This is a genomic window from Sphingomonas sp. DBB INV C78 (assembly GCF_042693015.1).
Classification (GTDB): domain Bacteria; phylum Pseudomonadota; class Alphaproteobacteria; order Sphingomonadales; family Sphingomonadaceae; genus Sphingomonas_E.
This window is the reverse complement of sequence record NZ_CP170544.1, coordinates 3954662-4008489: the sequence shown is the minus strand read 5'-3', so window position 1 is coordinate 4008489 and position 53828 is coordinate 3954662. Positions and strand designations below refer to the sequence as shown.

The following is a 53828-nucleotide window of genomic DNA, read 5'->3' as shown; positions in this document are numbered from 1 at the left end:
GTCGTCAGGTTCTGCATGTCGTTCTCCTTGATAACTGCGACGAAATGTTCTTTTTTGACGATGAACGGAATATGAACGGGGCGCAACCCCGTTTCACGGGAGTAACGGTCCCCAGGCCGGATCGGATCCATCAAGCGGCGTCGGGACGCGCTTTTCGTTGACGCCGGTCAGATCCACCGACCAGAGATCGGCCTTGCCCGAGCCCTGGGCCGTGCGGAAGAACATGAGCACGCGCCCATTGGGGGACCAGCTTGGCCCTTCATCCTGCCAGGCGTTGGTCAGGATCTTCTCGTTCGATCCGTCGACACCCATGATGCCGATGCGGAAGCCGCCGCCGATCTTGGTGAAGGCGATCAAATCGCCCTTGGGGCTCCAAACCGGCGTCGCATAGCGGCCCGATCCGAAGCTGATGCGGTTCTGGCCGGAGCCGTCCGCGCTCATCACATAGATCTGCTGCGTGCCCGAACGATCGCTTTCGAAGACGATGCGGCCGCCGTCGGGCGAGTAACTGGGCGCGGTGTCGATCCCCGGCGATGTGGTGAGGCGGGTTGCCGCGCCGCCGCTGGTGGGCACGCGATAGATGTCGGTATTGCCGTTCACCGCCATCGAGAAGACGATGAAGCGACCATCGGGAGAGAAACGCGGCGAGAAGGTCATGTTCGGCTGGTTGACCACCAGCCGCTGTCGGCCCGAGCCGACATCGTAGACGTAGACGCGCGGCTGATCGTTGACGAAGGACATGTAGACGATCGTCTGCTGGTTCGGCGCAAAGCGCGGCGTCAGCACGATTGCCTGGCCGTTAGTCAGGAAGCGGTGGTTGGCGCCATCCTGATCCATGATGGCCAGCCGCTTGATCCGCTTGGTCTTGGGCCCGGTTTCGGAAACATAGACCACACGGCTGTCGAAATAGGGGCCTTCTCCGGTCAGCCGGGTATAGACGGTGTCGGCGCACTTGTGCGCTGCGCGGCGCCAGTTGGCCGGTGTCACGACGAAGCCCTGCCGCGTCATCTCCGTGCCGGCGAACACATCGTAGAGATAGCAGCCGACCGTGATCGTGCCGTCGCCATTGGCCTGAACGAAGCCCTGAACCAGCGCCTGCGCGCCGGTGCCCACCCAATGCGGGAAATCGGGGGCAGTGACCTGCGGGAAGCTCACCTGTCCGAGCGCGCTCGGCCCGATCGGCTGGAAGAGGCCGCTGTTGCGCAGATCGTTGGTGACCACCTCTGCCACCTGCCGGCCAAGGGCGGACGTGTCGCCCGCGGCGGTGGGTGTGATCGCCGGCGTCGGCATGGAAGGTATGGCGATCGGCATCGGCGACGAGATGCCGCCGGTGATGTCGACGGTGATCGACTGCGCAAGAGCGGGGAGCGGGGACGCCCCGATCCCGGTTGCGACTGCCGCCAGCAGCAGGGTGCGGATCAGCTTCATCCTCTTCTCCCGTCTATCGTGTGAATGGCCCCGGGCGTCATGCAGCGCCGCCGGGGCTGAAGGTCAGTTCGAATTCGTCCCACCCGTTCTGGTGCAGTTCGGCCGGCAGGTTGATCGGCTGGCAGCGCAGCACCGCGAGGCTGGCCGCTTCGGCCATGCGACCGGCCTGCGCTGCATTCTCCGGCGTGACACCCGATTGCCGCGCGACTTCCGGCAGGCCGATCAATGTTCCATCCGCGGCATAGCGCACGCGCAATGTAGTTGTGATCGCTCGCGCCGATCGGATCACCTTGGGGTGACGGTAGCAGCGCTTGACCTGATGGGCCGCGATTTGCGTGGCGCGCGCGACAGCCGCGCGATCCGGCCCGGGCGCCACGGACACCGGGCGTTGACCGGCGCATCCCCCAATGAAAAGCGCAAGGAGGGGAAGAAGCGGCGATACCCATTTCATCCCAACTGGCTCGGCGTGAAGCGGAGTTGAAAATCGTCCCAGCCACCATCGTAAAGCTCGGCCGGGAGCTTTACCGGCGTGCAGCGCAACACGGCGCGGCGGGCAATGTCGCTCACCTGCCGCGAATAGGAGCGGTTGCCGTCGGTGACACCCGTCTGCTCGACGACTTCGGGCGCGACGGCGACCGTGCCGTCGGGCTTGTAGCGCAGGCGCAATGTGGTGACGATGCTCATCGCCGAGGTGCCCTGCAGCGATCCGAGTTCGTAGCATGGCTTGAACTGGCGCGTGATCGCCGCGGCCAGACCCTGCATCGCAGCACCACTGACCGCGGCTCGTGGCGTCTGCGCCTTACCCTTCGGGTCGTCCGATATGCCCTTCAGGAAATTGGAGCCCAGCCGCGATCCGCCGGCCTTCTGCGCACTGCCCTTGGCGTCGCGGTCCGGCCGGCGGCGATCGCCCATGTCCTGCTCCTCCTTCTTGGGAGTGGGCTGGGGTTTTTCGGCGGGCTTCGGCTTTTCTGCCGGCTTGGGCACCTGTGGCACGTCGGATGCCTTGGGCTTTGCGACCGGTTCGGGCGCGGGAACCGGTTCCGGTTCGGACGGCGCAGGTTCCTCGGGCGGGGCGAGTTCGGGTGCTTCGGATGGGGCCGGGGCCTCGGTCGCCGGGTTGGGCACGGCCGATCGCATGCCGACCTCGTCGGTCAGGATCACATCCATCGGCTCGTTGACGAGCGGGGGCAGCTTTGCGGTGGAAACAAGGCCGAGCGACAGCAATGCGAACAGGGCAATATGCCCCGTCAGCGCGATGCCGAAGCCAGCCTTCTCCGCACGATCGATCACGACTTCTCTTCACCCGCGGTCACGAGTGCCACCCGGTTGAGGCCGGCGCGGTTGAGCTCGCCCATGACGCGCATCACCCGGCCATAATCGAGCCCGCGGTCGGCGCGCAGGAAGATCTGCGGGCTATCCTTGCCCTTGCCGCGCGTCGCCGCGATCCTGCCCAGCTGGTCGGCGAGCGTCGCTTCGGCCACTTCCTGATCGTCGAGGAAGACCTTGCCGGTCTCGTCGATTGAGATCTGGATGGGCTCGTCCTTCTGGTCGAGCGCGCCGGCGCGGCTGTCCGGAAGGTTGACCGGCACGCCTGCCACAAGCAACGGCGCCGTGATCATGAAGATGATCAAGAGCACCAGCATCACATCGACCAGCGGCGTGACGTTGATCTCCGCCATCGGGGTCCGCCGGCCATTGTGGCCGCGGCCCTGAACGGGGCCCATTGCCATCAGCCTTCCACCTCAAGCTCGCGGCTGAGCGTCGCATGGAATCCGTCGGCGAAGCGGTGAAGACGGGCCTCGACGCGGTTCAGCACATGCGTCAGCCGGTTATAGGCAATAACCGCAGGGATTGCCGCGAACAGGCCGAGCGCGGTTGCGAACAGGGCCTCGGCAATACCGGGCGCGACGACGCCGAGCGAGGTGTTCTGCTGCGCGGCGATGTCGGTGAAGCTCTTCATAATGCCCCACACCGTGCCGAACAGGCCGACGAAGGGCGCGACCGAGCCGATGGTGGCGAGGATGTTGAGCCGGTCGGACAATTTGTCGACCTCGGCCGCGACCGCGGCGCCCATCGTTGTCGCGAGACGGGCGCGGGTTCCTTCGCGGTCGATCGCCTTGCCCTTGGTCGAGCGGCGCCATTCGGCGACGCCGGCGGAAAACACCTTCGCGCTCGGCAAATCGGCGCGGCCGGGGCCGTCATAGAAGCGGTCGATATCCTCGGCCTTCCAGAAGTCGCGCTCGAACGCTTCATTGGCCTTGCTGATCTTCTTCAGCCGCAGGCCATGGGCAAGGATGATCGTCCACGTCCAGATGCTTGCCAGCACCAGCCCGATCATCACCGCCTTCACGACGAAATCGGCCTGCATGAACAAGGTGACCGGGGACAGCAGCGATTCCGTGGGGGCAATGGTCATGATTGGTCAGGATTCCCTTTCAGCCGCTCGAATATTTCGATCCAGCCACGCGGCTGCCGCCGTGGCCGACCGTCGGGGGAGAGGAAGGCCGCGGTGACGTCCGCTTCGGCCACTACCTCCCCACCCCGCATGACTCTCTGATGAATGACGCACGAAGCCGCCCGAATTTCCTTCACATGCGACACGACCAGCAAATCATCTTCCAGTTTCGCCGGTCGGCGGTAGCGGATCGCGAGATCGGCGACGGCATAATAGCCTTCGCCGCCCTCCTGCGCGTCGCGCTGGTTGATGCCGGCGACGCGGAGCATGTCGCTCCGCGCGCGCTCCATGAACCGCAGATAATTGGCGTGATAGACCACGCCGGTAAGATCGGTGTCCTCGAAATAGACGCGCACCGCGAAGCGATGCTCGTTGCCGACGAAGCGCCCTTCGAATGGCCGGTCCTGTGCGTCCTTAACCATCGGCCGGGGTCTAGCCGTTCGGATTCGCGACAGGAACCCCCAACTTGGCCGTGTCGTCGTCTATTTCCCGTCGAACAGGCCCGCTTCCGCGCCTGGCGGCGGATTGAGACCGAGATGTTTCCAGCCAAGCGCGTTGAGGCAGCGGCCGCGCGCGGTACGGGCGACGAGGCCCAACTGGATCAGATAGGGCTCGATCACTTCCTCGATCGTGTCGCGTGGTTCGCTCAAGCCTGCGGCCAGCGTCTCCACCCCCACGGGGCCGCCGCGATAGATGTCGGCGATCATGTGGAGGTAACGCCGGTCCATCGCGTCGAGGCCGAGATGATCGACCTCCAGCCGGTTGAGCGCGGCATCGGCCGTCTTGCGATCGACGATGGCGGCGCCGGCGACATCGGCGAAATCGCGCACGCGGCGGAGCAGGCGGCCGGCGATGCGCGGTGTGCCGCGGGCGCGGCGGGCGATTTCGACGGCGCCATCCGGCGCGATGGCGAGGCCGAGCAGCCCGGCCGCGCGCGTCACCACCCGTTCAAGCTCATCGACGGTATAGAATTGCAGGCGGACGGGGATGCCGAAGCGATCGCGGAGCGGGGTGGTGATCAGGCCCTGCCGCGTCGTCGCGCCGACCAGGGTGAAGCGCGGCAGATCGATGCGGACCGAGCGGGCGGACGGCCCTTCGCCGATCATCAGATCGAGCGCGCGATCCTCCATCGCGGGATAGAGCACTTCCTCCACCGCCGGATTGAGCCGGTGGATCTCGTCGATGAAGAGGACGTCGCCATCCTCCAGATTGGTGAGCAAGGCCGCGAGATCACCGGCCTTGACGATGACCGGGCCGGATGTGGCGCGGAAACCCGACCCCATTTCCTTGGCGATGATCTGCGCGAGCGTCGTCTTGCCAAGGCCGGGTGGGCCGAAGAACAGGACATGATCCAGCGCCTCGCCACGGGTTCGAGCCGCTTCGATGAACACGCGCAGATTTTCCCGCGCGGCCTTCTGCCCGACAAATTCGTCGAGCGATTTCGGGCGCAGAGCCGCGTCCACGTCCTCGGATCGGCGGGCGGCGGTGAGGATGCGGTCGGTATCGGTCACGCGCCTGTCGTAGCGGGCGCCGCATCGGCTTGTCGAGGGCGATACGCCAGCGCGAAGTTGAGGAAGTTGAGGATTGCCATTCGCTTCGTTGAGGGGCCACAAAAGGCCGGCCGTGAAAGGGCGAGGGAAGAGGCGCGTGGACGGTTCACCGCCGGCAGGCTGCCATTTCAATTCCAACATTACCAGAGGCGGCAGGCGCAAGAGGGGGAGCAAGCGAATGGAGATCAGTCGACGCGACATGCTTGCGGGCGCCGCTGTGCTCACCCTGGCATCGCGAGCGGGCGCCGCACCGGCGGGCTTCGATGGAAAGAGCTATCGCAGCGCTTTCGTGATCGACGGCCTGGGCGCGATCAGCGATCCTGACTTCAAGCCGGGTATGACCCGCTTCACCGCGCGCGGCGTTGCCGAGATGCGGGCGTCCGGGCTGACCGCGGTCCACATGACGGTCGCCAATCCCGGCAATGAGGCGACGCTGGAGCAGGCCGTGCAGGAGATCGCCGGCGGCGACCAGATGATCGCTGACAATGCCGACATGATTTCGCACGCGCTGACCGTCGCCGACATTCGCGCTGCCAAGGCAACGGGGCGGATCGCGATCATCTATGGCCTGCAGGATTCGGCGGTGATCGGGACCACGCTGGATCGCGTGGCCTTGTTCAAGGGGCTGGGCGTCCGCGTCATCCAGCTCACTTACAATCTCCGCAATCTTTCGGGGGACGGATCGCTGGAGCCGGCCAATGGCGGCCTGTCGAAGCTGGGCCGCGCGACGATCGAACGGATCGAGAAGGAGAAATTGCTGCTCGATCTGTCGCACGGCGGCCAGCGGACGATCGCCGAGGGGATCGCGGCGGCCAAGCGCCCGCTGACGATCAGCCATACCGGCTGCCGCTCACTCCACGACAATCCCCGCAACGTGTGGGATGTCGAGCTGAAGGCGCTGGCCGACAAGGGTGGCGTCGTCGGCATCTACTGGATGCCGTTCCTGGTGCCTTCGGGCAAACCCAGCGGCGACGACCTGATCCGCCACATGACCCATGCCGTGAATGTCTGCGGCGAGGACCATGTCGCGATCGGCACCGACGGGATGCTGTCTGCGACCGTGATCAACGACGATAGCCGCGCGGCGCAGAAGAAATTCTATGACGAACGCGCCGCCAAGGGGATCGCGGCGCCGGGCGAAGGCCCGGACATCTTCAATATCGTCCGGGATTTCGACACGCATATGCGCTTCCGCACGCTGGCCGATGGGCTGGCCCGCGCCGGCTGGCCGGCGGCGCGGATCGAGAAGATAATGGGCGGCAATCTGCTGCGGCTTTATGGCGAGGTGTGGGGAGCCTGACCAACAACCACTCGTCACCCTGAACGTGTTTCAGCATCCACTCCGCCATTCGCGCTGTCTGCGCTTGTGGATCGGTGGACCCTGAAACAAGTTCAGGGTGACGAAGATCTGATATCGACGAAAGCTGACCCTTGCCGAACAAGCCCCGCATCCTCTGCCTCGTCCGCGACACCGCCCATTGGCTGCTCGACAATCTCGAGGATCATTTCGAACTTGGTCGGGAGCCCGGCCCCGGCATCGAAGTGGTCGTGACGGGTGGAGGCGAGGGCATCGACGCGGCCACAATCGACAAGCTGCCGGACCTGAAGCTGATCGCGGTCTGTGCGGTCGGCTATGACAAGGTAGACGTCGCCTATGCCCACAAGCGCGGCGTGGCCGTCACCAACACGCCCGATGTGCTGACCGACGACACCGCCGATACGGCGATCGCGTTGATGTACGCGATCTATCGCCGCGTGCCGCTTTATGACCGCTATGTCCGCGATGGCCGCTGGGTGGCGGAAGGCGCGCCGCCGCTGACGCGCAAGCTGACCGGGCAGCGCATCGGCATTCTTGGCTTGGGCCGGATCGGCAGTGCCATCAGCCGGCGGTGCGAGCCCTTTGCCGGCGAGATCGCCTATCATTCGCGAACGCCTGTGGCGGGCGTGCCCTATCGCTATGCACCGAGCGCACGGGCGCTGGCGGCATCGGTCGATATATTGGTGGTCGCGACCTCGGGTGGGGCGGAGACGGCCCGGCTGGTGGATGCCGCCGTGATCGACGCGCTGGGACCCAAGGGCACGCTGATCAATATTTCGCGCGGATCGGTGGTCGATGAAGAGGTGCTGGTCGCGGCACTGTCTGAGGGCCGACTGGGTGCAGCGGGCCTCGACGTCTTCGCCCATGAGCCGCATGTGCCGGAAGCGCTGTTGGCGATGGAGAATGTCGTGTTGCTGCCCCATCAGGGAAGCGCGACGGTGGAGACGCGGCGGGCGATGGCCGATCTGGTGGTGGCGAATGTCGGGGCGTTCCTGGCAGGGAAGCCGTTGCTGACGCCGGTGGGGTGAAGTTCCTTCTCCCGCAAGCGGGAGAAGGATAGGTAGCCTTGGCGCGGCAAGCGCCTAGGCGGACTTGGATGAGGGCAAGCGGGCCAAAGGCCCGCGCCGTTCCTGCGGAACGGCAAGACCCTCACCCTACCCTCTCCCGCATGCAGGAGAGGGGGAAGGAAGTCATCGCGCCGCCTTTCTGAGCGCCAACCGTACCAAGGCGTCCAACGTCGCGCCCGGTCCCAGTTCCTCCTCCGCCGCGGCCACCGCGGCGCTGGCTTCAGCGGGGCGGAAGCCGAGATTGGCAAGCGCTGAGAGCGCGTCGGCTGCGGAGCTGCCCGCGGTGGCGACAGGCGCGGAACCGCCCGGACCAAGGGCGATGCCGCCGGTCTTGTCCTTCAATTCATTGGCGATGCGCAAAGCGAGCTTGGGGCCGACGCCGTTGGCGCGGGCGATCATCGCCTTGTCGCCGCCGGCGATCGCGCGGCCGATCTCGTCGGGTGCGAGCACCGAGAGGATCGCGAGCGCGACGCGGCCGCCGACGCCCTGAACGCTGGTCAGCAGACGGAACCAGTCTCGCTCCGCGCCCGAGCCAAAGGCGTAGAGGGTAATCGCATCCTCGCGCACCTGCATCTCGGTGAACAGCGTCACCTGCCCGCCCGTGCCGCCGATCGCGGAAAGGGTGCGGGCTGAGGCCTGCACGAGATAGCCGACGCCGCCGACATCGATCACCGCATGATCGGCCGCCGTCTCGACAAGCGTGCCGGTCAACCGTGCGATCATGCGATGATCCTCTTCATGGCCCTGGCGCTCGCCAGATGATGGGCATGGGTGATGGCGACGGCGAGCGCGTCGGCCGCGTCCGGCCCGCTGATCTTCACGCCGGGAAGGAGGCGCGAGACCATGGCGTGGACCTGCCCCTTTTCCGCGGCGCCGGTGCCGACCACCGCCTTCTTGATCAGGCGGGCGGCATATTCGCCGACCTGGATTCCCTGTCGCGCGACCGTCAGCAGCACGACGCCGCGCGCCTGGCCGAGCTTCAGCGTCGATTGCGGGTTGGCGTTGACGAACACCTCCTCCACCGCGGCGCCATCGGGGCGGTGGGTGAGGAGCACGTCGGTCAACTGGTCGTGCAGCGCCACCAGGCGTTCGGCGAGCGGCGCGTGCGTCTCGGTCTTCACCTGGCCATTGGCAATGTGGGAGAGGCGATTGCCGTCAGCGGCGATCACCCCCCAACCGGTGGTGCCAAGGCCAGGATCGAAGCCGATGAGGATCAGCCGAGCTTCTCCATCACCTCGTCGGAGATGTCGTAATTGCCCCAGACGGTCTGGACGTCGTCATCGTCGTCGAGCGCGTCGATCAGCTTGAGCAGCGTCGCCGCGTCCGCCTCGTTCACCGAGACCTGGGTCTGCGGGCGCCAGGCGAGCTTCACGCCTTCGGCATCGCCCAGCACGCCTTCCAGCGCCTTGGCGACTTCGTGCAGATTTTCGGTCGCGGTCCAGATCTCGTGGCCGTCCTCGCTGGAGGACACGTCCTCGGCGCCGGCTTCGAGTGCGGCTTCGAACACCTTGTCGGCGTCGCCTGCCGAAGCACCATAGTTGATCAGGCCCATGCGATCGAAGCCGTGGCTCACCGATCCGCCGGCGCCCAGATTGCCGCCATTCTTCGAAACGGCGGTGCGGACGTTAGTGGCGGTGCGGTTGCGATTGTCGGTCAGCGTTTCGATGATGAGGGAGACGCCGCCGGGGCCGAAGCCCTCGTAACGGATTTCCTCATAATTCTCGCCATCGCTGCCCGCGGCCTTGTTGATCGCGCGCTCGATATTGTCCTTGGGCATACCGCCCGCCCGCGCGGTGAGCACGGCGGCGCGGAGCCGCGCGTTCATCGCCGGATCGGGAAGACCCATCTTGGCGGCCACGGTGATTTCGCGGCTGAGCTTGGAAAAGAGCGCCGAGCGCTTCTTATCCTGCGCACCCTTGCGGTGCATGATGTTCTTGAATTTGGAATGGCCGGCCATTGCCGTCGCGGTCCTGTGCTGAATTCTGGAAAGGTGGCGGTTCCCTTAGCGGGGTGCAGGCCCTTCGCGCAACGGCGACGCGAGTTTCCATGCGACAACGGCGAGCGCGCAGGTGGCGACGAGCTGGACGGTCGACGCCGCGCCGTCGACCAGCGCCAGGGCCGCGAGCGCGGCGGGCGACAGCGCGAGCTTCACGCCGATCATCGTCAAGGCGACGTGAATCGCCGCGAAGGGCAGGATGATCGCCGCGAAGGCGAGCCAGAGCGGCGTCAGTTTGCCGCGCTGGCGTTGGTGCATGCCCTGCAGCTTGAACTCGGGATCATCGATGGCGAGCGCCGCCTGCCAGGCGAACAGGCCGATGGTGAAGGCGGTCCAGATCATCAGGGAAAGGATGCGCGCCATCCAGCGATCGGCGATCTCTGCTTCGGCGCCGGCGGCGACATTGGCGACGACGGCGAAGATGCCGGAGCCTGCCGCCAGCAGGAAGGTGAGCGCGCCGAAGCGCAGCAGCGGCAGACCGGGGGCGAAGGGATTCGTTATCCCTGCCATCCGCCGGATGATTGCGAAGTTGATCCAGAACACGGCAATGACCCGGACCACCATGGCGGCGACGAACAACGGGGTTTCCGCCATGCCCGGATCAGGCTTTACCGCGAAATCGATGAGGTTGGTCGCGGTAGTGACGAACAAGACGATCAGCCACAGCTCGGCCGGCATGAAGGGCGGCTTCAGATGGTCCATCACGGCCCGGCGGATGCCGGCGACGCTGGGTTCGATCGCAGGGCTCAAAGCTTCACCGCCGTGCCGCTCACTGAAACCATCAGCATCGATCCGTTCTGGCCGAGCACTTCATAGTCGATGTCGACGCCGATCACCGCGTCGGCGCCGAGATCGCGCGCTTCGGAGGTCAGTTCCTCGAACGCGGTGGTGCGGGCGTCGCGCAGCGCGCCTTCGTAGGCGCCCGAACGGCCGCCGACGATGTCGCGGACCGAGGCGAACAGATCCTTGAAGAGGTTGGCGCCGACGATCACCTCGCCGGTGACGACGCCGAGATATTCGCGGACTGGCCGGCCCTCGATCAGGGTGGTGGTGGTGACGATCATCCTTGCTCTCCGAACCTGGATTGCTCCCCGCCCGGCATCGGCATGGCCGATTCGGACAGCATCAAGCCGTCATCGTCGAAGAGGCGTATCTTCGCCAGCGGATAGATCGCGCGATCGCCAATGCCGTCGGGCACTGGCGACGGATGGGACTATCCATCCCATTGGCCCGCGCCACCCTCAGGCAGCGCCGGGCATGGGATGAAGGCGACGCCGTGGAGCATCATCACCCCGTCACGGCGCGCCGGCACGCGCTAGCCGAGGCCGAGTGCCGCCTTGTAGGTTTCAAGCAGCGCCTCGGCTTCGTCGCGGGCATGCTTTTCCATCTTCCTGAGCCGGACGATGGTGCGCATCGTCTTCGGGTCGTAACCCTGGCTCTTGGCTTCCAGATAGACGTCCTTAATGTCGTCCGAAATGCCCTTCTTCTCTTCTTCCAGCCGCTCGATGCGCTCGATGAACAGCCTCAGCTGATCGGCTGCGACATTGGGTTCGCTCATCCGGTCCTTCACTCCCGATTCGATGGAAGCGGAGGCTCTAGAAGGAATCGCCGAGCGATGGAATTGGCCTGCTCACCCTCATCAAAAGAAAAACGCCGCCGGCCACAGGGCCGACGGCAATTTTTCCGTCTCACGGGAAATGTAGAGACTTAGGCGGCGATCGCCTTGCCACGCGGCGCGCGCATGCGCATCGCACCGCCGACCATGCCGAAGCCGGCGATCAGCATCGCCCAGGTGGCCGGTTCGGGAACCGCACCGCCCACGCCTTCGCTGATCAGCGTGACGGTGGCCTTCACCTTCGGATTGGCGATGGTAAGGCCGGCGAGATCGCTGAAATCGATCTGATAGGTCGCATTGCCGATGGTGATCGGGGCGATGTCTTCCCAGCTCAGGCCGCCACCGGAGACGACCCAACCCTTGACGTAGAAGCCGTCGCCCTCGCTGGTACCGGACCCGCCCGGCGTCAGGAAGGACAGCTTGGCCTCCAGCGAGGCAGTGCCGGCGCCCAGGAAGCCACCGATGTTGAGTGTGGCGAAGTCGAAGGTGAAGCTCTCACCTTCATTAAGCGTGAAGGCCCCCGGAAGGCTGGCGAGGCTCGCCGAGAAGTTCGTGAAGCCGAACTGGTCGAAGTCGGTGACCTTCACATAAGTGTCGGCCGCGTCGGTATCGATCGAGAAGGTGGTGGCAGCCTGCGCCGGAGCGACGGCGGCAACCCCAAGAGCAGCGGCAGCAGCGAACTTAAAGAACGTATTTTTCACGCTAATTCCCCAACTGTGAACTTTGCTTTTTCCGTTCAGCAAGAAGCGGGCCAATGACCGCATTGCTTGCTTAGTGCCTTGTTAACCATAAACTTTGTAAGCATCATCGACAGTTGGGGAGCGCGTCTCATTGATCCAGATCAGTCTGCGGGGAAGGGCTGGCGCTTGCCGGCCTGCTTGTGGACGACGCCGTGGCGCATCACGAAATCGACGGTTTCGAGCCGACGAACATCCTCCAATGGACTGCCCGCGACGGCGATGATGTCGGCATCCTTGCCCACTTCGATCGAGCCGAGACGGTCGGCGCGGCCGAGGAGATCGGCAGCGTCGAGCGTGGCGGCGCGGATCGCCTGATCGGCGGTCATCCCCGCCTGCAGCATCAGGCTGAATTCCTGCGCATTGGTGCCGTGCTTCGAAACGCCGGTATCGGTGCCGAAGGCGATCTTCACGCCGGAGCGAACGGCGAGCGCATGCGCCTTGGCGGCGGCCGCGCCGGCGGCTTCGGCCTTGGCTATCGTCGCCTGTGGCAGCGCGCCCGCCCGCGCATTGCGGAGCGCCGTGACGGGCGCGATCATCGTCGGCACCAGATAGGCGCCCTTGGCCTTGAACAGCTTCATCGTCTGATCGTCCGCGAAGCTGCCATGCTCGATCGAATCGACGCCGGCATCGAGCGCGCTTTCGATCCCTTCCTTGGCGTGCGCATGCGCGGTCGCCTTGCGGCCGAAGCTGTGCGCGGTCTCGACGATCGCCTTCATCTCGTCCGGCGTCATCTGGCGGCCGAGGCCACCCGAGACGTTGGAGAGGACGCCGCCGGTCGCGGCGAACTTGATGACTTCGGCGCCGTTGCGGATCTGGGCGCGGACCGCGCGGCGGCAATCGTCGGCGCCGTCGCAGACATTGGTCTGATGCTGATGGGCCGCTTCGTAAAAGTCGCGGTTGAGGCCGTTGGCATCGCCATGGCCGCCCGAAACCGAGATCATCTCGCCGGCCGGAACGATCGTCGGCCCCGGCAGATCGCCGGCGTTGATCGCGTCGCGCAGCGAGGCGATGCCGCGGGCCTCGCCGCCGAGATCGCGGACGGTGGTGAAGCCCGATTCGAGCGTGATCCGCGCATGGCGTGCGGCGATGATCACCTCATCCTCATAATCACGGCTCGAGCTTTCGAGGCGCGTCTTGAGCGGATCGCCTTCATGGTAGAGGTGGACGTGCATGTCGATCAGACCGGGGAGCACGAAGCGATCCTTGAGATCGACCAGCGTGGCGCCGGCTTCGGGCGAGACCAGGCCGTCGCGCACTTCGGCGATCTTGCCGTCGCGGATGATGATCGTCGAAGGTCCGCGCGGGCGGCTGCCCGGCCGGTCCAGCAGCGCGCCGGCCTGGACATAGGTGACGCGGCTCGCGGTCGCGGCGGTCTGGGCTTGCGCGCCTGCGGTTCCAGCCAGCAGCACGGCGGCGCACAGCGCCAGCATCTTCTTACGCATGATGTGATGGTTCCTCCCTTGGAACCATCACCCTAGCGAGCGATCCTTCAAGGTTGAAGCGGTTTAGGTCAGCGCGACGGATCGGTCAGCGACGGCGGATCGCTGGCAGGAAAGCTATCGTCGAGCGCTTCGTCCAGCTCGGCGTCCAACGCCTCCTGCTCGGCGGTCTTGTTGAGGGTCAGACTTTCTTCCATCCGCGCGAGCTGTTCGGGCGTGGCCTTGCCGCCGTGACGATCCTTCCATTCGACATAAGGCATGCCATAAACGAGGAAACGGGCGGTTTCCTGATCGAACTTGCCGTTCGACTCCTCTTCCACCCACTCGGCCAGGCAGTTGCGGCAGAAACCGGCAAGGCCCATCAGATCGATGTTCTGCGCGTCGGTGCGATGGCGTAGATGACGCAACAGACGGCGGAAAGCGGCCGCGGCGGTTGCATCGTCTATAACATCTTCGGGGCGCGTGACCGTTTCAGTGGGCTTCATGGCACAAACTCCAAACTTGATCTGTCGCAAATAGGCTCTAACCAGCCGGCTGAATCCTGAAAGGAGAGGGTCGCTCCCCATGACCACCAAGTTCGCCGCCCACGCCCGCGAGCGCAAGGTCCGCGTGCTCGCAACCCTCGGTCCTGCCAGCGAAACGCCGGAGATGATCCGCAGCCTCTATATGGCCGGCGCCGATGCCTTCCGCATCAACATGAGCCACGGCGGACATGAGGACAAGGCGGCACTGGTCGCGGCGATCCGCGCGCTCGAGAAGGAACTCGACCGGCCGACGACGATCCTGTTCGATCTGCAGGGGCCGAAGCTGCGCGTCGGCACCTTCGCCGAAGGATCGGTGCAGTTGCGCAACGGCGCCACCTTCATCCTCGATCGTGATGCGGCGCCTGGCGACGAGACCCGCGTGCAGCTTCCCCACAAGGAGATTTTCGAGGCGCTGCGGCCCGGTGCACGGCTGCTACTGGACGATGGCAAGCTGGTGCTACGGGTTACCGATGTTGCAGACTATCGGGCTGAAACCGTAGTCGAGGTCGGCGGCAAGCTTTCCAACCGCAAGGGCCTGAACGTGCCCGATGTCGTCGTGCCGATGGCGGCGCTGACCGAGAAGGACCGCAAGGATCTCGCCTTCGCGCTTTCCCAGGGCGCCGACTGGATCGCGCTCAGCTTCGTCCAGCGGCCGGAGGATGTGGCCGAGGCGCGGCGGCTGATCGGCGGCAAGGCGGCTTTGCTCGCCAAGATCGAGAAGCCGGCCGCACTCGAACGGCTCGACGAGATATTGGAGCAGGCCGATGCGGTGATGGTCGCCCGCGGCGATCTGGGTGTCGAACTGCCGCCCGAGCGCGTGCCGCCGGCGCAGAAGCGGATCGTGGAAACCGCGCGGCGCATGGGCCGGCCGGTGGTCGTCGCGACCCAGATGCTCGAATCGATGATCCAGTCGCCATCGCCCACCCGCGCCGAGGTGTCCGACGTCGCGACCGCCATCTATGACGGCGCCGATGCGGTGATGCTGTCGGCGGAATCGGCGGCGGGGAGCTGGCCGGTCGAATCGGTGGCGATGATGAATTCGATCGCTCTCTCGGTCGAAAGCGACCCCGGCTATCAGGCGCGCCTCCACTTCACGGAGACGCCGGCGGACCCGACCACGGCCGATGCGCTGGCCGAAGCGGCCGGCAATATCGCGCGCACCGTATCGGCCGCCGCGATCATCTGCTTCACCACGTCGGGATCGACGGCGCGGCGAATCTCGCGTGAGCGTCCCGACGTGCCGGTGCTGGTTCTCACTCCCAGTCAGGCAACCGCGCGGCGGCTCGGCCTGCTATGGGGCGCGCATGCGGTCCACACGCGCGATGTCGACAGCTTCGAGGAAATGGTCGGCAAGGCCAAGCGCATGGCGCTGCGCCATGGCATCGCCAAGGCCGGCGACCGCATCATCGTCATGGCCGGCGTGCCGTTCGGCACGCCGGGATCGACCAACGTGCTGCACGTCGTGCGCCTGACCGGGCATGAGTTGAAGCGGCAGAGCTAGCGCGACGCCGTCTGCCGCGGGTTCACCAGCACGGGCTTGGCGCGATAATAGGTCGGGAAAGCCTGCTTGAGCGCGGCGATCTTCGGCAGGTCATTCACCCGGATGTAGAACCGGTCGGGGTGCAGCGTCAGATAGTCCTGATGATAGGCCTCGGCCGGGAAGAAGCCGCGATTGGGCTCGATCCGGGTGACGATCGGGCGGGGCCACGCCTTCGCCTTGTCGAGTTGGGCGACATAAGCGGTGGCGACCTTCCGCTGCGCGTCGGTAGTGGGCGTGATCGCCGAGCGATATTGGGTGCCGACGTCGGGGCCTTGGCGGTTCAGCGTGGTCGGGTCATGCACTACCGAGAAATAGATCTGCAGCAGCTTGCCGTAGCTGATCTGTGCGGGGTCATAGGTGATGCGCACCGCTTCGGCATGGCCGGTGGTGCTTGATCCGACCTTTTCATAATGGGCGTTCGCCTTGCTGCCGCCGGCATAGCCCGAGACGGCGGAACTGACCCCCTTCACCCGCTGGAACACGCCCTGCACGCCCCAGAAGCAGCCGCCGGCGAGCACCGCCGTCTCCGACTTGGCGGCCGATGGCGGGTCGAAGGCGGGGGCGGGCAGGCGTACCGCACTTTCCGCCGCGACCGCCACATCGGGGCGGGAGATCGGCGTCAGCGTCGCCAGGGCGATGACGGCCGCAAGGGCGGCGGCGGCGATATGGGTGCGGGGGCGGGCCATTCGGATCCTCGGAAGCTTCATGCTTCCAAAGATACGTGGGGCGGCCGCCCCCGGCTGCAAGCTTATTTCAGCGCGGCGCAGGCTTCGGCGATGCGGTCGCAGGCTTGGGTGAGGATGGTTTCCGACGTCGCATAGCTGACGCGGAAGGCCGGCTCGAGCCCGAAAGCCCCGCCATGGACGGCGGCGACGCGGCCTTCGTCGAGGAAATAGCCGATCAGCATCTCGTCATTCTCGATCTTCAGGCCGGCCGGGGTCGACTTGCCGATCAGGCCCGAAACGTCGGGATAGACGTAGAAGGCGCCTTCGGGGGTCGGGCAGTCGATGCCTTCGATTGCGTTCAGACGGCCGACGACGAGATCGCGGCGGACCTGGAAGGCGCGGGCGCGGTCCTTGAGGAAGCCCTGGTCGCCGGTCAGTGCCGCGGTCGCGGCCGCCTGCGCGATCGAGCAGGGGTTGGACGTGGATTGCGACTGGAGCTTCGCCATCGCCTTGATCAGCCAGGTCGGACCACCGGCGAAACCGATGCGCCATCCGGTCATCGAATAGGCCTTGGAACAGCCGTTCACCGTCAGGGTCCGATCGTAGAGATCGGGCGCGACCTGAGCGATCGTCGTGAACTTGAAGCCGTCATAGACGATATGCTCGTACATATCGTCGGCCATCACCCACACATGAGGGTGACGGCGCAGCACTTCGGCCAGGCCCTTGAGCTCGGCCTCGGTATAAGCCGCGCCCGACGGGTTGGACGGCGAGTTGAGCAGCACCCACTTGGTCTTGGGCGTGATCGCCTTGTCGAGCTGTTCGGGGGTGATCTTGTAAGCCTGCGCCGCGCCCGCCTGGATCACCACCGGCACGCCGCCGGCGAAGTTCACGATGTCGGGATAGCTCACCCAATAAGGCGCGGGGATGATCACCTCGTCGCCCGGATCGACGGTCGCGACGAGCGCGTTGAACAAGGTGTGCTTGCCACCGACATTCACGCTGATCTGGCCGGGCGCATAATCGAGGCCGTTGTCGCGCTTGAACTTGGCGGCGATCGCCGCCTTCAGCTCGGCGGTGCCGTCGACATTGGTATATTTGGTCTTGCCGGCGTTGATCGCCTCGATCGCGGCGGCCTTCACGAAATCGGGGGTGTCGAAATCGGGCTCGCCGGCGGAGAGACCGATCACGTCGATGCCCTTGGCCTTTTGCTCCAGAACGCGGCTGGTCATGGCGAGCGTGGCGGACGGCTTGATGCGGCCGAGCGCGGCGGACGTGAAGGTCATGGATCGTGTCCCCGGATTGGAAGGCGCGGGGGCTATACCGCCGGCGTCCCCGCCGCTCAACCGTTGCAGCGCAACATTGGACAAGAAAATCCGCGCGCCGGCCAAGTGGGGTTACTCACGCGGATGCGCCGGCGACAGATATGCTCAGTCGAGCCGCGCCGGGATCAGGCCGCGCAACGCATTGCCGACGAAGAAGCCGGCGGTGAGATCGGCCGGCGTCAACTCGCCCTCAATGGCATGGCCCTGGGCGATCAGCGCTTCGCGCAGGACGCCCGGCAGCAACCCGCGGTCGAGCGGTGGCGTCACCAATCGGCCATCGCGTCTTACGAAGATGCTCGTGAAGCTGCCTTCGGTGAGATGGCCCTCGCGATCGACGAAGACGACCTCGAACGTGCCCGATGCGTGGCGGATATCGTCGTAGAAAGCGCGGTCGCTGGTTTTGTGGCGAAGCCGGAAATCGCTCGACACCACGGGCAGCGGCGCCACTTTGACGTCGGCGACATCGGGATTGACGGGTAGGGGCCGGACCTCGACCGCGACCGCGCCGCTGCGCGACAGCATCACCCGCACCCGGCTGGGCACGCGCAGACGGAAGGTCGCCGCCTGCAATTCGTTGCGCGCGCCGTGGCGATCGAAGCTGAAACCGAGCGCGTCGGCCGACGCCTTCATCCGCCCGAGATGGCGTTCCAGTTCGGCGACGCCATCGATCGGATCGAAGCGCATCGTCTCGATCAGATCGAACGGGCGCGCCGCAGCGGTCACGAACGCACCTTTCGCAAGGCATTCGCGCCATTCGCCATCCGCGGTCGAATCGGCAACAACCGCCGATCCCAGCCCGAGCTCTGCAACCTTGCTCCCCTGTTCCAGCACCAGCGTGCGGATCGCGACATTGAACGCCGCGTCGCCCGCCGGATCGAGCCACCCGATCGAACCCGTATAGGGGCCACGCGCGTCCGCCTCTACCCCGGCGATGATTTCCATCGCGCGGATCTTGGGCGCGCCCGTCACCGATCCGCACGGGAAGATGGCCGACAGCACGTCTATGGCGTCGCGATCCTCCGCCAGGCGGGCTGTCACTGTCGAGGTGAGGGTGTGGATGGTCGGATAGGTTTCGACCGTGAACAGCGCCGGCACCTCGACGCTCCCCGCCTCCGCCACGCGCGACAGATCGTTGCGGAGCAGATCGACGATCATCAGATTTTCCGCGCGCTCCTTGGCGTCCTCGGAAAGCGCCTGTGCCGAAGCGGCGTCTGCGGCCGCATCAGCGCCTCGCTTTGCCGTTCCCTTCATCGGCCGGGCGGTCAGTGCGCCCCGATCCAGCGTGAAGAACAGCTCGGGCGAGCAGGAGAGCAACCAATGCTGGCCGGTGAACAGTACGCCGCCCCAGCCGCCATGGCTGCTTGATCGGAGTGCGGCGTAAAGCGCGAGCGGATCGCCTTCGATGGGCACATCCGCGCGGAAGCTGAGATTCGCTTGATAGATATCGCCCGCGGCGATGAAGTCGCGGACCTTGGCGAAGGCGTCGGCATAGGCCGGATAATCGATCCGCGGTTCGGGCGAGCCCGCCCAGGCGCCGACCGGATCGGGGAGCAGAGCTGAAACTGTTTCGGGAGACAGTGCCTCGAAGCCTTCGAACAGGCCGAACCAGAGGAGCGGGACTTTATCGGCCCGTGCTTGCGACAGCGCTTCCAGCCGTCCTTCCAGCGCGAGCCCGGCTTCATAGGCGATATAGCCCGCGGCATGTAGGCCACGCGCCTTCGCCGCCCGCAAAGCTTCCAGCGCTGGGGCGACTTCCTCGGGTGTGTCCGCCCTGATCTCGGCCACCGCATTCGCATAAAGCCGCGCCGGCCCCGCGCCGGTCTCGCGGGCGTCGTCGAGGAGGATGAAGGGGCGGGCGGTATCGATCGTCACGCCGCCAGTTGCCGCGTCCGGCCCCCTTTCGTAAACCCCTGCGACACTCTTGCTTTGGGGGAATGTTTCCAGCCATGCGCCTTGCCTTCCTGCTCGCGGCGGTTGCGCTGCCTTTCGCTCCCGCCCTCGCCGATGTGGAAAAGCCCGCCGCCTTGGTCGCCGATGGCGTTCCGGCCGTGCCCGTAGCGCTGGCGGATGCGACCCGGCCCTATATGGAGTTCCGCACCGCCACCTTCCTCGGCTGGAACCCGGCGGACCGATCGATGCTGATCGGCACGCGTTTCGGCAACACCGTGCAGGCGCATCGCGTGGCAAGCCCGCTGGCGGCACGCACCCAGCTCAGCTTCGAGGCGGACCGGATCGCGGACGGGCATTGGGCGCCGGGCAAGGGCGATACGCTGATGATTCAGAAGGATATCGGCGGTGACGAATTCTTCCAGCTCTACACGCTGGCGAACGGCCGGCTGACCTTGCTTTCCGACGGCAAGAGCCGCAACGAATATGGCGCCTGGAGCCATGACGGGCAGTGGATCGGTTACAGCTCCACACGGCGGAACGGCACCGATACCGACCTTTATGTCGTCGATCCGCGCGATTCGAAGAGCGACCGGCTGGTCGCGCAGGTGAAGGGCGGCGGCTGGCAGATCATGGGCTTCGCGCCGGACGGCAAGAGCGCCGTCGTGCTCAATTATACCTCAGTCACGAAGTCCGATCTCTATCGGCTCGACCTTGCCGGTGGGGCGCTGACGCCGATCAACGATCTCAAGGCGGCGGTCTCCTATGGCGACGTGGATTATGCGCCGGACGGCACATTGTGGGCGACGTCGGACGAGGGATCGGATTTCAAGCGCCTCGGCCGCATCGACGCCAAGACGGGCAAGTTCACCGCGGTCGCGATTCCCGGGAAGGGCGTTGTCGAAGGGTTCGATATCGCGCCCGACGGCAGCTTCATCGCGGTGGTGATGAACGAAGCGGGCGTCGGCCGGCTCCATCTGCTCGATCCGCGAACCGGTGCGAGCCGCACAGTGAGCGAGCTGCCGATGGGCGTGATCGCGTCGCTGGAGGTCGCGCCCTGGGGCGAGATCGGGCTGTCGCTCGCGTCGGCCAAATCGCCGACCGATGCCTGGTCGGTCGATCCAAAGACGCTGAAGGTGACGCGCTGGACCGCGAGCGAGACCGGTGGCCTGGACACCGCCGCCAATGTCGAACCCGAACTCGTCTCGATCAAGAGCTTCGATAGCGAAACGGTTTCGGGCTTCCTCTATCGCCCCGATGCCAGCAAGTTTCCGGGCAAGCGGCCGCTGATCATCAACATCCATGGCGGCCCGGAAGCGCAATCGCGCCCCGGTTTCCTCGCCCGCAACAATTATCTGCTGAACGAGCTCGGGATCGCCATCTTCTATCCGAATGTCCGCGGCTCTGAAGGTTTCGGCAAGCGCTTCATCAGTCTCGATAACGGCCCCTTCAAGCGCGAGGATTCGGTGAAGGACATCGGCGCCTTCCTTGATGTGCTGGACAAGGATGCGGCGCTCGATCCCGCGCGCTTCGCCGTCACCGGCGGCTCCTATGGCGGCTATATGTGCTACGCGACCGCGATCCGTTACGGCAGCCGGCTGAAGGGGGCGAACTGCGTCGTCGCCATCTCCAATTTCGTGACCTTCCTGGAGAATACGCAGAGCTATCGCCGCGACCTGCGTCGCGTGGAATATGGCGACGAACGCGAATTCAAGCAGCGCGCCAAGCTGATGGAAATCTCGCCGCTCAGCCGCGTCAATGAGCTCAACCTGCCGATGATGGTGGTGACGGGCGGCAATGATCCGCGCGTGCCCGCTTCGGAAGCGGACCAGATCATCAAGGCGGTTCGTGGCAAGGGTGGCACGGCCTGGCATCTGCTGGGGCAGGATGAAGGCCATGGCTTCGCCAAGAAGGTCAATCAAGACTATCAGTTCTGGACCAGCCTGATCTTCTGGCAGCAGACGCTGCTCGGTCAGGCGCCAGCCACTCCTGCAAAGGCCGCCGAGTAACCCAATGACCGAAGCCTCGCCCCCGCTGCGCGCCGCGATCGTGCCCGTCACGCCGCTCCAGCAGAATTGCACGCTCGTCTGGTGCACCAAGACGATGCGCGGCGCCTTCATCGATGCCGGTGGCGATCTGCCGCGATTGACGGCGGCTGCCGAGAAAGCGGGGGTGACGATCGAGAAATTGCTCGTCACCCACGGCCATATCGACCATTGCGGCGGCACCGGCATTCTCGCCGAACAGCTCGGCGTGCCGATCGAGGGGCCGCATGAGGCCGATCGCTTCTGGATTTCGCGGCTCGACGAGGATGGCCGCAACTACGGCATCGAAGGCCGCGTGTTCGAGCCGGATCGCTGGCTCAAGGATGGCGATACGGTGACGGTGGGCGAACTCAGCTTCGACGTGATCCACTGCCCCGGCCACACGCCGGGCCATGTCGTCTTCCACCACGCGCCGTCACAGCTCGCGATCGTCGGTGACGTGCTGTTCCAGGGCTCGATCGGCCGCACCGATTTCCCGATGGGCAATCATGCCGACCTCATCGACGCGATCACCCGCAAGCTGTGGCCGCTCGGCGGCGAGACCGCCTTCGTCTGCGGCCACGGGCCGATGTCGACCTTCGCCCACGAACGCCGCACCAACCCATTCGTGGGCGATGCGGCGATCGCGAGGGAGTGACGCGAATCAGCCGATGACGGTCTTGGTCGCCGCGGCGCCCGGCAGCGCATAGACGATCATCAGCGCATAAATGGCGAGGCCGACCAGCGCGAGCCAGGTTACGAGGATGCCGATCACCCGCGTCTTGCCGGGCTTATCCAGGCTGTCCATGCCGAAGGCGTGGAGGATGCGCGCGAGGATGAAGGCGATCCCTACCAGCCACAACCACAGCGCCTGGCCTCGCGCCAGTTCGATCAGGCCGAGCAGAATCAGGAAGAAGGGCGTGTTCTCGATATAGTTGGCCTGAGCCCGCATCCGCGCGACCAGCAGCGGCTGGCCACCATCGCCGGTCAGCACCTTGGCCTGCGCGCGCACGCGGCCGACGCGCGTCCCCAGCCAGATGTTGATAAGCGCGGCTGCAGCGGCAATGGTCAGCGTGATCGGCAGCACCGTCATGGCATTCTTCCCCCAAACTTTTGTCGGTGGCCTGCCTCGCATGGGTAGCTCCGGCTTGCAACACGGGCTGAAATCGCTATAGGGCACCCGTTCGCGACGAGCCTGGCCGCTTGGTCCATCACCCTGAGGGGTTGTGGTCCGCTGGCGGCAAAACTCGTCGCTTATTCTTTTTTTGCAGATGGAACAGGTGCCGAGATGGCCGTCCCCAAGAGAAAAACTTCGCCGTCGAAGCGGAACATGCGTCGCAGCCATGACGCGCTTTCGGTCGAATCCTTCCAGGAATGCCCGAATTGCGGCGAGCTGAAGCGTCCGCACAATCTGTGCAACGCTTGCGGCCACTATAATGGACGCGAGATCGTCTCGGTCGAAGCCTGAGCCCAAAGGGCTAGGAGAGGGGGCCATGGCAGGTACGCCGCGAATCGCCATCGACGCGATGGGCGGCGACGGTGGCCCCGCGACCATGATCGAAGGCGCGGTCCTCGCGGCCTCGCGTGATCCTGCACTGAATTTCCTGCTGTTCGGTGACGAATCGGCGGTCGCGGCTGAGCTGGCCCGGCATCCGACGCTCGCCGGGCGGGCAGAGATCATGCACGCCCCCGAGGCGATCAGTGGCGAGGACAAGCCGAGCCAGGCGATTCGCCGCGCCAAGACGACGTCGATGGGGCTGGCCATCGCCGCGGTTAAGGGCCATGCTGCCGACGCGGCGGTTTCCGCCGGCAATACCGGCGCGCTGATGGCGATGTCCAAGCTGGCGCTCCGCACCATGAAGGGCATTGACCGCCCTGCGCTCGCGGCGCTGCTGCCCACGCTCGGCGACAATGATCTGGTGATGCTCGACCTCGGCGCCAATACCGAGTGCGATGCCCGCAATCTCGTGGAGTTTGCGGTGATGGGCGCGGCTTATTCGCGCTGCGCGCTGGGGCTGGAACGGCCGAGCGTGCGCCTGCTCAACATCGGCACCGAGGAGCTGAAGGGCACCGACGAGTTGCGCGATGCAGCCGCGCGCCTGCGCGCCGAGGGCCATCTGCATCTCCGCTTCGACGGTTTCATCGAGGCCGACCGGCTGGGTCGCGGTGAGGCTGACGTCATCGTCACCGACGGCTTTTCCGGCAATATCGCGCTCAAGACGATGGAGGGCACCGCCCGCTTCGTCACCGATCTGCTGCGCCGGGCCTTCACCAGCTCGGTGCGGTCGAAGGTCGGTTTCCTGATTTCGCGCCCGGCAACCGATCTGCTGCGCCACCATCTCGATCCCAACAATCATAATGGCGCGGTTTTCCTGGGTCTCAACGGCATCGTCGTGAAAAGCCACGGTGGTGCCAACGTGCAAGGTGTGGCGAATGCAATCGGCGTGGCGGCAAGCCTGGTGACGAACGACCTCAACCGGCGGATTGCCGAAGACCTGGAAATGATTCGCGCGCACGAGGCCGCAGCATGACCCTGCGCGCCGTCATCAAGGGCAGCGGTTCGGCACTTCCCGCACGCCGCGTTTCCAATGCCGAACTCGCCGAAACCGTCGACACTTCCGACGAATGGATCGTCGAGCGCACCGGTATCCGTTTCCGCCACATCGCGGGCGAGCATGAAACTACCGCGACGCTGGCGACCGATGCCGCGCGCCGCGCGCTGGAAGCGGCCGGCATCGCCGCCACGGACGTAGACCTGATCGTGCTCGCCACCGCGACGCCCGACCAGACCTTTCCGGCGAGCGCGACCAAGGTCCAGGCCGCGCTCGGCATCAATGATTGCGTCGCCTTCGACGTGCAGGCGGTCTGTTCGGGCTTCCTCTATGCCATGTCGGTGGCCGACAGCATGATCCGTGGCGGCGGCGCGAACACTGCGCTGGTGATCGGCGCCGAAACCTTCAGCCGCATCCTCGACTGGGAAGACCGCACCACCTGCGTGCTGTTCGGCGATGGCGCCGGCGCGGTCGTGCTGCAAGCCGAGGCAGGCGAGGCAGGGATTCTGTCGGTCGCGCTCCATGCCGACGGCCGCCACAACCAGCTTCTCTATGTCGATGGCGGTCCCTCGACCACGGGTACGGTCGGCAAGCTCCGCATGAGGGGGCCGGAGGTGTTCAAGCATGCGGTCGTCAACCTCGCCACCGTGCTCGGCGAGACGTTGGCCAAGGCCGATCTCTCTATCGCCGATGTCGATTGGGTAGTACCCCATCAGGCCAATCGCCGCATTCTCGACGCCACCGCGCGCAAGCTCGGCCTGTCGCCAGACAAGGTGGTGGTGACGGTCGACGAGCATGCCAATACGTCCGCAGCATCGGTTCCGCTGGCTTTCGACGCGGCTGTCCGCGATGGCCGCATCAAGCGCGGTGACCTGATCGTGTTCGAGGCGATGGGTGGCGGCTTCACCTGGGGTGCTGCGGCCGTCCGTTATTGATACAGGACTCTCCACCAAATCAGGCCTTTGCGCCCGTCCCGCTGAGGCGTATGCTACGCCTCCACGGACTTGACGGAGGGGACGTTGATGACCGAGGTGGGTACACTGACCAGGGCAGATTTGGCTGAGGCGGTTCACCGCAATATCGGCCTTTCGCGCAGCGAATCGGCCGTTATGGTCGAGAAGATTCTCGACCATATGAGCGAGGCACTGGCCCGCGGCGAGAATGTGAAGATTTCGGGTTTCGGCAGTTTCGTGTTGCGCGACAAGGGGGAGCGCATGGGCCGCAATCCGAAGACAGGCGTCGAGGTGCCGATCGCACCGCGGCGCGTGCTCACTTTCCGCGCTAGCCAGATGATGCGTGATCGCATCGTCAAGGCGAGCAACTGAGCGCCAGGACGGAGCCTGCGATCGCGTGGACAAGGCCAACAACGCCTTCCGCACGATCGGCGAAGTAGCGGACGAGCTGGGGATAGCGCAGCATGTGCTGCGCTATTGGGAAACGCGTTTCCCGCAGCTCCGTCCGCTGCAACGCGCCGGCAACCGGCGTTATTACCGGCCGGACGATATGGCGCTTGTGCGGCGTATCGACCAACTCCTGCATCGCGAAGGCTATACGATCCGTGGGGTGCAGCAATTGCTGGCGGCCGACGGGAAAGAGGCGCGGCCTCTCGACCCGCAACTTGCGGCAGTCACGGCACCTATCCGCAATGATCTGATCACCTCGCTCGAATCCGTTCGCGACGATCTTCGCGCAGCATTGGCGCAATAGAAGCCCGAAGATCGGTGGCTAAAGCCGCTCCGCCGAGGAGATGGCGTCCGCTGCCCTGAGTGCCGCAAGGATACGCATCAGGTGCGTGACGTCGCGTACCTCGATCGCCAGATGGAAGGTGTGGAAGCTGGCGTCGCGGTGGACGAGCGACAGGTTGACGATGTTCGCCTGCTGGGCGCCGAGAATGCTGGCCATCACGCCCAGCGATCCCGGCTCGTTCTTGACGATCACGGCGAGACGCGCGGTGCCGCCGTCGGTGCCGTCGCCCCAGGCGAGGTCCACCCAGTCGGCGTCGCTGCCGTCGGCGAGCTTCGGGCAGTCGATCGCATGGACCTCCACCGCCTCGTCCGGGCGCCGCAGCCCGACGATGCGGTCGCCCGGCACCGGGTTGCAGCATGGCGCCAGCGTGAAGGCGACGCCGGGGGTGAGGCCCTTGATCGAAATCGCCTCGCGCTGCTGCGGCACGGGCTTGGCACCCGCGACATCGCCGCCGCCCGCACCCGGCATCAGCGCTTCCATCACCGCCGCATCGGAGATTGAGCCGCGGGCGATCGCCTCCATCAGCACATCCTGATCGGCCATGTTGAGCCGCTTCAACGCCGAGGCCAGCGCCTCCTGCCCAAGCTGCGCCGGCAGGCGACTGACGATCTCGTCATAGAATTTGCGGCCGAGCGCGATCATCTCGTCGCGCTCCTTGTGGCGGACGAAGCGGCGGATCGCCGCGCGTGCCTTGCCGGTGACGACGAAGTTCAGCCAGCCCGGCTGCGGTTCCTGCGCCTTGGATCGCAGGATCTGCACCTGATCGCCATTTTCGATCGCGGTGCGCAGCGGCACCACGCGGCTGTTGATCTTGGCGCCAACCGTCTGGTCGCCCAGATCGGTGTGGACGGCATAAGCGAAATCGACCGGGGTCGCGCCCTTGGGCAGCTGGATCAGCTCGCCCGTGGGGGTGAAGGCGAAGATGCGATCCTGGTACATCGCCATCCGCGTATGCTCCAGGATCTCCTCGGCCGATTCGGCATGTTCGAGGATTTCGAGGAGATCGCGGATCCAGTTGGCCTGTTCGTCGGGTTGGCCGCCGCCCTGCTTGTAGGCCCAGTGCGCGGCGAGGCCATATTCGGCCTGTGCGTGCATTTCGGCGGAGCGGATCTGGATCTCGATGCGGGCCTTCTCGCTGTGGATCACCGAGGTGTGGAGCGAGCGATAGCCGTTGCGCTTGGGGGTCGAGATATAATCCTTGAAGCGGCCCGGAACCATCGGCCACTTCTGGTGGATGATGCCGAGCGCGCGATAGCATTCCGCCTCGTCGGCGACGATCACGCGGAAGGCCATGATGTCCGAAAGCTGTTCGAAGCTGATGTGCCGTTCGGCCATCTTCTTCCAGATCGAATAAGGATGCTTCTCGCGGCCCGAGACGTCGGCATTCACGCCTGCACGGCCGAGCAGCATGCGGATACCCGATCCGATCCGCGAGATCCGGTCGCCGCCGCCGCCCTGCAACTGCTCCAGCCGCTTGGTGATCGACGCATAGGCATCGGGTTCGAGTTCGCGGAAGGCGAGCGTCTGCATCTCCTTCATGAACTCGTACATGCCGATCCGCTCGGCGAGAGGGGCGTAGATATCCATGGTTTCGCGGGCGATGCGTCGCCGCTTATCCGCATTGGGGATGTGGTGCAGCGTGCGCATATTGTGCAGCCGATCGGCTAGCTTGACCAGCAGCACGCGGATGTCGTCGGACATCGCCAGCAGGAATTTACGGAGATTTTCCGCCGCCCGCTCATTCTCGGTCTGCGCCTCGATCTTGCTGAGCTTGGTAACGCCGTCGACGAGGCGCGCGACATTGGGCCCGAAGGTCTTTTCGATCTGCTCCGGCGTGGCGACCGTATCTTCGATCGTATCGTGGAGGATCGCGGTCGCGATCGTCTCATCGTCGAGATGCAGGTCGGTCAGGATGCCCGCCACCTCGATCGGATGGCTGAAATAGGGGTCGCCCGAAGCCCGCTTCTGGCTGCCATGTGCCTGCATCGAAAAGACATAGGCACGGTTCAACAACGCCTCATCGGCGTCCGGATCGTAGCTTAAAACCCGATCAACAAGTTCATACTGGCGCAACACCCGGTCATGATGTGGCGCGCGAGCGCTGCTTTGCAACAAAAGAAAGCAATGGCCGGGTCAAGAAACCGCCCCGGTCGCGCAGGTGCGGCCGAGGCGGCAGTCGTGGGATGGTATCTGGATCAGCCGCGTTTGGTCACGGAATTGCACTTCTCGAGCGCGGCTTCGTCGAACGTCTTGGCGCCGGCGGAGAAGCTGGTGACTGGTCCCAGCTTGCGGGCCACGGCCGAGCAGACATTGCCGTCCGGCGACGTGCCGGTGCGCACGGCCGAGCAGCTATCGCCGACGCACGACCAGCGGAGATCCTTGACGACCAGGGTCGCCGTCGTCGGCGTCGCAAGGCCGACTCGATACATCGGCTGGACCTCTGCCCGCGCAGGCAAGCCAATGAAAAGAAGCGAAATCATGGGAAGAAGAGCGGAGCGCAACACGGAACCCTCCTTTACGTTGCTATATGCAACTTATCTAACTACATTGCAGTTTGCAACTTAAAATCCGGCCGATCCGGGCCGGTTTTGCCAGACGCTGCGGAAAGGCCTATTTCTTGGCGATGATCGAGATCGAACAGCTCAAGCGAACCGTCATCCAATGCAGTCTGCCCGCGGCGCTCGAAGCGATGGGCGAGCGCTGGTCCTTCATGATCCTGCGGGCCACCTTCAACGGCCTCAGCCATTTCGAACAGTTCCAGACAACCTTGGGCATTGCGCGCAACATCCTGGCGAACCGGCTCTCCCGGCTGGTGGAGCATGGCATATTGGAACGGCGCGATTGCCCGGAGGATCGCCGCAAGGTCGAATATCGCCTGACCGCGAAGGGCGAGGCGCTGCTGCCGACGCTGATCGCGCTGCGCCAATGGGGCGAGAAGTGGGAAGCGAACGTCCCCAACAATCCGGTGCTGGTCGATGCGCGGGACGGCAAGCCGATCGCCGATGTCGTCGTGCAGGCGCATGATGGCCGCACGCTCGGCCTGGGCGATCTGCGCTGGGTCGATCGCAGCGATCTGGAGGCGGATCAGGCGCGCTGCATCTATACGGGCGAACCGGTCGGCGCGAAATAGGCCCAAAAAAAAAGGGAGGCCGAAGCCTCCCTTTCCTTTGTTCTTCTCGGTTCAGCGAGCCTTATTCGTAATCGCCACCGATATTCTGGTTGCGCGGCGGCGCAGCGGCGGTGAGGCGCAGCGCCTCGGCCGACGCGGCCAGCGAACCGATCTCGTCCGGCGCATCGTCATCATCGACGCGCACGCGCTGCAGGTTGCCGACTACGGCTTCGTGCAGATCGTCCGGGGTGACGGTCTGTTCGGCGATCTCGCGCAGCGCGACGACCGGATTTTTATCGCGGTCGCGGTCGAGCGTGAGCTCGGCACCGCCGGAAATCTGCCGCGCGCGCTGGGACGCCAGCAGCACCAGATCGAACCGGTTCGGAATCTTGTCGACGCAATCCTCGACGGTAACGCGCGCCATCTGTCGCTCCGCTTTAATGTTGAAGCTCGGGAAAGGGTGGCGGCTAGCAGTGTGGGGACCGAGAGTCAATTTTTGGCGACGAGCCAGGCAGACAGGCCAGCCAAGGGAACCCGGATTGCGCCCGCGCGTCCTGTGGCGCATGCCATGGGGGATGAACGAGGCTGCCATCAGCGCGGACGCCGGGACGGAGCAGTCAAAGGGCTTCCTGGTCGCCGGCAACCGCCTGACATTGCTGACCGAAGGGCCGGAGCGACTGGAGGCGCTGATCGCGTTGATCGCAGGCGCGCAGAGAAGCCTGCGGCTGCTTTATTATACCTATGCGAGCGATCATGCCGGTGCCGCCGTTCGCGATGCGCTGCTGGCGGCGCTGGGCCGCGGTGTTGCCGTCTCGATCATCATCGACGGCTTCGGCAGCCATGTCGACGATGCCTTCTTCCGTCCGCTGGAAGCCGGCGGTGCAGTGCTTTGCCGCTTCATCCCGCGCTTCGGCCGGCGATTTTTGCTGCGCAACCATCAGAAGATGGTGCTGGCCGACGATGTTCGCGTGCTGATCGGCGGGTTCAACGTTCAGGACGATTATTTCCTGCCCTCGACCGATCCGGGCGGATGGCGGGATCTCGGCCTGATCATGGAGGGGCCTGGCGTACGCCCGCTCGCCGGCTATTTCCGCGCGCTCACCCGCTGGGCGCGGCGACCACGACCGCCGATGCGGGATCTGCGCCGCGCGCTGGGCCGGTGGAGCCAGTCGTCCGGCCCGGTCCGCTGGCTGCTGGGCGGGCCGACGCGGCGGCTGAACCCCTGGGCCCGACGGATCAAGGATGATTTGCGCGCCGCCAGCCGGCTCGACATGATCGCCGCTTATTTCATTCCCAACCCCGCCATGCTGCGCCGAATCGGTGCGGTCGCCAAACGCGGGCCGGCGCGGGTGGTCACGGCCGCCAAGTCCGACAATCTTTCGACGATCGCGGCGGCGCGCCACACCTATCATCTGCTGCTGAAGCGAGGGGTCGAGGTCTATGAATTCCAGCCGAGCAAGCTGCATACGAAGCTGATCATCGTCGACGACATTGTCTATATCGGCTCGGCCAATTTCGACATGCGCAGCCTTTACGTGAATCTGGAGGTGATGCTGCGGATCGAGGATCGGGCCTTTGCCGATCATCTGCGCGCCTATGTCGACGGCGAATGCGCGCAATCCGAGCAGGTGACGGAAGACGCGCATCGCAGAGCGGGCGGCTGGCTCTCGCGGCTGCGCTGGGGCCTGGCTTATTATCTCCTCGCCGTCGTCGACGTGCGGCTGACGCGCCGGCTCAATTTCGGCGTCGGCCAGGATTGAGGCCACTATGGTTGCCAAAGCGCACCACACCGGCTAAAGGCGCCGGCTTCCGCGATTCTGCAGGACTGCCCGGCCGGTATGGGCTGCCGTGGCCGTCCCATGACGTCGCATATCAGGAGACGAAAATGCCCAAACTCAAGACCAAGAGCGGGGTCAAGAAGCGGTTCAAGCTGACCGCGACCGGCAAGGTGAAGCACGGCGTTGCCGGCAAGCGCCACCGGCTGATCTCGCACAACGCGAAGTATATCCGCCAGAACCGCGGCACCGAGGTGCTTGCCGACGCCGATACGGCGCGCGTCAAGCTCTGGGCGCCCTACGGCCTGAATTAAGGGAGACTGACGGATGGCACGCGTAAAGCGGGGTGTTACCACCCGTGCGAAGCACAATCGCATTCTCGATTCGGCGAAGGGCTACTATGGCCGTCGCAAGAACACGATCCGTATCGCCCGCCAGGCGGTGGAAAAGGCCGGCCAGTACGCCTATCGCGACCGCAAGGTTAAGAAGCGTTCGTTCCGCGCGCTCTGGATCCAGCGTATCAACGCTGCGGTCCGCGCCGAAGGCCTGACCTATGGCGTGTTCATGCATGGCCTGAAGCTCGCCGGGATCGAACTGGACCGGAAGGTTCTGGCCGACATGGCGATGCACGAAGGCGCGGCGTTTAGCGCCGTCATCGCGCAGGCCAAGGCGGCCCTGCCGGAAGACGCCCGCGTCGCGGCGTAACCGGCACCAAGCCTGAAGCTCTGAGGGGCGCGGACTGCAAACGTGGTCCGCGCCCTTTGCTTATGTCCGTGACGAAGACTTGATTACCGGTTCACGCCCCGACTACGGGGTCTGGCGCCCGCCTGCGCGGGGATGACGGGGAAATTATGGCTGACCTGACGACGATCCGAACTGCGTTGCTGGCAGAGCTGGATGCCGCGAATGACCTGACGGCAATCGAACAGGTCCGTGTCACCGCCCTTGGCAAGGCGAGTGAGATCACCGCGTTGATGAAGACACTGGGCGGCATGAGCCCCGAGGAACGTCAGGTGCAGGCGCCGCTGATCCAGGGGCTGCGCACCGAGATTAGCGATGCGATCGCCGCGAAGAAGGCCGCGCTCGAAAGCGCTGCGCTCGATGCGCGCCTCGCCACCGAGACGATCGACCTGACGCTGCCGGCGTCCGCCGCCGCGCAGGGCTCGGTCCACCCGGTCAGCCAGGTGATGGACGAGCTCGCCGAAATCTTCGCCGACCTTGGCTTCGCGGTCGCTACCGGCCCGGAGATCGAGGACGACTGGCACAATTTCACCGCGCTCAACATCCCCGAGACGCACCCGGCGCGCGCGATGCACGACACCTTCTATTTTCCGGATGAAAAGGACGGGAAAAGGATGCTGCTGCGCACGCACACCTCGCCGGTGCAGATCCGCACGATGATGAACCAGAAGCCGCCGATCCGCATCATCGCGCCCGGCCGCACCTATCGTTCGGATTCGGATGCGACGCACACGCCGATGTTCCACCAGGTCGAAGGTCTGGTGATCGACAAGGGCATCACGCTCGGCCATCTGAAATGGACGCTCGAAACCTTCGTGAAGGCCTTTTTCGAGCGCGATGACATCGTGCTGCGCCTGCGTCCGAGCTATTTCCCCTTCACCGAGCCTTCGGCCGAAGTCGATGTGGGCTACACGCTGGTTGACGGCCGCCGCGTGATCGGCGGGGCGGAGCCGGATGGCTGGATGGAGATTCTGGGATCGGGCATGGTCCACCGCCGTGTGATTGAGGCTTGCGGGCTCGATCCCGATGAGTGGCAGGGCTTCGCCTTCGGCTGCGGCATCGATCGGCTGGCGATGCTCAAATATGGCATGGACGATCTTCGCGCCTTCTTCGACGGTGATCTGCGCTGGCTGAAGCATTATGGCTTCGCCGCGCTCGACGTGCCCACGCTGTCGGGAGGAGTCGGCGCATGAAGTTCACCCTTTCCTGGCTGAAGGACCATCTCGACACGCAGGCAAGCCTGGACGAGATCCTTGTCGCGCTGACGCAGGTCGGCCTTGAGGTCGAAGGTGTGGAGGATCCGGCTGCCAAGCTGGGCGCGTTCAGGATCGCCCGCATCCTGACCGCCGAGCGCCACCCGCAGGCGGACAAGCTGCAGATACTCTCGGTCGACACCGGCGAGGGCGATCCGCTGCAGGTCGTCTGCGGTGCGCCCAATGCGCGCGCGGGGCTGGTTGGCGTGTTCGGCGCGCCGGGCACCTATGTTCCGGGCATCGACGTGACGCTCAAGGTCGCGGCGATCCGTGGCGTCGAATCGCGCGGCATGATGTGTTCGATGCGTGAGCTTGAGCTGTCGGATGCGCATGAAGGCATCATCGAGCTGCCGGCGGATGCGCCGGTCGGCGAGGTCTTCGCCGAATATGCCGGGCTCGACGATCCGTTGATCGACGTCGCCATCACGCCGAACCGGCAGGATTGCATGGGTGTGCGCGGCATCGCCCGCGATCTTGCCGCTGCCGGGCTGGGTGAACTGAAGCCGCTCGATGTGCCGACGATCCGTGGCAATTTCCCCTGCCCGATCGAGATCCGCATCGAAGACGCGGAAGGCTGCCCCGCATATTTTGGCCGCGTCGTGCGCGGCGTGAAGAACGGCCCGTCGCCCGAATGGCTCGCCAATCGCCTCAAGGCGGTGGGCCAGCGGCCCATCTCGGCACTTGTCGACATCACCAATTATGTGATGCTCGATCATGGCCGCCCGCTGCACGTCTATGATCTGGCGACCCTGAAGGGCGCGTTGGTGGCTCGCCGCGCCAGGGATGGCGAGACGGTGCTGGCGCTCAACGGCAAGACCTACGCGCTCGATCCCGAAATCACCGTGATCGCCGACGATGTCGGTGTGCATGACGTTGGCGGCATCATGGGTGGCGAGCATTCGGGCGTGACCGAGACGACCACTGACGTCGTCATCGAATGCGCCTTTTTCACGCCCGAGCATATCGCTCGGACTGGCCAGAAGCTCGGTCTTACCAGCGATGCGCGCAGCCGCTTCGAGCGTGGCGTCGATCCCGCCTTCCTCGGCGACGGCCTCGCGATCGCCACCCGCCTCGTCCAGCAGCTTTGCGGCGGTGAGGCGTCCGAGGTGGTGGAAGCGGGCGAGCCGCCGCTCGCCGTCCGCACGCTCCGCTTCGATCCGAACCTGACCGAGCAATTGGCTGGGCTGGCCGTGCCGGCCGATCGCCAACGTGCGATCCTGTCGCGGCTTGGCTTCGGCGTCGACGCCGGCTGGACCGTGCTGATCCCGAGCTGGCGGCGCGATGTCGACGGCCCGGCCGATCTGGTCGAGGAAGTCGTGCGGATCGAGGGTATCGACAAGGTGCCGTCCATGCCGCTGCCGCGCGCTGAAGGTGTGGCGAAGCCGACGGCGACAGCGGCCCAGCTCGTCGAGCGCAAGGCGCGCCGCACCGCCGCGGCTCGTGGCCTCAACGAGGCGGTGACGTGGAGCTTCGTTTCGGAAGCCGAGGCTGCTGCCTTCGGTGGCGGCGCCTGGACGCTCGCCAATCCGATCAGCGAGGATCTGAAGGTGATGCGGCCGTCGCTGCTGCCGGGGCTGATTGCCGCGGCCAAGCGCAATGCCGATCGCGGTGCCACGGCGATCCGCCTGTTCGAGATCGGTCGTCGCTATCTGGCGGATGCCGAACGCCCGACCCTGGGCTTCGTGCTGGCTGGCGAGAAGTCCCCGCGCAACTGGCAGACGGGTCGCGCTACGGGTTTCGACGCTTATGACGCCAAGGCCGAAGCGATCGCGATCCTCGCCGCCGTCGGGGCGCCGGTCGATCGCCTGCAGCTGATGGAGGCGGTGTCGCCCGTCTATCATCCCGGCCGTTCGGCGAGCCTGCGGCTGGGGCCGAAGACGGTGCTGGCCGAATTTGGCGAACTGCACCCCGCGACCGCGCGGGCCTTCGACGTCGAAGGCACGGTGATTGCGGGCGAGATCCATCTCGACGCGATCCCGGCCAAGCGGGCGAGCGGCTTCATGCGCACCGCCTATCGGCCGCCGGCGCTGCAGCCGGTGACGCGCGACTTCGCCTTCCTGCTGCCTGCGGACAAGGCCGCCGACGAGCTGGTGCGCGCGGTGAAGGGTGCCGACAAGGTCGCGATCATCGACGCTCGCTTGTTCGACCTGTTCACCGGTCAGGGCGTGCCCGAAGGCCAGAAATCGCTGGCGATCGAAGTCACGCTGCAGCCGGCGGAAAAGACCTTCACCGATGCCGATCTGCAGGCGATCACCGCCAAGGTGGTCGCGGCGGCGGCGAAGCTCGGCGCGACTCTGCGCGGCTAACGATAAGACGCCCCGGCGCCATGGTGCGGCCGGGGCGTTGTGCTGTCTTATTGCAGTGGGACAGCCGTCCCGGCTAGACCCGGATCAATCCACTGATTCGGAAGCCTCTTCATGCGTCCTTTCCTGCTTGGTCTCTCCGCTCTTCTGATCCCCGGCACCGCGTTGGCGGACGATGTGCCCACCGGCCGCCTGCCTGATACCGCAGCGCCGCTCGCCTACCGGCTCAACCTCACGGTCGATCCCGAACAGCCCCGTTTTTCGGGCCACACCGAGATTGATGTGGACGTGAAGAAGGCGACCAGCACGCTCTTCATCCACGGCCGCGACCTCAAGGTGTCGAAGGCTTGGGCCAAGGCGGGCACCAGCACCATCGCCACCACTTACACTCAGGTCCACCAGCTTGGCGTCGTCCGGCTTGATTTCGCCAAGCCGCTACCCGCGGGCAGGGTGACATTGGGTTTCGACTATGACGCTCCCTTCGGCGACGGCGCCGCGGGCATGTATCGCGTCAAGGTCGGCGATCGTCATTATGCCTGGACCCAGTTCCAGTCGATCGACGCCCGCGCGGCCTTCCCCGGCTTCGACGAGCCGGGCTTCAAGACGCCCTACACCGTCACGCTGACCACCCCGGCCGATGCGGTCGCCATCACCAATGGCGCCGAGACCGGCACGAAGAAGGCCGGCGCGATGGTGACGCACAGCTACACCGTCACCGAAAAGCTGCCGACCTATCTGATGGCCTTTGCCGTCGGCCCCTTCGATGTCGTCGAGGGCAGCATCCCGGCGACCCCGCAGCGCAGCCAGCCGCTGCCGCTGCGCATCGTCGCGACCAAGGGCCAGAAGGACAAGATGGCCTATGCGCTGAAGGAAACGCCGCGCATCGTCGAGTTGCTCGAAGGCTATTTCGGCTCGGCCTTCCCTTTCCCGAAGCTCGACCAGATCGCCTCGCCGGTGATGGGCGGCGCAATGGAGAATGCCGGTGCGGTCGTCTATGACGACACGCTCATCCTGCTCGACGATGCTTCGCCCACCCGCCAGAAGCAGAATTTCGGCATGGTCGTGGCGCATGAACTGGGCCACCAGTGGTTCGGCGATCTCGTGACGCCTGCCTGGTGGGACGATATCTGGCTCAACGAAAGCTTCGCCAACTGGATCGGTTACCGCATTGGCGATCAGTGGCGGCCAGAACTGAATATCGGCGTCGGTTCGATCGACGAGGCGCTCGATGCGATGAACATCGACGCTCTCCATGTCGGCCGCCCGATCCGCGAGCCGATCACCGATAGCGGCGCGATCGACAGCGCCTTCGACGCGATCACCTATGGCAAGGGCGGCCAGGTGGTCGACATGGTCGAAAGCTATATGGGGCGCGATACCTTCCAGAAGGGCGTTCAGCTCCATCTGTCGCGCCACGCGCGCGGCAACGCCACCGCGGATGATTTTTTCGGCTCGCTGGCCGAGGCCGCGGGCGATCCGCGCATCGTCGCCAGCATGAAGGGCTTCGTCGATCAGCAGGGCGTGCCTGTGGTCGATGTCACCCGATCGGGCAGCGCGCTCACGCTCGATCAGAAGCGCTACGGCGCGATCGGCGCGGGCGCGACCCCGCCGACCGTCTGGGCGATCCCGTTCTGTGTTCGCAACGGTGGCACCAAGAGCTGCTCGATGCTCGACAAGCCGCAGGGGACGATGGAAGCCAAAGGCGAAGGCCCGCTGATGCCCAATGCCGGCGGCCACGGCTATTATCGCTTCGATCTCGACGATGCCGACTGGTCGGCACTGATAGCGACCGCGCCGACCATGCCTTCGGGTGAGGCGCTGGCGACAATCGACAGCCTGTGGGCGAGCTTCGGCGCCGGTGGCGCCAAGCCCAAGCAGCTTGTCGATGCCGCCAAGGCTTTTGCGGCGAACGCCGATTCCAACGCCGCGGTCGATGGCGGCACCCGGCTGGCCGATCTCGATCGGCGCGGGCTGGTGAGCGACGCCGGCCGACCCGGCCTCCACAAGATGCTGCTCGGCACCTACCTGCCCAAGCTCGGGCAGATCGGCTTCGATCCGGCCAAGGGGGCGCACGCGAAGAATAGCCCGGACGTGCAGAAGCTGCGCACCGATCTCGTCAGCATCGTCACCCGCGAGGCACGCGATCCGGCTACCCGCGGCAAGCTTGCCGCCGCCGCGACGGCCTATCTTGGTGGCAATGAGGCGGCGCTCGATCCGGCTTTCCTTGGCTCCGCGTTGCGTGTCCATGTCGAGGAGGGCGGTGCGGTGGCCGCCCAGACATTGTTCGAAAAGGCGATGGTGTCGACCGACGCTTATTTCCGCGGCCGCGCGATCGGTGCGATTGCCGCTTCAGGCCGGCCGGAGGTCGCGCGCTGGCTGATCGGCAAGATGGGCGACAGCCGCCTGCGGTCGAGCGAGAAGGTCAGCATCGTCGCCAACACCACTTCCGTGCTGGCGACGCAGGATATCGGCGTGGACTATCTCACCGCCAATTTCGGCAAGCTTGCCCGCGAAACCAACCTGACCAGCGTCAATGCGATGTTGTCGATCCCGTCGGCGGTGTGTTCGGTCGAAAAGGCCGATGCGCTGGCGACTGCGCTCAAGCCCCAGGTGGCCGCCTTTGGCCGTGGTGCGTTGACGCTCGACCGCACGATCGAGAAGGTGCGGAGCTGCGGCGCGCTCAAGGCCGCCCGTGGCAAGGAACTGGACGCGACTTTCGGTAGCTGATCCTGAAACCGTCATCCCGGCCTCGTGCCGGGGTGACGCTCAACCGCGGCGGATCATTCTGCGCGCGGCCCCGGCCATTGCAGCCGGGACGATGTGACGACGTGGTGCTCGACGAATTCCGGCCGCTCGATCAGGAAGCGGTCGTCTTCGGGATAATAGCGCGCGCGCTCGACATCCTCGCCGGCGAACAGACGGATCGAATCCATCGACCGCCACCAGCTCAAGGTCGTGAGCTCGGTGGTGCCGTCCCCCAGATCGCGCGTGGCGATCTGGAAGCCGATATTGCCGGGCGTCGACGCATAGTCCATCGCGCCGGTGCGGCTCACATAAGCGAGATAGGTCGCCGCATCGGCGGTGCGGATGCGCCCCGCCCAGCGTCGCAGGATGATCGTTCCGTCGATCGCGTCGGCAGCCATGGTTCAGGCTTTCCTTATGGAAGAGTCCTCTCGCACGCAGGCCAGCCCGATCGCTACGCGCCGACGCTTTGTGGCTTCAAACAGAATCGCCGGCAAGCGCGCGATCCTTTGCAGCGCGATAGCCACAGTATCGGCCCAGATCTGGTGGCTATCGGCCCATTCATGTCCCAGAAAATCGTCTCTCATGGCCCTGCTCCTGACTATGCAGTGGCATGAAACTGATCTTCGTCGGGCTTTCGCACAACGCGATATCCGGCATGACTTGATAAGGAGAGCTTGGGGTAAAAGCCGTTTGCCTAGCGGATTACCCCAGCAGCGGCGCGCTCGGCCAGGCGGTCGATCGCAGCGGCGTGGATACCCGGCGTCGCGGCGAGGATGCCGAATGCCTCGCCCTTGGTGGAGTTGTAGCGCAGCGGCCGGCCGAGCGCGTCGGTGACGGTGGCGCCGGCTTCCTGCGCGATCAAAGCGGCGGCGGCGATGTCCCACTCATGGCCCCAGCGCAATGTTGCCAGCAGATCGGCCTCGCCCGCCGCCACCATGCCGATGCGGAGCGCGATCGAATTGGGCTTGTCGACCGCGACCAGATCGAAATCGACCTTGGGTAGGCTATCGGCCGGCACCCGCGCGCCGTTGAAGCTGGTGCGGCCACTCACCATGAGCGGTAGGCCGTTGCGGGTCGCGCCCATGCCGGCCTGCGCGCGCCAATGTTCGCCGCGAGCCGGGGCATCGAGCACGCCGATCAGCGGGCGCCCGCCTTCGACCAAAGCGATCGACACCGACCAGCCCGGCCGCCCGCGCAGGAAATCGCGCGTGCCGTCGATCGGATCGACCACCCAGGTCCGCACGCCGAGCAATCGTTCGGCGCTGTCGACGGTTTCTTCCGAAAGCCAGCCCGCCTCGGGATCGAGCTTCGTCAGCCGCTCGCGCAGCATCGCGTCCAGCTCGAGATCGACATCGCATACCGGATGGCCGGGCACCTTCTCCCAGCGGCGATAGTCACTTGCGCCGCGCCCGAGCGCCAGTTGGCCGGCCTCCGCCGCGATCGCGCTGACGGCGTTGAGCAGGGTGTCAGGCGCCGGCAATCGTCAATCCGTCGACGCGCAATGTGGGAACGTCGGTGCCGCGCCGGAATTCCAGATCATTGGCCGGCGTGATGTTGCGGAACATGTCGATCAGATTGCCGGCGATGGTGATCTCGGCCACCGGCTCGGCGATCTGGCCGTTACGGATGACGAAGCCCGATGCCCCGCGGCTATAATCGCCCGTCACGGGGTTGACGCCCTGGCCGATCAGTTCGGTCACATAGAGGCCGAGCTTCACGTCCGCCATCAGCTCGGCGGGGCTCAGCGGGCCGGCCGCCAGATAGACATTGGTGGCGCCCGCGCCGGGAGCGCCACCGATGCCGCGCACCGCATGGCCGGTCGGTGCCATGTCGAGCTGGCGGGCGGAAGCGGAATCGAGCAGCCAGGTCGTCAGCACGCCATCGGCGATCAGGTCACGCGGGCTGGTCGGCAGGCCTTCTCCGTCGAACGGCTTGGAACGCAGGCCGCGGACCCGGTGCGGATCATCGCGAATGTTGATGCCCGGCGCAAAGATCGCTTCGCCCAGTTTGCCGAGCAGGAAACTCGTCCGCCGGGCGATGGCGGCGCCGGTGATGGCGCCGGTGAGATGACCGACGAGGCTCGCGCCGGCGCGCGGATCATAGACCACCGGCATCGCTCCGCTGGCGAGCTTGCCGGGGTTGAGACGCGCCACCGCACGCTCACCCGCGCGCCGGCCGATCGCGTCCGCCGCCTCGAGATCGGCGAAATGGCGGGTGCTGTGATAGGCATAGTCGCGCTGCATCCCCAGCCCCTCGCCCGCGATCACGCTGGCCGAATTGCCATAGCCGGTCGTGCTGTAGCCGCGCGTGAAGCCATGGCTGGTGGCGAGCGCGATCACCGAGCGCCCGGCCGATGCGCCGGCACCCTCGCTGTTGGTGACGCCGGCGATGCTGCGCGCCGCATCCTCGGCCGCCAGCGCGCGTTCGCGCAGCGCGGCGGGCGAAGGATCGCTGCCGTCGTCGGATTCGAGTGTGGGTGCGTCGCCGCCGAACAGGCGATCGGCGGGTGCCAGGCCGGCCCACGGATCTTCGGGCGCTTCGCGCGCCATCGCCACTGCGCGTTCGACGAGCGCCGCCAGTGCGTCCGCCGATAGGTCGGAGGAGGACACGCTGGCCGATCGGCTGCCGACGAAGACACGCAGACCAATGTCCTCGCCTTCCGAGCGCTCGACATCTTCGAGCTTGCCTAGCCGCACCGATACCTGGGTGGAGGCATCGCAGACATAAAGGCCATCGGCGGCATCGGCGCCGGCCTTGCGGGCGGCCGCGACCAGGGTGGCGACGCGATCTTCGGCTTGGGAGACGGTTAGCATGTCCCGGACTTAGGAGCGGCAGCCGGCAACGTCACCCCCAAAAGATCAGCTTCCGCCGACAACGCCGCAGGCCAGGAACATCAGCAGCCCGGCGAAGCGGTTGGAACGGAACTTGGCGAGCGCGTCTGCCGCATCCTCGACGCGGAGCGTCGCGACCTGCCAGATCAGGTGGATCGCGATCGGGATCATGCCTGCAAGCGCCAGCATCTGCGGACGGATCGTCCAGATCGCCGCCGTCCAGCACAGCAGCGCGATGGCGTAGCAGATCGCGACACCGAGCCGCGCATGATCCCCCAGCGCGCGGGCGGAGGATTTCACCCCGGCCAGCGCATCATCCTCGATATCCTGCAGCGCATAGATCGTGTCGTAGCCGATCACCCAGAAAATGCCGCCGCCATAGAGCAGCAGCCCCGGCAGCTCGATCCGCCCCGTCACCGCCGCCCAGCCGACCAAAGCGGCCCAGGAAAAGACGAGGCCAAGCCACGCCTGCGGCCACCAGGTGATCCGCTTCATGAATGGATAAGCCGCGACGAGGGCGAGGCTGGCGATCGCCACCCCTTGCGCGAACCAGTTGAGCTGCAGATTGACGAGCTGACCGACTAGGCAGAGCGCGATCAGGAAAGCCCAGGCGGTCTTCAGCGACAGGCGCCCGCTGGCGAGCGGCCGGCTCCGCGTGCGTTCCACCTTCCGATCGAGATCGCGGTCGACGATGTCGTTATAGACGCAGCCGGCGCCGCGCATCACCAGCGCGCCGGTCGCGAATAGCGCCAGCAATTGCCAGCTCCATGGGGCGCCGGCGAGCGCGATTGCCCAGGCGCCCGGCCAGAAGAGCAGCCAGGCCCCGATCGGCCGGTCGAAGCGACCGAGCTGAACCAGATCGCGCGTCCGCGACGGCAGCGCCGCCACCATCGCGCGCTGTTCGGTATCGGGAACGATCGCAGAGGGGGCGGTGTCGGGCAGGGGTTCGGACATGAGGGGCTTCTAGGACGGCAAGCCAGCCTTGTCATCGCCGGCTCGCGCGTTCAAAAGCGCCGCCATCGTCGGAGGAACGCATGACCGTTACCCAGTCGCTGATCGCCTTTGTCATTGCGGCATGGCTGCTCGCCATCACGCCGGGGATCGATACGGCGATGGTGCTCCGCACCGCCGCGGTGGAAGGGCCGCGGCGCGCACTGCTGGCGGTGATCGGCATCTGCCTTGGCTGCCTGACCTGGGGCGCGGCCGCGTCTGCCGGGCTCGGCGCGCTGCTCCACGCCTCCGAAATGGCCTATACCGCCGTCAAATGGGCCGGTGCCGCCTATCTCACCTGGATGGGCGTGAGCCTGCTGTTCCGCCCACGTCAGCGCTTCGATGCGGCGGCGGGTGACGGGCAGGTGCCGGCGGGCAGCGGGATGGCGAGTCTGCGACGCGGCCTCATCACCAACCTGCTCAACCCCAAGGTCGGCGTCTTCTACGTGACCTTCCTGCCGCAGTTCGTGCCCGCGGGCATGGCGGTCGCGCCGTGGAGTTTCATGCTGGCGGTGATCCAGCTTCTGATCGGCGCGCTGTGGCTGACGGTGCTGATCGCCGCGACGGTGCCGCTCGGCCGGATGCTGGCGCGGCCTGCCTTCATCCGCCGGCTCGATCGGGTGACGGGCGGCGTCTTCATCGGCTTCGGCGTCAAGCTGGCCCTCTCCCAGCGCTGACGCCCCAACGCCGAAGCTTGTCACAAGGCGGAAAATCCGGCTTCATCCCGCCCGAGCCGAAGGGGGGAGGAAGCCATGTTCCGCGCCGTCGCCGCTGTCGCCGTCATTGTTGCGCTGTCCACGCCCGCCGCACTTGCCGCCCAGGCGGGCGGGGAGGCGATGCGCCACCAGATGCCGCCCGGTTTCAAGCTCGGCTATGAAACGAGGCAGGGGCCGATGCACCTTGTCGAACTGGTGCCTGCGGCCGAGACCGTAGACAATTGGACCAAGATGGTGACGCTGCAGACCTTCAGCGGCGGCATCCAGCGCACGCCCGCACAACTGCTCGATTTCATCGCCAAGGGCTTTGCCGATGCCTGCCCGAACATGGCCAGGGACCCGATCACCAGCGAGACCATTGACGGTCTTGCCAATGCTTTTCTGTCGATCCGCTGCCCGCGCAATCCGGCGACGGGCAAGCCGGAAAATGTCATCTTCCGGGCGATGCAGGGCCGCGACAATTTCTATGTCGCGCAGGTCGCCGTGCGTTATCCGGCACCAGCGAAGGAAGCCGCCGCGGATCATGCCTGGCTGCGCGCCGTCGCCATATGCGACGCCAGCCGTCCGACGCCGGCCTGCGCGACGCACTGAGCCGGCTCGACTTCGGGCGCCACTCGCGGCAGGGAGGCATCATGCCCGCCACCCCCGCCTGGCCGCCGGCCAGCACGCCTCGTCTGTTCATCGATAGCGCCTTGGGCGAAGGCATGGCTGTGCCGGTCGATGGCGCCGCCGCCAACTATCTCGGCAATGTCATGCGGCTGAAGGAAGGCGATCCCGTCCGGCTGTTCGACGATCGGACCGGCGAATGGCTGGCGGAAGTGTCGTCCGTCAGCAAGCGTTCGCTCACGCTCGCCATCACCGCGCAGCTTTCCGTGCGAGAAGATGTGCCGGACCTGTGGCTCGTCGCCGCGCCAATCAAGAAGGGGCGGATCGACTGGGTGGCGGAAAAGGCCTGCGAGTTGGGTGTCGCGCGGCTCGTGCCGGTCATCACCCGGCGCACGATCGTCGATCGCCTCAATGTGGAACGGCTGCGCACCCACATGATCGAGGCCGCCGAGCAATGCGGGCGGACGGCGCTGCCTGAGATTACGGAGCCGGTGAAGCTGGGGGCGCTGCTGCGCGACTGGCCGGCCGATCGTACGCTCTATTTCGCCGACGAGGCAGGCGGCCTGCCGTTTGTGGATGTCGCCAAGCCCGGCCCCGCGGCGATCCTGGTCGGCCCGGAAGGCGGTTTCACCGATGAGGAGCGCGTGGCGATCCGCGCGGTGCCCGGCGCCACCGGCACCTCGCTCGGCCCTCGCATCCTCCGCGCAGAAACCGCGGCGGCGGCGGCGATAGCGATCTGGATGGCGGCCGCGGGCGACTGGCGTTCGGAAAGTCGTTGAAAAATACTCGATAGATGCCATCCTGCCGGCTTCATCACTTCGGTGGGGGAAAACCGGATGAGCGACCCGAACAGCAGCCCAAATGCGGGCTTCGACTTCAATCACCCGACGATCGTGGCCCTGCTTTATCTTGCAAGCTTCGTTGTCGGCATCACCGGCATCGTCGGTGTCGTCCTGGCTTATGTGTGGCGGGGCGAGGCAGCCGGCAATTGGGAAGCCAGCCACTACACGTTCCACATCCGCACCTTCTGGATCGCGTTTATTGCCAGCATCATTTCCTTTCCGCTGATGCTGGTCGGCATCGGCTTCCTGCTGCTGTTGGCGATCGCCGCGTGGGTGATCGTGCGGTCCGTGCTCGCACTGCTTGCTGCGCAAAAAAGACAGCCGATCGCCAATCCCGAAAGCTTTCTCTGGTAAGAGCATGCGCTGGGGCCGGAACAATCCGTCCGTCCCCAAGTGCAACTGATCGCTAGCTAAGGGCGGCGCCGCTCGCTATGGGCGGCCCATGAGCACGCGCACGGAATCGGGTCAGGACGATCCCCTGATCGAAGGTCGCGACGACCTTCTTGCCATCTTCGCGAAGGGCGAAAAGCCGCGCGAACGCTGGCGCATTGGCACCGAGCATGAAAAGTTCGTCTATTGGCTGAACGATCATCGCGCGCCCTCCTATGAGGAGCCGGGCGGTATCCATGCTCTGCTGATCGGCCTCACCAAATATGGCTGGGAACCGGTCTATGAGGGCGAGAATGTCATCGCGCTCGCAGGGCCGGACGGCAATGTCAGCCTGGAGCCGGCGGGGCAGCTCGAACTGTCCGGCGCACCGCTCGAAAATCTGCATCAGACCTGCGCGGAAACCGGCCGTCATCTCGAACAGGTGAAGGCCGTCGGCGACCGGCTGGGCATCGGCTATCTCGGCCTCGGCTTCTGGCCGGACAAGACGCGCGCCGAACTGCCGATCATGCCCAAGGGCCGCTACGGCATCATGCTGCGCCACATGCCGCGCGTCGGCAATCTCGGGCTCGACATGATGCTGCGCACCTGCACCATCCAGACCAACCTCGATTATTCGAGCGAGGCGGACATGGTGAAGAAGTTTCGGGTGTCGCTGGCGCTCCAGCCGCTGGCCACCGCGATCTTCGCCAACTCGCCTTTCACCGAGGGCAAGCCCAACGGCTATCTCTCCTATCGCAGCCATATCTGGACGGACACCGATCCGCACCGCACCGGCATGCTGCCCTTCGTGTTCGAGGATGGCTTCGGCTACGAACGCTATGCCGATTATATGCTCGACGTGCCGATGTATTTCGTGTTCCGCAACGGCGGCTATGTCGATGCGGCGGGCCAGAATTTCCGCGATTTCCTGAAGGGCGAACTGCCCGCGCTGCCGGGCGAGAAACCGCGCCTCGGCGACTGGACCGATCACCTCTCCACCGCCTTCCCCGAAGTGCGGCTGAAGAGCTTCCTCGAAATGCGCGGCGCCGATGGTGGGCCGTGGGGGCGGATCTGCGCGCTGCCGGCCTTCTGGGTCGGCCTGCTCTATGACCAGACGGCGCTCGACGCGGCGTGGGACGAGGTCAAGCACTGGACGATCGAGGATCATCACCGCATCCGCGCCGAGGTGCCGAAGCTTGGCCTGCAGGCAAAGGGACCGCGCGGGCGGACCTTCCAGCAGCTCGGCAAGGAAATCCTCACCATCGCCGATGCGGGCCTGTCCGCGCGCGCGAAGCTCAATGGCGCCGGCGACAGCGAACAGGGCTATCTCGATCCCGTCCGCGAGATCATCGAATCCGGCAAGACGCCTGCCGAGCGCCTGCTCGACAAATATCATGGCGAATGGGGCGGCGACGTTTCCCGCGTTTATGAGGAAATGCGCTTCTAGCCTTGGCCGCGCCGATCAGGCGGGAATGGGTTCCAGCTCATCCCAGATCGGGCCGATCAGGATGCGGAAGAAGGCTTCGTCGGCATAAAGCCGCTCGCCCGAAAGCCGCTCCTCGCCGAAGGTGAGGATGCCCAGGATGCGGTGGCGCGTGGCCGGCCCGTCCGCGGCCTTCAACGTCACGTCATATTCCTGGATGACGCCGGCATCGCCGACCCATTCGTCGCGCAGGTCGAACCCCGCGATCAGCGGCATCACGGTGTCGATGAAGTGGCGGTAATAGCGCCGGGTGCGGTCCATGCCGGTGAAGCGGCGGCTTACGGGGTAGAAATCATAGACCGGCTCGCCTTCCAGCGTCGCCAGGATCGCGTCCATGTCGCCGCTGCCCTCCGCTTCGGCATGGCGGTGCGCGGTGACGATCAGCGACAGGATCGATCGGGTCATGGCTGCGGTCTCTCCGTTGTGTCAGGCCGATGGCGGGGCGAAGGCGCCGAACACCTCCATGATCGAAGGATTGCGGCGCAGCGTCTGCCCACCGCTGACATGGATGGTCTGGCCGGTGACGAAGCCCGCCTCGTCGCTGGCGAGCCATAGAGCGGCATCGGCAATGTCGGCGGAAACGCCGCTCCGGCCCAGCGGAATCTCCCGCGCATAAAGCGCCGCGACGCTCGGAATGCCGAGCCCGCCGCCGGACATCGGCGCATCCGCCACGCCACCGGGCGCGATCGAATTGGCGCGGATGCCCTGATGGCCGAACTCATGGGCGATGCAGCGGACGACGTGGTCGAGCCCCGCCTTGGTGCCCATGTAGGCGGCATGATGATCGAACATGATCGTCGCCGTCACTGACGAGATCTGGATGATCGATCCGCCCTTCGTCATCGTCCGCAGCAAGGCCTGGAAGAACTGGAAGGGGCCGGTGAACTGCACCGCATTCATCTGGTCGAGATCGGCGCGGTCATGGTCGAGGAAGGGTTTCAGCAGTCCCCAACCGGTGGCGTTGACGCCGATGTCCAGCCCGCCCAGCCGTCCGGCGGCTTCGGCGACCAACCGATCAACATCGGCCTGGACGGTGATATCGCAGACCTGGCTGTCCACGCCGATCGCGCTCGCGACCTCGCCCAGCGCATCGCCGCGGCGGCCGGCGATCATCACCTTCGCGCCCTCATCCTTGTAACGGCGGGCGATCGCCTCGCCGACATTGCCGGGCGCCACGCCCAGCACCAAAGCCGCCTTGCCCTTCAATCGATCGCCCATGGCCTGCCTCACGCTGCGAAGTCGATGACATGGACGGGGTTGGTGCCGTCCCAATTCTTGGTGGCGATGATGCCCGCGCCGATCATGTCGCGCGTGGCCGGGCTTTCGATGAACTCGAACAACACGCCCGGTTCACCATCCGCTTCCATATAAGCGACGTGGGTGCCGGGGCTGGACGCGGCAAAGGCCACTTTCAGCCCATCGGCGGTGGCGCGCTCCACGGCGGCGTCGAGATCGTCGACCACCCAGGCGACATGATGGACGCCCAGGATCGGCTTGCCCGCGGCATCGCGATAGGGTGAGGGGGTCTCGTTCGTGATCTTGATCAGTTCGATCTGGACATCACCCTGATAGGCAAGGCCGACATCCATCCCCACCACGCCGGCTTGGCCCCGATAGCTGCCGTTCAGGCTGACATTGCGGAACACCGTCCAGGGGCCGACGCCCATCATGTCGATCCAGCGCTGGATGCTCGCGTCGAGATCGTCGACCAGATAACCGATCTGGTCGATCGGGCCATATTTCGCTTGCGTCATCCTATCGTCTCTCAAGCCAGAGTTGCGGCGTGGCGCCCGGCGCGCCGCCCGAAAAAGCTCGCCTCGCCGAGGCAGGTGCCCGAGGCGTAGCCATTGCTGTCCTGCGCGATGTTGGACGCGCAGGCGCCGGCCGCATAGAGGCCCGGCACTGCGGCGCCGGTCCCAGTCAGAACCTCGCCATTGGCGGACACTTTCAGCCCGCCCAACGTGAAGCCGGTATAGACCGCGCGGCCGAAGGACAGGTCGAACGCCGCAAAGGGGCCTTCGTCCAGCGGCTTCAGCCATTTGGGATATTTGTGGAAGCTTGGGTCCTCGCCCTCGGCCGCGTGGGCGTTGTAGTCCGCCATCGTCCGCTGCAGTGACCCGTCGGGAAGGTTCAGTCCCTTCTCCATATCGGCGATCGTCTCGAACCCGTCGATCAGGCTCTGGTTGGTGAGCGAGGCGAAGTGCGGGTAGGCAAAAATTGCCGCATCGACGACCAGATAGACCACACCGTCGGGCTGCTGCGCGGAAAAGATGCCCGACCGGCTGTGATAGGAATCCTCGGCCACGAAGCGTTGGCCCTGCGCGTTGACGAGGATGCCCTTCAGCAGATTTTCGGGCGGGTAGAAGGGCGAGGTGAGGAAGGGCTCGTCCATGTGGATCGCCGCGCCGCCGGCCGCCTCGCCCAGCCGGATTGCCAGTCCATCATCATAGGGGCTGCCCTGGATATAGGCGGATTTCAGGATAGGGACATGCTTGGCCACCATCTCGGCATTCTGGCCGAAGCCGCCGGCCGCCAGCACCACGGCCTTGTTGGCGCGAACGTGGGAGACCTCACCATAACGCCGCAGCCGGGCACCGACTACGCGGCCGTCCTCGACCACCAGCGCCTCGACCTTGCTGTCGGCCATGACCGTAGCGCCGCCCGCTTCGGCCCTTTCGGAAAGAATGCGCAGCGCCAGCGCGCCGCCACCTTCCTCGCCATCGAACGCGACCTTGTGGCCGCGCGGCGCCGGCTTCGCTTTCTCGCGATAGGGCCAGACCTGCTCGTTACCCGTCCAGATCAGGCATTCGCGGCCCGGCTGGACGACATTCTTCTGCGGGTAATAGCTACGGTCGAAGGGCACGCCCTGCGCTTCGAGCCAGTCGAAATGGGCGACGCTGCCATCGGCATAGAGGCGGATCTTCTCATGATCGGGGTCGAGCGCGACGGCTTCCAGATAGCGCGCCATCTCGTCCGGGCTGTCTTCGAAGCCGCAGGCCTGCTGAACCGCGGTGCCGCCGCCGAGGTAGAAATGGCCCGCAGCCGCGGACGTGCTGCCCGTGCAGCCGCTTGTCCGCTCGATGATGATGACCGATGCGCCCGCCGCGCGCGCCTCAATCGCGGCACAGGCGCCCGCCATGCCGAATCCGACGATCACGACATCCGCCGTCGCCGCCCAGTCCTTCACCGTCGCCGCGTCGATCAGCAACGGGCCGGCCGCATCCTCAGCCACAGAATCCACGCCTCACCCTCCCATTATCATTGACGCAGAATTATGGCAGACTGATAGTATGGTCAAACATTCTGATAATGCGGACGACCATCGGCGCGGATATGGCCGTTCAGGAAAAGAGGTGGAATGGGCAGTCCGGCTGCATCAGCAAAGCCGATCGCCGCGCGGGGGCGCCCCGGCGGCCGAACGGCGTTCCAAGAGGAAAAGAGGCGTCAGAACCGCGCGGCGATTCTGGCGGCGGCGGCGGACACCTTTTCCGCCACGCCTTATGTTTATGCCACGATCGACGACATCATCCGCGCGGCCGGAATCAGTCGCGCCACCTTCTATGTGCATTTCGAATCCAAGCTGGCGCTGGCGCTGGCCATCTATGACGGTATTGCCGCCGACTGGCAGGCGGTGTTCGATGGGCTCGCGGCCGCCTCGGCGGAAGGTGCGGTCGGCCTGCGGACATGGCTGGCCGCGCTAGCGGCGCTCTACGTCGATCATGGCTATGTCACGTCGCTCGTGGCCCAGCTCGAAACCTTCGAGCCGAGCTTCCGCCAGCGGCTGCGTCGCGACCGGGACGAACTGATCGACCGGTTGGGTGCGGCTGGTGTGGGCGGCTTTGTTGCTGCTCGTGAGGATGGCGAAGCGGCCGTCCGGCAACGCGCGCGGGCGCATCTGCTGCTCCGCCGGCTCGACCAGATATGCGGCGATGTCAGCCGGCCCGAGACGCTCGGCGCTGCGGAGGGCGAAGTCTATGCCGGCCTCGCTGTGGAGGAACTTGAAAGCTTCCTGGCCGAACGCGCCTGATCGAAGCGCTCAGCCCCAATCAACGATCGGCCAACCACGCGTGGTAGCCAGTTTGCGCAGCCTGTCATGCGCATTCACCGCAAAGGGCTCGTCCGACCATTCCATCACCGGCGCATCGGACGCGTGATCCGAATAGAAGCGGACGCGGCATTGGGCGCGATCCAGCCCCTCGGCCGCCATCCAGGACTGGACCATCCGGAGCTTCGCGGGCCCGTAATTATTCTCGCCGTCGATCTTCGCCCGAATGCGCCCATCGAGGCCGATGATGCTGTTGGTGGCCATGCAGTCGTCAAAGCCCAGCCGATCGGCGATCGCTTCGGAATAAAGGCGGTAGGATGCCGTCGCCATCACCAGCCGGCGCCCGGCCGCGCGGTCCGCGGCGATCTGGGTCAGCGCGCCGGGATGGATGTTGTGCGCCACCGTCCGCTCGGCGAAGCTGTCTATCACCAGCCGCAATTCCTCCGGCGCGACATGACGGCCGAGCAGCAGCGCATGGTTGATTTCCTTGAGCTTGGCGCGATCGATCAGCTTCAGCACATAAGCCAGCATCGACAGGATGACGAACGGCACCAGCAGCAGCCGCCACGGCGCGCGGCGCCGCGCCGCGTGGAGCAGGAAGGGCGTATAGGTGGCGACGCGCGTGATCGTGCGGTCCATGTCGTAGATGGCGAGTTCGGTCATGCCGCGGCCATAGCGGGGAACTCGCGTCACCGCCACGCGTCTGGCCCGTAATGATCCTTATCTGCTCTGCGCTTGCCGTTCCGCACATCCTCGCCCATGGTTGCCGGGCATGAGCGAGACAGCCGATTTCAACGTGGATGATCAGGGCGTTCTCCGTTTTTCGGGGGAGCTTACCCTGCCGCGTCTGCGCGATCTGCCCGATCGGCTCGATACGCTTGCCGATCCGCCCGCGCGCATCGATCTGTCGGGCGTCGGCCGGATCGATACCGTCGGCGCGTGGCTGGTCCACAAGCTGGCGCGTGACAGCGGCGCGCAGCTGGAAGGCGCCAGCAAGGATGCCGCGCTGCTGATCGATCAGGTCGCCCAGGCCGATCAGCCGGTACAGGTCCGGCCCGATTATGTCTTTCCGCTCGCCCGCGTGCTTGCGCAGATCGGTCGTTCGACGATGACGGCCTGGCACACGCTGCTCGGCCTGATCGGTTTCTTCGGTGCGATCTGCATCGCCTTCGCGTCCGTCATCCGCCATCCCCGCCGCTTCCGCGGCAATGCCGTCACCCGCCAGTTCGAGGTGGTGGGCGTCGATGCGCTGGGCATCATCGGGCTGATGAGTTTCCTGATCGGCATCGTCATCGCCCAGCAGGGCGCGGTACAGCTCCGCCAGTTCGGGGCGGAGGTATTCACGATCAACCTGATCGGCCGCATCACGCTGCGCGAACTCGGCGTGCTGATGACCGCGATCATGGTTGCCGGGCGATCGGGATCGGCCTTTGCCGCCCAGCTCGGATCGATGAAGCTCGCCGAGGAGGTGGACGCGATGCGGACCATCGGCGTCTCGCCGATGGAGGCGCTGGTGCTGCCGCGCGTGCTGGCGACGGTGGTACTGATGCCGCTGCTCGGCTTCTACGCTTCGCTCGTCGCGATCATCGGCGGCGGCATTCTTTGCTGGATCTCGCTCGATATCCCGCCCGCGACCTATATCCAGCGGATGCGCGAAGTCGTGCCGATGACCGATCTGTGGGTCGGTCTGATCAAGGCGCCCGTGTTCGGCGCGATCGTCGCCATGGCGGGCTGTTTCCAGGGTATGCAGGTGAAGGGTAATGCCGAGGAAGTGGGCCTGCGCACGACCGCTGCGGTTGTGCAGGCGATCTTCCTGGTGATCGTGCTCGATGCCTTCTTCGCCGTCTTCTTCTCGTCGATCGGCTGGGACTGATGGCGGAGGAAAAGCAAGATCTCGTCATCCGTGTGCGCGGGCTGAAGAACGCCTTTGGCGATCAGGTCGTGCATGAGGGGCTGGATCTGGATGTCCACCGCGGGGAGATCATCGGCGTGGTCGGCGGCTCGGGCACCGGCAAGTCGGTGCTGATGCGCTCGATCATCGGCCTCCAGACTCCGGTCGCAGGCGAGGTGACGGTGTTCGGCGAGCCGATGATCGGCCGCGAGGAGACAGAGGCCACGACGGTCCGCCGTCGCTGGGGTGTGCTGTTCCAGAATGGCGCCCTGTTTTCGACGCTTACCGTTGCGGAAAATGTCGAGGTGCCGCTGCGCGAATATTATCCGCAGCTTTCCGAACAACTGCTCGACGAGATCGCCGCCTACAAGGTCTGCATGTCCGGCCTTGCGCCCGAGGCCGGGCCGAAATTTCCCTCGGAGCTCTCCGGCGGCATGCGCAAACGTGCCGGCCTTGCCCGCGCGCTCGCGCTCGATCCGGAATTGCTGTTCCTGGACGAGCCCACCGCCGGCCTCGATCCGATCGGCGCTGCGGCCTTCGATGAACTGCTCAAGGATTTGCAGGAAACGCTGGATTTGACCGTGTTCCTGATCACCCATGATCTCGATACGCTGCACGCCATCTGCGATCGCGTGGCGGTGCTGGCAGATCGCAAGGTGATCGCAGTAGGAACGATCCCGGAATTGCTGGCGTTGGACCATCCGTGGATTCAGGAATATTTCAATGGCCCGCGGGGGCGGGCTGCCGCCAGTGTGGCGGAACGGATTGAAGCGGGGAGCAACTGACGAACGATGGAAACCCGCTCTAACCATATCCTCGTCGGCAGCGTCGTGCTGGCATTGCTTGTCGCCGTGCTGCTCTTCACCGTCTGGCTCGCGCGGCTTTCGGGCGCGAACGAGCAGGAATTCGACATCTTCTTCAAGCAATCGGTCGATGGGCTGGCCAAGGGGTCGCCGGTTACTTTCTCGGGTGTTCCCGTCGGGCAGATCAAGGAAATCCTGCTGATGCCCGAACAGCCGGAATTCGTGCGCGTGCGCATCTCGGTCAACGGCGACACGCCGATCCTGCAGGGGACCACCGCGACGATTGCGGGCGTCGGCTTCACGGGCGTCAGCCAGATCAATCTCGACGGTGCGATCAAGGGGCAGCCGCCGATAACCTGCCCGGACGAAGACCGCAGCGCGCAATGCCCCTATGGCCGTCCCGTCATCCCCACCAAGCCGGGCGCGCTCGGCGAACTGCTCAACAGCGCGCCGCAGTTGATGGAGCGGCTGTCGACATTGACCGAACGGATGGGTGAATTGCTTAACGATCGCAACCAGAAGTCGTTGGCGAACATCCTCGCCAATCTCGAACGGTTGAGCGGTTCGCTGGCCGATCGCGGGCCCGATCTGAAGGATGTGCTTGCCGATACGCGGGTCGCCGTGCGGCAGGCGGGCGACGCGGCCGAGCAGATCGGCCAGCTGGCGGCCACCACCAACAAGGAATTGCAGCCGATCGCCGCCGATCTGCGCAAGACGGTGCAGTCGGCCGAACGCAGCATGGGTGCACTCGAAGGGGCGATCAACGAGGCGCGGCCCGGCCTCAAGGCCTTTTCCACGCAGACGGTGCCGGAGGTCAGCCAGCTCATCCGTGATCTGACCGAGATGTCCGACGCGTTGACCGGGGTCGCCAATAAGCTCGATCGTGGCGGTGCTGGCGCCGTGCTGGGTGGCAACAAGCTTCCGGACTATGAACCGAAATGAGGCGCATGAAACCGCATCCCATCCTGTTCGCGGCTCTGCTTTTGCCGCTTTCCGCCTGCATCAGCTTCGGGGAGGAGCCGCCCTCGACGCTGTTGACTCTGACGCCGGACAGTTCGTTCGCGGCCGGCCAGACGCGCACCGCCGGTGACGGCCGGGCCGTGGCGGTGATTCCACCCAGCGTGCCGCAATCGCTCAACGTGCTGCGCGTGCCGGTGCAGACCGGCGCCACCAGCATCGCCTATCTCAAGAAGGCGCAATGGGTCGAACCGCCGAGCCGGTTGTTCCGTAACCTGCTCGCGGAAACCATCGCGGCGAAGACGGGGCGGCCCACGCTCGACATGCGCCAATATTCGCAGGCGCCGGGCTTGCGGCTTGGCGGGCGGCTCCAGCAGTTCGGCCTTGATGCGACGCAGGGGCAGGTGGTCGTGCAATATGATGCCAGCCTCGCGCGTGGCGGCACTGCGCCTCTCGAAACGCGACGCTTCGAGGCGCGGGTGCCGGTGGCGAGCGAGG

61 protein-coding genes (2 of these 61 running past the window's edge) are annotated in these 53828 nt (G+C 65.6%); 27 read left to right on the top strand and 34 right to left on the bottom strand.

Going from position 1 to position 53828, the window contains the following annotated elements; genetic code table 11:
• The 8 genes from pal to ruvB all read right to left on the bottom strand — a co-directional run.
• A protein-coding gene (gene pal, locus ACFB49_RS19010; RefSeq protein WP_380872889.1) for a peptidoglycan-associated lipoprotein Pal crosses the window boundary here: on the bottom strand, positions 1 to 17 show its 5' portion. 508 nt of this gene lie to the left of the window's left edge; the window shows 17 of its 525 coding nt (coding positions 1–17); the start codon lies at positions 15 to 17; the stop codon falls past the left edge of the window.
• A gap of 76 nt (positions 18 to 93) precedes the next feature.
• The gene (gene tolB / locus ACFB49_RS19005; RefSeq protein ID WP_380872888.1) at positions 94 to 1428 is read right to left on the bottom strand and encodes a Tol-Pal system beta propeller repeat protein TolB; all 1335 of its coding nucleotides are present in this window, start codon (positions 1426 to 1428) and stop codon (positions 94 to 96) included.
• Positions 1429 to 1465: 37 nt separating this feature from the next.
• Complete coding sequence (locus ACFB49_RS19000; RefSeq protein ID WP_380872887.1) at positions 1466 to 1810, bottom strand: hypothetical protein; 345 nt, start codon at positions 1808 to 1810, stop codon at positions 1466 to 1468.
• A 65-nt stretch (positions 1811 to 1875) separates the two neighbouring features.
• Positions 1876 to 2718: a hypothetical protein gene (locus ACFB49_RS18995; protein WP_380872886.1), complete on the bottom strand. Its 843-nt coding sequence runs from the start codon at positions 2716 to 2718 to the stop codon at positions 1876 to 1878.
• Positions 2715 to 3158, bottom strand: coding sequence for a protein TolR (gene tolR / locus ACFB49_RS18990; RefSeq protein ID WP_380872885.1), 444 nt, complete (start codon positions 3156 to 3158; stop codon positions 2715 to 2717). The genes ACFB49_RS18995 and tolR overlap by 4 nt, the downstream gene beginning before the upstream one ends.
• Positions 3158 to 3844 carry a protein TolQ gene (gene tolQ / locus ACFB49_RS18985; protein ID WP_380872884.1) on the bottom strand — a complete coding sequence of 229 codons (687 nt, stop codon included), beginning with the start codon at positions 3842 to 3844 and terminating at the stop codon, positions 3158 to 3160. The genes tolR and tolQ overlap by 1 nt, the downstream gene beginning before the upstream one ends.
• Positions 3841 to 4305, bottom strand: a complete 465-nt coding sequence (locus ACFB49_RS18980; RefSeq protein WP_380872883.1) for a YbgC/FadM family acyl-CoA thioesterase — start codon at positions 4303 to 4305, stop codon at positions 3841 to 3843. Before ACFB49_RS18980 ends, tolQ begins: the two co-directional genes overlap by 4 nt.
• Positions 4306 to 4365: 60 nt before the next feature.
• On the bottom strand, positions 4366 to 5394 hold the full coding sequence (gene ruvB, locus ACFB49_RS18975; RefSeq protein WP_380872882.1) for a Holliday junction branch migration DNA helicase RuvB: 1029 nt from the start codon (positions 5392 to 5394) through the stop codon (positions 4366 to 4368).
• Positions 5395 to 5611: 217 nt separating this feature from the next.
• Here ruvB and ACFB49_RS18970 point away from each other — a divergent pair, with 217 nt between their 5' ends.
• Together ACFB49_RS18970 and ACFB49_RS18965 are read left to right on the top strand one after the other, a co-directional pair.
• Entirely contained in the window at positions 5612 to 6733 is a 1122-nt protein-coding gene (locus ACFB49_RS18970) for a dipeptidase (RefSeq protein WP_380872880.1), read from the top strand.
• A gap of 131 nt (positions 6734 to 6864) precedes the next feature.
• Positions 6865 to 7779: a 2-hydroxyacid dehydrogenase gene (locus ACFB49_RS18965; protein WP_380872879.1), complete on the top strand. Its 915-nt coding sequence runs from the start codon at positions 6865 to 6867 to the stop codon at positions 7777 to 7779.
• Positions 7780 to 7941: 162 nt separating this feature from the next.
• On the opposite strand, the gene ruvA is transcribed toward ACFB49_RS18965, so the two are convergent.
• The 9 genes from ruvA to ACFB49_RS18920 form a co-directional block, all read right to left on the bottom strand.
• Positions 7942 to 8541, bottom strand: coding sequence for a Holliday junction branch migration protein RuvA (ruvA, locus tag ACFB49_RS18960; RefSeq protein ID WP_380872878.1), 600 nt, complete (start codon positions 8539 to 8541; stop codon positions 7942 to 7944).
• On the bottom strand, positions 8538 to 9035 hold the full coding sequence (gene ruvC, locus ACFB49_RS18955; RefSeq protein ID WP_380880038.1) for a crossover junction endodeoxyribonuclease RuvC: 498 nt from the start codon (positions 9033 to 9035) through the stop codon (positions 8538 to 8540). The genes ruvA and ruvC overlap by 4 nt, the downstream gene beginning before the upstream one ends.
• Positions 9032 to 9775: a YebC/PmpR family DNA-binding transcriptional regulator gene (locus tag ACFB49_RS18950; protein WP_380872877.1), complete on the bottom strand. Its 744-nt coding sequence runs from the start codon at positions 9773 to 9775 to the stop codon at positions 9032 to 9034. The genes ruvC and ACFB49_RS18950 overlap by 4 nt, the downstream gene beginning before the upstream one ends.
• A gap of 45 nt (positions 9776 to 9820) precedes the next feature.
• On the bottom strand, positions 9821 to 10564 hold the full coding sequence (locus tag ACFB49_RS18945) for a hypothetical protein (protein WP_380872876.1): 744 nt from the start codon (positions 10562 to 10564) through the stop codon (positions 9821 to 9823).
• Positions 10561 to 10878, bottom strand: a complete 318-nt coding sequence (locus tag ACFB49_RS18940) for a heavy metal-binding domain-containing protein (RefSeq protein ID WP_380872875.1) — start codon at positions 10876 to 10878, stop codon at positions 10561 to 10563. Before ACFB49_RS18940 ends, ACFB49_RS18945 begins: the two co-directional genes overlap by 4 nt.
• 251 nt (positions 10879 to 11129) lie before the next feature.
• The gene (locus ACFB49_RS18935) at positions 11130 to 11372 is read right to left on the bottom strand and encodes a DUF2312 domain-containing protein (protein ID WP_380872874.1); all 243 of its coding nucleotides are present in this window, start codon (positions 11370 to 11372) and stop codon (positions 11130 to 11132) included.
• Between the two features lie 149 nt (positions 11373 to 11521).
• Positions 11522 to 12130, bottom strand: coding sequence for a PEPxxWA-CTERM sorting domain-containing protein (locus ACFB49_RS18930; RefSeq protein WP_380872873.1), 609 nt, complete (start codon positions 12128 to 12130; stop codon positions 11522 to 11524).
• 140 nt (positions 12131 to 12270) lie between these two features.
• Positions 12271 to 13611 (bottom strand): amidohydrolase family protein, encoded by a 1341-nt coding sequence (locus ACFB49_RS18925; protein WP_380872872.1) that lies wholly within the window; start codon positions 13609 to 13611, stop codon positions 12271 to 12273.
• Positions 13612 to 13679: 68 nt separating this feature from the next.
• The gene (locus ACFB49_RS18920; RefSeq protein ID WP_380872871.1) at positions 13680 to 14093 is read right to left on the bottom strand and encodes a DUF1244 domain-containing protein; all 414 of its coding nucleotides are present in this window, start codon (positions 14091 to 14093) and stop codon (positions 13680 to 13682) included.
• A gap of 79 nt (positions 14094 to 14172) precedes the next feature.
• Here ACFB49_RS18920 and pyk point away from each other — a divergent pair, with 79 nt between their 5' ends.
• The gene (pyk, locus tag ACFB49_RS18915; RefSeq protein ID WP_380872870.1) at positions 14173 to 15633 is read left to right on the top strand and encodes a pyruvate kinase; all 1461 of its coding nucleotides are present in this window, start codon (positions 14173 to 14175) and stop codon (positions 15631 to 15633) included.
• Here the strand turns inward: pyk and msrA are convergent.
• The 3 genes from msrA to pabB all read right to left on the bottom strand — a co-directional run bounded on the left by msrA (position 15630) and on the right by pabB (position 19534).
• Positions 15630 to 16358, bottom strand: coding sequence for a peptide-methionine (S)-S-oxide reductase MsrA (msrA, locus tag ACFB49_RS18910; protein WP_380872869.1), 729 nt, complete (start codon positions 16356 to 16358; stop codon positions 15630 to 15632). The genes pyk and msrA overlap by 4 nt on opposite strands.
• A gap of 62 nt (positions 16359 to 16420) precedes the next feature.
• Entirely contained in the window at positions 16421 to 17623 is a 1203-nt protein-coding gene (locus tag ACFB49_RS18905; RefSeq protein WP_380872868.1) for a pyridoxal phosphate-dependent aminotransferase, read from the bottom strand.
• A 144-nt stretch (positions 17624 to 17767) separates the two neighbouring features.
• Positions 17768 to 19534 (bottom strand): aminodeoxychorismate synthase component I, encoded by a 1767-nt coding sequence (pabB, locus tag ACFB49_RS18900; protein ID WP_380872866.1) that lies wholly within the window; start codon positions 19532 to 19534, stop codon positions 17768 to 17770.
• Between the two features lie 74 nt (positions 19535 to 19608).
• Here pabB and ACFB49_RS18895 point away from each other — a divergent pair, with 74 nt between their 5' ends.
• Positions 19609 to 21558: a prolyl oligopeptidase family serine peptidase gene (locus ACFB49_RS18895; protein WP_380872865.1), complete on the top strand. Its 1950-nt coding sequence runs from the start codon at positions 19609 to 19611 to the stop codon at positions 21556 to 21558.
• A 4-nt stretch (positions 21559 to 21562) separates the two neighbouring features.
• Positions 21563 to 22231 carry an MBL fold metallo-hydrolase gene (locus ACFB49_RS18890; protein WP_380872863.1) on the top strand — a complete coding sequence of 223 codons (669 nt, stop codon included), beginning with the start codon at positions 21563 to 21565 and terminating at the stop codon, positions 22229 to 22231.
• A 6-nt stretch (positions 22232 to 22237) separates the two neighbouring features.
• Here ACFB49_RS18890 and ACFB49_RS18885 read toward each other — a convergent pair whose 3' ends face one another.
• Positions 22238 to 22666, bottom strand: coding sequence for an MAPEG family protein (locus ACFB49_RS18885; RefSeq protein WP_380872862.1), 429 nt, complete (start codon positions 22664 to 22666; stop codon positions 22238 to 22240).
• A gap of 195 nt (positions 22667 to 22861) precedes the next feature.
• Between ACFB49_RS18885 and rpmF the strand changes: the two genes are divergently transcribed.
• From rpmF to ACFB49_RS18860, 5 genes are all read left to right on the top strand, one after another.
• Positions 22862 to 23041 carry a 50S ribosomal protein L32 gene (gene rpmF, locus ACFB49_RS18880; protein ID WP_380872860.1) on the top strand — a complete coding sequence of 60 codons (180 nt, stop codon included), beginning with the start codon at positions 22862 to 22864 and terminating at the stop codon, positions 23039 to 23041.
• 25 nt (positions 23042 to 23066) lie between these two features.
• The gene (plsX, locus tag ACFB49_RS18875) at positions 23067 to 24104 is read left to right on the top strand and encodes a phosphate acyltransferase PlsX (RefSeq protein ID WP_380872859.1); all 1038 of its coding nucleotides are present in this window, start codon (positions 23067 to 23069) and stop codon (positions 24102 to 24104) included.
• Complete coding sequence (locus ACFB49_RS18870) at positions 24101 to 25060, top strand: beta-ketoacyl-ACP synthase III (protein WP_380872857.1); 960 nt, start codon at positions 24101 to 24103, stop codon at positions 25058 to 25060. The genes plsX and ACFB49_RS18870 overlap by 4 nt, the downstream gene beginning before the upstream one ends.
• 87 nt (positions 25061 to 25147) lie before the next feature.
• Positions 25148 to 25450, top strand: coding sequence for an integration host factor subunit alpha (locus ACFB49_RS18865; protein ID WP_380872856.1), 303 nt, complete (start codon positions 25148 to 25150; stop codon positions 25448 to 25450).
• Between the two features lie 25 nt (positions 25451 to 25475).
• A complete protein-coding gene (locus tag ACFB49_RS18860) occupies positions 25476 to 25832 on the top strand; it encodes a MerR family transcriptional regulator (protein ID WP_380872855.1) in 357 nt (118 codons plus the stop codon).
• Positions 25833 to 25850: 18 nt separating this feature from the next.
• On the opposite strand, the gene ACFB49_RS18855 is transcribed toward ACFB49_RS18860, so the two are convergent.
• Positions 25851 to 27947, bottom strand: coding sequence for a RelA/SpoT family protein (locus ACFB49_RS18855; protein ID WP_380872854.1), 2097 nt, complete (start codon positions 27945 to 27947; stop codon positions 25851 to 25853).
• A gap of 119 nt (positions 27948 to 28066) precedes the next feature.
• A complete protein-coding gene (locus tag ACFB49_RS18850; protein ID WP_380872853.1) occupies positions 28067 to 28300 on the bottom strand; it encodes a hypothetical protein in 234 nt (77 codons plus the stop codon).
• Between the two features lie 194 nt (positions 28301 to 28494).
• Between ACFB49_RS18850 and ACFB49_RS18845 the strand changes: the two genes are divergently transcribed.
• On the top strand, positions 28495 to 29001 hold the full coding sequence (locus ACFB49_RS18845; protein WP_380880036.1) for a winged helix-turn-helix transcriptional regulator: 507 nt from the start codon (positions 28495 to 28497) through the stop codon (positions 28999 to 29001).
• A gap of 61 nt (positions 29002 to 29062) precedes the next feature.
• Here the strand turns inward: ACFB49_RS18845 and rpoZ are convergent, their stop codons facing one another.
• Positions 29063 to 29404 carry a DNA-directed RNA polymerase subunit omega gene (gene rpoZ / locus ACFB49_RS18840; RefSeq protein WP_380872851.1) on the bottom strand — a complete coding sequence of 114 codons (342 nt, stop codon included), beginning with the start codon at positions 29402 to 29404 and terminating at the stop codon, positions 29063 to 29065.
• A 151-nt stretch (positions 29405 to 29555) separates the two neighbouring features.
• Between rpoZ and ACFB49_RS18835 the strand changes: the two genes are divergently transcribed.
• The 6 genes from ACFB49_RS18835 to ACFB49_RS18810 all read left to right on the top strand — a co-directional run bounded on the left by ACFB49_RS18835 (position 29556) and on the right by ACFB49_RS18810 (position 37779).
• Positions 29556 to 30740: a phosphatidylserine/phosphatidylglycerophosphate/cardiolipin synthase family protein gene (locus tag ACFB49_RS18835; RefSeq protein ID WP_380872850.1), complete on the top strand. Its 1185-nt coding sequence runs from the start codon at positions 29556 to 29558 to the stop codon at positions 30738 to 30740.
• A gap of 125 nt (positions 30741 to 30865) precedes the next feature.
• A complete protein-coding gene (rpmI, locus tag ACFB49_RS18830; RefSeq protein WP_200971293.1) occupies positions 30866 to 31069 on the top strand; it encodes a 50S ribosomal protein L35 in 204 nt (67 codons plus the stop codon).
• A gap of 13 nt (positions 31070 to 31082) precedes the next feature.
• Positions 31083 to 31460: a 50S ribosomal protein L20 gene (gene rplT, locus ACFB49_RS18825; RefSeq protein ID WP_380872849.1), complete on the top strand. Its 378-nt coding sequence runs from the start codon at positions 31083 to 31085 to the stop codon at positions 31458 to 31460.
• Between the two features lie 146 nt (positions 31461 to 31606).
• Positions 31607 to 32689, top strand: coding sequence for a phenylalanine--tRNA ligase subunit alpha (pheS, locus tag ACFB49_RS18820; protein WP_380872848.1), 1083 nt, complete (start codon positions 31607 to 31609; stop codon positions 32687 to 32689).
• Positions 32686 to 35055: a phenylalanine--tRNA ligase subunit beta gene (gene pheT, locus ACFB49_RS18815; protein ID WP_380872847.1), complete on the top strand. Its 2370-nt coding sequence runs from the start codon at positions 32686 to 32688 to the stop codon at positions 35053 to 35055. The genes pheS and pheT overlap by 4 nt, the downstream gene beginning before the upstream one ends.
• Positions 35056 to 35166: 111 nt before the next feature.
• On the top strand, positions 35167 to 37779 hold the full coding sequence (locus ACFB49_RS18810; protein WP_380872846.1) for a M1 family metallopeptidase: 2613 nt from the start codon (positions 35167 to 35169) through the stop codon (positions 37777 to 37779).
• 53 nt (positions 37780 to 37832) lie between these two features.
• On the opposite strand, the gene ACFB49_RS18805 is transcribed toward ACFB49_RS18810, so the two are convergent.
• The 5 genes from ACFB49_RS18805 to ubiA all read right to left on the bottom strand — a co-directional run bounded on the left by ACFB49_RS18805 (position 37833) and on the right by ubiA (position 41582).
• On the bottom strand, positions 37833 to 38195 hold the full coding sequence (locus tag ACFB49_RS18805) for a hypothetical protein (protein WP_380872845.1): 363 nt from the start codon (positions 38193 to 38195) through the stop codon (positions 37833 to 37835).
• 3 nt (positions 38196 to 38198) lie between these two features.
• Positions 38199 to 38381: a hypothetical protein gene (locus tag ACFB49_RS18800; RefSeq protein ID WP_380872844.1), complete on the bottom strand. Its 183-nt coding sequence runs from the start codon at positions 38379 to 38381 to the stop codon at positions 38199 to 38201.
• Between the two features lie 110 nt (positions 38382 to 38491).
• On the bottom strand, positions 38492 to 39277 hold the full coding sequence (locus ACFB49_RS18795) for a 3'(2'),5'-bisphosphate nucleotidase CysQ (RefSeq protein WP_380872842.1): 786 nt from the start codon (positions 39275 to 39277) through the stop codon (positions 38492 to 38494).
• Entirely contained in the window at positions 39264 to 40610 is a 1347-nt protein-coding gene (locus tag ACFB49_RS18790) for a TldD/PmbA family protein (protein WP_380872841.1), read from the bottom strand. Before ACFB49_RS18790 ends, ACFB49_RS18795 begins: the two co-directional genes overlap by 14 nt.
• A gap of 45 nt (positions 40611 to 40655) precedes the next feature.
• A complete protein-coding gene (gene ubiA / locus ACFB49_RS18785) occupies positions 40656 to 41582 on the bottom strand; it encodes a 4-hydroxybenzoate octaprenyltransferase (protein WP_380872839.1) in 927 nt (308 codons plus the stop codon).
• 80 nt (positions 41583 to 41662) lie between these two features.
• Here ubiA and ACFB49_RS18780 point away from each other — a divergent pair, with 80 nt between their 5' ends.
• The 5 genes from ACFB49_RS18780 to ACFB49_RS18760 all read left to right on the top strand — a co-directional run bounded on the left by ACFB49_RS18780 (position 41663) and on the right by ACFB49_RS18760 (position 45598).
• Positions 41663 to 42295, top strand: a complete 633-nt coding sequence (locus ACFB49_RS18780) for a LysE family translocator (protein WP_380872838.1) — start codon at positions 41663 to 41665, stop codon at positions 42293 to 42295.
• Between the two features lie 75 nt (positions 42296 to 42370).
• Positions 42371 to 42925, top strand: coding sequence for a hypothetical protein (locus tag ACFB49_RS18775; RefSeq protein ID WP_380872837.1), 555 nt, complete (start codon positions 42371 to 42373; stop codon positions 42923 to 42925).
• A gap of 41 nt (positions 42926 to 42966) precedes the next feature.
• The gene (locus tag ACFB49_RS18770) at positions 42967 to 43719 is read left to right on the top strand and encodes a 16S rRNA (uracil(1498)-N(3))-methyltransferase (RefSeq protein WP_380872836.1); all 753 of its coding nucleotides are present in this window, start codon (positions 42967 to 42969) and stop codon (positions 43717 to 43719) included.
• Between the two features lie 57 nt (positions 43720 to 43776).
• Positions 43777 to 44136: a DUF4870 family protein gene (locus tag ACFB49_RS18765; protein WP_380872835.1), complete on the top strand. Its 360-nt coding sequence runs from the start codon at positions 43777 to 43779 to the stop codon at positions 44134 to 44136.
• Between the two features lie 88 nt (positions 44137 to 44224).
• Entirely contained in the window at positions 44225 to 45598 is a 1374-nt protein-coding gene (locus tag ACFB49_RS18760) for a glutamate--cysteine ligase (RefSeq protein ID WP_380872833.1), read from the top strand.
• A 15-nt stretch (positions 45599 to 45613) separates the two neighbouring features.
• Here the strand turns inward: ACFB49_RS18760 and ACFB49_RS18755 are convergent, their stop codons facing one another.
• Genes ACFB49_RS18755 through ACFB49_RS18740 form a run of 4 tightly spaced genes read right to left on the bottom strand, consistent with a single transcriptional unit; the run spans position 45614 to position 48875 of the window.
• Positions 45614 to 46039: a hypothetical protein gene (locus tag ACFB49_RS18755; RefSeq protein WP_380872832.1), complete on the bottom strand. Its 426-nt coding sequence runs from the start codon at positions 46037 to 46039 to the stop codon at positions 45614 to 45616.
• Positions 46040 to 46060: 21 nt separating this feature from the next.
• Entirely contained in the window at positions 46061 to 46852 is a 792-nt protein-coding gene (locus ACFB49_RS18750; RefSeq protein ID WP_380872830.1) for an SDR family oxidoreductase, read from the bottom strand.
• An 8-nt stretch (positions 46853 to 46860) separates the two neighbouring features.
• Positions 46861 to 47388 carry a VOC family protein gene (locus ACFB49_RS18745; RefSeq protein WP_380872829.1) on the bottom strand — a complete coding sequence of 176 codons (528 nt, stop codon included), beginning with the start codon at positions 47386 to 47388 and terminating at the stop codon, positions 46861 to 46863.
• A gap of 11 nt (positions 47389 to 47399) precedes the next feature.
• The gene (locus ACFB49_RS18740; RefSeq protein WP_380872828.1) at positions 47400 to 48875 is read right to left on the bottom strand and encodes an FAD-binding protein; all 1476 of its coding nucleotides are present in this window, start codon (positions 48873 to 48875) and stop codon (positions 47400 to 47402) included.
• Between the two features lie 117 nt (positions 48876 to 48992).
• Between ACFB49_RS18740 and ACFB49_RS18735 the strand changes: the two genes are divergently transcribed.
• Entirely contained in the window at positions 48993 to 49661 is a 669-nt protein-coding gene (locus tag ACFB49_RS18735; protein WP_380872827.1) for a TetR/AcrR family transcriptional regulator, read from the top strand.
• Positions 49662 to 49670: 9 nt separating this feature from the next.
• On the opposite strand, the gene ACFB49_RS18730 is transcribed toward ACFB49_RS18735, so the two are convergent.
• On the bottom strand, positions 49671 to 50342 hold the full coding sequence (locus tag ACFB49_RS18730) for an HAD family hydrolase (protein ID WP_380880034.1): 672 nt from the start codon (positions 50340 to 50342) through the stop codon (positions 49671 to 49673).
• Between the two features lie 109 nt (positions 50343 to 50451).
• Between ACFB49_RS18730 and ACFB49_RS18725 the strand changes: the two genes are divergently transcribed.
• The 4 genes in view from ACFB49_RS18725 to ACFB49_RS18710 are tightly spaced (at most 6 nt apart) and all read left to right on the top strand, a layout consistent with a single transcriptional unit that may run on beyond the window.
• On the top strand, positions 50452 to 51552 hold the full coding sequence (locus ACFB49_RS18725) for an ABC transporter permease (RefSeq protein WP_380872826.1): 1101 nt from the start codon (positions 50452 to 50454) through the stop codon (positions 51550 to 51552).
• Positions 51552 to 52355, top strand: a complete 804-nt coding sequence (locus ACFB49_RS18720) for an ABC transporter ATP-binding protein (protein WP_380872824.1) — start codon at positions 51552 to 51554, stop codon at positions 52353 to 52355. Before ACFB49_RS18725 ends, ACFB49_RS18720 begins: the two co-directional genes overlap by 1 nt.
• Positions 52356 to 52361: 6 nt before the next feature.
• Positions 52362 to 53315: an MlaD family protein gene (locus tag ACFB49_RS18715; protein WP_380872823.1), complete on the top strand. Its 954-nt coding sequence runs from the start codon at positions 52362 to 52364 to the stop codon at positions 53313 to 53315.
• Between the two features lie 5 nt (positions 53316 to 53320).
• Positions 53321 to 53828: the 5' portion of an ABC-type transport auxiliary lipoprotein family protein gene (locus ACFB49_RS18710; RefSeq protein ID WP_380872822.1), read on the top strand. 80 nt of this gene lie beyond the right edge of the window; the window shows 508 of its 588 coding nt (coding positions 1–508); its start codon is at positions 53321 to 53323; its stop codon lies off the right edge, out of view.

What these genes read in the sequence shown, in the direction of transcription:
- pheT (WP_380872847.1), top strand. Translation starts at nt 32,686, where the DNA reads ATGAAGTTCACCCTTTCCTGGCTGAAGGACCATCTCGACACGCAGGCA.
- ACFB49_RS18715 (WP_380872823.1), top strand. Translation starts at nt 52,362, where the DNA reads ATGGAAACCCGCTCTAACCATATCCTCGTCGGCAGCGTCGTGCTGGCA.
- ACFB49_RS18850 (WP_380872853.1), bottom strand. Translation starts at nt 28,300, where the DNA reads ATGTATCGAGTCGGCCTTGCGACGCCGACGACGGCGACCCTGGTCGTC.
- ACFB49_RS18950 (WP_380872877.1), bottom strand. Translation starts at nt 9,775, where the DNA reads ATGGCCGGCCATTCCAAATTCAAGAACATCATGCACCGCAAGGGTGCG.
- ACFB49_RS18800 (WP_380872844.1), bottom strand. Translation starts at nt 38,381, where the DNA reads ATGAGAGACGATTTTCTGGGACATGAATGGGCCGATAGCCACCAGATC.
- ACFB49_RS18920 (WP_380872871.1), bottom strand. Translation starts at nt 14,093, where the DNA reads ATGAAGCCCACTGAAACGGTCACGCGCCCCGAAGATGTTATAGACGAT.
- rplT (WP_380872849.1), top strand. Translation starts at nt 31,083, where the DNA reads ATGGCACGCGTAAAGCGGGGTGTTACCACCCGTGCGAAGCACAATCGC.
- ACFB49_RS18730 (WP_380880034.1), bottom strand. Translation starts at nt 50,342, where the DNA reads ATGACCGAACTCGCCATCTACGACATGGACCGCACGATCACGCGCGTC.
- ACFB49_RS18805 (WP_380872845.1), bottom strand. Translation starts at nt 38,195, where the DNA reads ATGGCTGCCGACGCGATCGACGGAACGATCATCCTGCGACGCTGGGCG.
- ACFB49_RS18890 (WP_380872863.1), top strand. Translation starts at nt 21,563, where the DNA reads ATGACCGAAGCCTCGCCCCCGCTGCGCGCCGCGATCGTGCCCGTCACG.
- ACFB49_RS18970 (WP_380872880.1), top strand. Translation starts at nt 5,612, where the DNA reads ATGGAGATCAGTCGACGCGACATGCTTGCGGGCGCCGCTGTGCTCACC.
- pyk (WP_380872870.1), top strand. Translation starts at nt 14,173, where the DNA reads ATGACCACCAAGTTCGCCGCCCACGCCCGCGAGCGCAAGGTCCGCGTG.
- ACFB49_RS18870 (WP_380872857.1), top strand. Translation starts at nt 24,101, where the DNA reads ATGACCCTGCGCGCCGTCATCAAGGGCAGCGGTTCGGCACTTCCCGCA.
- ACFB49_RS18760 (WP_380872833.1), top strand. Translation starts at nt 44,225, where the DNA reads ATGAGCACGCGCACGGAATCGGGTCAGGACGATCCCCTGATCGAAGGT.
- ACFB49_RS18725 (WP_380872826.1), top strand. Translation starts at nt 50,452, where the DNA reads ATGAGCGAGACAGCCGATTTCAACGTGGATGATCAGGGCGTTCTCCGT.
- ACFB49_RS18790 (WP_380872841.1), bottom strand. Translation starts at nt 40,610, where the DNA reads ATGCTAACCGTCTCCCAAGCCGAAGATCGCGTCGCCACCCTGGTCGCG.
- ACFB49_RS18835 (WP_380872850.1), top strand. Translation starts at nt 29,556, where the DNA reads ATGAACGAGGCTGCCATCAGCGCGGACGCCGGGACGGAGCAGTCAAAG.
- ACFB49_RS18745 (WP_380872829.1), bottom strand. Translation starts at nt 47,388, where the DNA reads ATGACGCAAGCGAAATATGGCCCGATCGACCAGATCGGTTATCTGGTC.
- ACFB49_RS18765 (WP_380872835.1), top strand. Translation starts at nt 43,777, where the DNA reads ATGAGCGACCCGAACAGCAGCCCAAATGCGGGCTTCGACTTCAATCAC.
- ACFB49_RS18895 (WP_380872865.1), top strand. Translation starts at nt 19,609, where the DNA reads ATGCGCCTTGCCTTCCTGCTCGCGGCGGTTGCGCTGCCTTTCGCTCCC.
- ACFB49_RS18885 (WP_380872862.1), bottom strand. Translation starts at nt 22,666, where the DNA reads ATGACGGTGCTGCCGATCACGCTGACCATTGCCGCTGCAGCCGCGCTT.
- ACFB49_RS18770 (WP_380872836.1), top strand. Translation starts at nt 42,967, where the DNA reads ATGCCCGCCACCCCCGCCTGGCCGCCGGCCAGCACGCCTCGTCTGTTC.
- ACFB49_RS18865 (WP_380872856.1), top strand. Translation starts at nt 25,148, where the DNA reads ATGACCGAGGTGGGTACACTGACCAGGGCAGATTTGGCTGAGGCGGTT.
- ACFB49_RS18905 (WP_380872868.1), bottom strand. Translation starts at nt 17,623, where the DNA reads ATGACCTTCACGTCCGCCGCGCTCGGCCGCATCAAGCCGTCCGCCACG.
- tolQ (WP_380872884.1), bottom strand. Translation starts at nt 3,844, where the DNA reads ATGACCATTGCCCCCACGGAATCGCTGCTGTCCCCGGTCACCTTGTTC.
- rpmF (WP_380872860.1), top strand. Translation starts at nt 22,862, where the DNA reads ATGGCCGTCCCCAAGAGAAAAACTTCGCCGTCGAAGCGGAACATGCGT.
- ubiA (WP_380872839.1), bottom strand. Translation starts at nt 41,582, where the DNA reads ATGTCCGAACCCCTGCCCGACACCGCCCCCTCTGCGATCGTTCCCGAT.
- ACFB49_RS18810 (WP_380872846.1), top strand. Translation starts at nt 35,167, where the DNA reads ATGCGTCCTTTCCTGCTTGGTCTCTCCGCTCTTCTGATCCCCGGCACC.
- ACFB49_RS18775 (WP_380872837.1), top strand. Translation starts at nt 42,371, where the DNA reads ATGTTCCGCGCCGTCGCCGCTGTCGCCGTCATTGTTGCGCTGTCCACG.
- ACFB49_RS18755 (WP_380872832.1), bottom strand. Translation starts at nt 46,039, where the DNA reads ATGACCCGATCGATCCTGTCGCTGATCGTCACCGCGCACCGCCATGCC.
- msrA (WP_380872869.1), bottom strand. Translation starts at nt 16,358, where the DNA reads ATGGCCCGCCCCCGCACCCATATCGCCGCCGCCGCCCTTGCGGCCGTC.
- ACFB49_RS18925 (WP_380872872.1), bottom strand. Translation starts at nt 13,611, where the DNA reads ATGCGTAAGAAGATGCTGGCGCTGTGCGCCGCCGTGCTGCTGGCTGGA.
- plsX (WP_380872859.1), top strand. Translation starts at nt 23,067, where the DNA reads ATGGCAGGTACGCCGCGAATCGCCATCGACGCGATGGGCGGCGACGGT.
- tolB (WP_380872888.1), bottom strand. Translation starts at nt 1,428, where the DNA reads ATGAAGCTGATCCGCACCCTGCTGCTGGCGGCAGTCGCAACCGGGATC.
- ACFB49_RS18935 (WP_380872874.1), bottom strand. Translation starts at nt 11,372, where the DNA reads ATGAGCGAACCCAATGTCGCAGCCGATCAGCTGAGGCTGTTCATCGAG.
- ACFB49_RS18735 (WP_380872827.1), top strand. Translation starts at nt 48,993, where the DNA reads ATGGGCAGTCCGGCTGCATCAGCAAAGCCGATCGCCGCGCGGGGGCGC.
- tolR (WP_380872885.1), bottom strand. Translation starts at nt 3,158, where the DNA reads ATGGCAATGGGCCCCGTTCAGGGCCGCGGCCACAATGGCCGGCGGACC.
- pheS (WP_380872848.1), top strand. Translation starts at nt 31,607, where the DNA reads ATGGCTGACCTGACGACGATCCGAACTGCGTTGCTGGCAGAGCTGGAT.
- ACFB49_RS18845 (WP_380880036.1), top strand. Translation starts at nt 28,495, where the DNA reads ATGATCGAGATCGAACAGCTCAAGCGAACCGTCATCCAATGCAGTCTG.
- ACFB49_RS18980 (WP_380872883.1), bottom strand. Translation starts at nt 4,305, where the DNA reads ATGGTTAAGGACGCACAGGACCGGCCATTCGAAGGGCGCTTCGTCGGC.
- ACFB49_RS18940 (WP_380872875.1), bottom strand. Translation starts at nt 10,878, where the DNA reads ATGATCGTCACCACCACCACCCTGATCGAGGGCCGGCCAGTCCGCGAA.
- rpoZ (WP_380872851.1), bottom strand. Translation starts at nt 29,404, where the DNA reads ATGGCGCGCGTTACCGTCGAGGATTGCGTCGACAAGATTCCGAACCGG.
- rpmI (WP_200971293.1), top strand. Translation starts at nt 30,866, where the DNA reads ATGCCCAAACTCAAGACCAAGAGCGGGGTCAAGAAGCGGTTCAAGCTG.
- ACFB49_RS18720 (WP_380872824.1), top strand. Translation starts at nt 51,552, where the DNA reads ATGGCGGAGGAAAAGCAAGATCTCGTCATCCGTGTGCGCGGGCTGAAG.
- ACFB49_RS18780 (WP_380872838.1), top strand. Translation starts at nt 41,663, where the DNA reads ATGACCGTTACCCAGTCGCTGATCGCCTTTGTCATTGCGGCATGGCTG.
- ruvA (WP_380872878.1), bottom strand. Translation starts at nt 8,541, where the DNA reads ATGATCGCACGGTTGACCGGCACGCTTGTCGAGACGGCGGCCGATCAT.
- ACFB49_RS18750 (WP_380872830.1), bottom strand. Translation starts at nt 46,852, where the DNA reads ATGGGCGATCGATTGAAGGGCAAGGCGGCTTTGGTGCTGGGCGTGGCG.